The sequence below is a fragment of the Flavobacterium sp. genome (assembly GCF_027484945.1).
Classification (GTDB): domain Bacteria; phylum Bacteroidota; class Bacteroidia; order Flavobacteriales; family Flavobacteriaceae; genus Flavobacterium.
In genome coordinates, this window is sequence record NZ_JAIXRZ010000060.1 from 1 (window position 1) to 44,543 (window position 44,543).

A 44,543-nucleotide genomic window follows, 5' to 3' on the forward strand; every position below is an offset into this window, starting at 1 on the left:
ACTTCCAAAACAGCCAATTCGGTGACGACTTTTTTCACGCAGCCCACACCGGTTAATGGAAGCGTACATTTTTTAAGAATTTTTGATTCTCCCGCTTTATTTACGTGCATCATGGCAACGATTATATTTTCTGCAGAGGCCACCAAGTCCATAGCGCCACCCATTCCTTTAACCATTTTGCCGGGAATCTTCCAGTTGGCAATATCCCCATTTTCGGCCACTTCCATAGCACCTAAAATGGTGAGATCTACTTTTTGGGCACGAATCATTCCAAAACTAAAGGCTGAGTCAAAAAAACTCGCCCCAGGAAGTGTGGTAATGGTTTGTTTTCCAGCATTGATGATGTCGGCATCTTCTTCACCTTCAAAGGGAAACGGACCCATACCGAGTACACCATTCTCCGATTGAAATTCGACCGAAATATCCGTACGTACATAATTGGCAACTAAAGTAGGTATCCCAATCCCGAGATTCACGTAGTAACCGTCTTGTACTTCTTTTGCAATTCGTTTTGCAATTTGATTTTTATCTAATGCCATAATGTAATGTGTCAATTTGATAATGTGTCAATGTGATTTTAATGTGTCAATTTGAGAATGTATCAATATGTCAATTATTTTATTGACTAATTGGCTCATCGTCTCATTTGCTCATTGGCATATTGTCTAATTATTTCTGTCTTACCGTTCGTTGTTCAATTCGTTTTTCAAATTTTTCACCTTGGAAAATGCGTTGCACCATAATCCCCGGAATATGAATTTCATTGGGATCAAGGGTTCCTGCGGGTACCAATTCCTCAACTTCTGCAATGGTGATTTTGGCTGCACCGGCCATTACCGCATTGAAGTTGCGCGCGGTTCCTTTGAAAATCAAGTTTCCAGCTTCGTCACCTTTCCATGCTTTTACAATGGAAAATTCAGCGTTATAGGCCAATTCCATCACGTGCATTTTTCCTTTGAATTCTCGGGTTTCTTTACCTTCTGCGACCTCCGTTCCATAACCAGCTGGAGTAAAGAACGCGGGAATTCCGGCTTGTGCAGCACGGCATTTTTCGGCTAAAGTTCCTTGAGGGGTTAATTCTACTTCGAGTTCACCTGATAACATTTGACGTTCAAATTCAGCATTTTCGCCTACATAGGAAGAAATCATTTTTTTGATTTGCCGCTTTTGAAGTAGTAAGCCCAGTCCAAAATCATCGACACCGGCATTGTTTGAAATACAGGTCAAATTTGTAGTTCCTTTGCGCACTAATTCGGCAATGCTATTCTCTGGAATCCCGCATAGTCCAAAACCGCCAAGCATAATGGTCATGCTGTCTTCGATACCTTGAAGTGCCTCAGAAACCGTGTTTACTTTTTTATTGATCATAAGGGAAAATTCGTTGTTTTTGTGGCGTAAATTTAGGAAAATAAGCCTAAGAAATTGAGTTGATCCCATAAAAAAATCCCGCCCAAATTTGAACAGGATTCTGGTATTTAGCCCTGATGGAAGCGGCATCCCCGTAACGAAGTGTAGGGACCTGCCTTATTCGGCAGGCAGATACAGCGGACAGCAGGAAAATGCTCCTAATTAGAGACCTTTAAATTCATCCAAATTTTGATCATCTACCGGATCAACTGCCGTTGAGTCGCTGGAAGTAGAAGAACTACGAGAACTCCAGCAATCTACTTTAATAGCGAATCCTTCTGGTTTTTCAAATTCGTCCTTGGATATTTGTAGGTCAGGATCTTCGTAGCATTTCTCCATAAAATATCCCCAAATAGGTAAGGCAGCTGTGGCACCTTGCCCGTAGATAGTACTTTTGAATCGCGCTGAACGGTCTTCACAACCAACCCAAACACCCGCAGCTAAATTGGGCACCATTCCAATAAACCATCCATCGGATTGATTTTGAGATGTTCCGGTTTTTCCAGCAATCGGATTGGTGAACATATACGGATAACCGGTCCAACGTTTATCACCGCTACCTCCGGATTCTGTGCGTAAACGAACCCCCGAACCTTCATCGGTCACCCCTTCTAATAATTTAATTACAGCAAATGCTACATCTTTATTGAGTACATCATGTGATTCGGGTGCCGGTTCATAGAGGACCGCACCATTTTTATCTTCAATGCGTTGAATAAATTGCGGTTTGATATACACCCCTTGATTAGCAAAAGTAGCGTAGGCTGCAACCATATCTTGTACGGTAATATCAACGGCCCCTAAAGCAATTGAGGGCTGAAGGGGAATTTCGGTGGTTACCCCTAATTTTTTGGTCAGCTCTACCACCGGTTCAGGCCCTGTTTTGTCAATTAGTTTTGCCGATACCGTATTTATAGAGTAAGCTAGTGCTTTTTTCAAAGTTACCATTCCGCGGTATTGGTGGTCGGAGTTGCGCGGTTCCCAATCTTCAGTTACATGATGACGCCCTTTACGAATCATAAAAGGCCCATCAATAATGGTATCACAAGGAGACATGTCTAACTGTTCGATTGCCGTAGCATAAACAAAAGGTTTAAAGGTCGACCCCACTTGACGCGCGCCTTGTCCCACGTGATCATATTGAAAGTATTTATAATTGATACCCCCAACCCAAGCTTTAATATGACCCGTTTGTGGTTCCATTGCCATTAAACCCGCTTGTAAGAAATGTTTGTAGTAGCGAATCGAGTCCAACGGTGTCATAATGGTATCGCGTTCTCCTTCCCAAGTAAATAGGGTCATTTTGGTTTTTTTATTAAACGACGCAATGATTTCTTCCTCTGATTTTTCATCGGCTTTTAAAATCCTCCAACGTTCAGAGTTACGCATCGATTGATTGATGATTTTATCCGTTTCTTCTGGAGTAATGTTAACAAAAGGCGCATTTTTATTGTCTTTTTGTTGTATGAAAAATTCTTCTTGTAAGTTTTTCATGTGTTCTTTTACCGCTTCTTCGGCATGTTCTTGCATTTTAGAATCTAGAGTGGTATAAATTTTCAAACCATCACCATAAATATCATATTCTTCACCATCCGGACTTTTATGATCTTTCACCCAATTTTTCATAAAGTCACGCAAGTATTCACGAAAGTATGTGGCCAATCCATCGTAATGATTTTCGGGATGAAAATCCAATTGTATAGGTTGTTTTTCGAGCATTTCTTTTGCCGATTCTTCCAACTTATTATTGCGCACCATTTGTTGCAAAACAATATTTCGACGTTTAGTTGAACGCTCGGGAAAACGTTTGGGATTAAAGCGCGAAGGGTTAGTTAACATGCCCACTAAGGCTGCACTTTCATTAATGGTCAAATCTTTGGGTTCTTTATTAAAATATACTTTTGTAGCCGAACGAATACCAACGGCACCATTTACAAAATCGACTTGGTTAAAATACAAAGCGATGATCTCATTTTTGGTATACTGACGCTCTAAACGCACAGCAATAATCCATTCTTTAGCCTTTTGAATTACACGAAACAAAGGAAATTTTGAGCCTTCCCCATGAAACAATAATTTAGCCAATTGTTGCGTAATAGTACTCGCTCCTCCGTTTGCCCCAAGTTTTAATGCAGCACCAACAGTGCGTTTAGCATCGATACCGGAGTGTTCATAAAAACGTTCATCTTCTGTAGACACTAATGCATCAACGAGATGTTTGGGTAAATCTTTGTATTTAACAGCCGTTCGGTTTTCGTTATAAAATTTTCCTAAGACAACACCATCACTAGAAATGATTTCGGTGGCCAAATTGGAGTTTGGATTTTCTAAATCTTCAAACGAAGGCATTGCCCCAAATAATCCCCAAGAAGCAAAAAGAAAAAATAAAATCACACTTCCTAAAGTGTAAAAAAACAAACGCCAGAACTTCTTCTGGTAATAGTTGATGTCTTTCTCGACAGCCGTGTTTTTGTTTTTGTTTTGTGCCATAATTATTCGGTCGTTTCTACTCTAAATCCAACTTCCGTGATGCCTTTTAAACGTTCAACACCGGGAACTTTACCGGTTTCGCGAAGTGCTTGTTGAATACACACTTTATACGTCCCTTTTTGCGAAAAGGTATAATTTTCTTTGTAGTACAATTTACTTTCTTTCACATCAGAAAAACCATTACCCATTAATGTGCCATCGGGATTGGCCATTTTATATTCTAAGGTGTCTACATTCACTTGGTGATTGGGCTGTTCTAGTGAAACAATAACAAATAAATTTTCAAACGGGTAATCTGCATTATCCCTAACGTTTAAAAACAAATTGTATTTTTTAGATGGATCCATTTTTGGTAAATCAAAGCATACAATGCTGTCTTTATGCCAAGCATTGCTTACGGATTTGTATTGGTCAAAAACTGCTTTTTTATCACATGAAGTAAGCAAAACGCCCAATATCAAAAGCACTAAATTAATTTGAACCTTCATTTTTGTTTTTGGAGTCATTATTGTTTCTACGGTCTTTAAATCCGTTGCGTTTTTTGTTCCGATTGTTTGGATTTCCTGTACGTTCACCCGTTTCATTTTGATTGGTTTGCTGCGAACGGTTGGAAGGGTTTCGATGGGGTTGATTTCCCTGATTGGGATTGTTTTTTTGCGGATTTGTAGCTTGCTGACCCTCAACAAACATACCTTCGCGCCCTTTGTTCTTATTTCGGTTTTTGTTTTTATTTCGGCTTTTATTTTTAGGTTGGTCAAAACGGGTAATGCTTTCTTGGCCAACCACATTGTTAAATGTTTTTTCTACTTCTTGCTCTACCTCAAGGGCAAAATCTTCTAAAGAGGCCACTAAGTTGCCGTTTTTATTACTATCGATAATTTCTTTCACCTGTTCAATTCGCAATACATGCCAAGCAGCAAAATTATCGGTATAAGCATACCACATTAAGCCTTTGAAAATATCTTGTTTTTGGCAAACCGCATCCCCTTTTTCTGTTTTTAAACGGGTTTCATAATCGGGAAAATCTTTTAAAGCATCCATGTAGGTGTCCAATTCAAAATTGAGACAACATTTCAGTTTTCCACATTGACCCGCTAGTTTTTGTGGGTTCAACGACAATTGTTGGTACCGTGCAGCCGAAGTATTGACACTTCGAAAATCGGTTAACCAAGTCGAACAGCACAATTCGCGGCCACAAGATCCAATCCCGCCCAAACGAGAGGCTTCTTGCCGGAAACCTACTTGCTTCATTTCGATACGAATTTTGAATTCTGAAGCGTAATCTTTAATTAGTTGCCGGAAATCTACACGATCATTTGCAGTATAGTAAAACGTAGCTTTTGAAGCGTCACCTTGGAATTCGATGTCGGAAATTTTCATTTCCAAGTTCAAATCAATGGCCAATTCTCGTGCTCGAACCTTCATTGGTTCCTCACGATCACGCGCGGCACTCCAAATGTCAATGTCTTTTTGCGAAGCTTTACGATAGATTTTTAAGAGTTCTGGCGAATGATAATCGACACTTTTCTTCTTCATTTGAATTTTAACCAACTCCCCCGTCAATGTTACAATTCCAACATCATGTCCCGGAGAAGCTTCCGTAGCTACAATGTCGCCAATACTTAAGGTTAAATTTTCGGAATTTCGGTAAAATTCTTTGCGTCCGTTTTTAAAACGCACTTCTAAACAGTCAAATGGAGTTTCACCCGAAGGTAAATTCATATTGGCTAACCAATCGAAGACGGTGAGTTTATTGCAGCTATTGGCGCCGCAAGTTCCATTATTGCCACATCCTTTGGAACCGTCACTTTTAGACGAACCGCAGGAACAGTTTGTACATGCCATAGGTTGAAATATATATTGATCGTCGTTTTACTTAACGACTACGTTTATGCTAAACGATTTGTTCGTAAAGATAGTATTTTTTCAAATATGGAAAATGCAAATCGACCCAGTGTATTTTTAACTACTACCACCTGATTTCGAGTAAAAACAGGCTATAATTTGCCAAGTTAATTTACAATCAAATAAACTTTGTCCGACAATCGAACCCGCGATGGTACGGCAAACGTAACTTTATCACCCGCATGAGCGATTGTGCCTGCTTTACCATTAATATGCATGGTGGAAATTGTTAGCTCCATTTCGCCGGTAGTCGGACCCACAATTACGATTTTATTTCCGTTTTGTAATGTCCCGTTTTGCATTTCTACCAAACCAATCCCGGCTTTTACATAGTAATGACTGACGTTGCCCAAAAGTGTTTTTTTCAAGCGCCGTTTCGGACTGATTTGCTGCCGAATTGAGGTAATCGCTTTTGCTAAATGGGCCTCAGGTAATACGCCAGAATGCTTGAATTTTAATTTTTCCGATTTTCCTTTCCGAAAAACTTTGTTTCCTACTTGGATTCCCTTTCGCAATTTCACTTGTTCGGCCAACGGAAGATGAATTGTATCTAAACATTCTTGTGAGCAACAATTTTCCATCGCAGATTGGCATGCATCACACTGGATAAACAATAAATGACAGCCATCGTTGACACAATTGGTATGATTATCACAGGGGTTTCCACATTGGTGGCATTGGGCAATGATATCATCTGTGATACGTTCACCCAAACGATGATCAAATACAAAGTTCTTTCCAATGAATTTACTTTCTAAGCCTTCTTCTTTGATTTGTTTGGCATAATTGATAATCCCGCCTTCCAATTGAAAAACATTTTTAAATCCTTGGTGCTTGTAATAGGCACTTGCTTTTTCACAACGAATCCCCCCCGTACAATACATGACCAAGTTTTTACTTTCTTTAAAATCTTTTAATTGCTCGTTAATGATGGGCAATGATTCCCGAAATGTCTCCACATCGGGGGTGATTGCTCCTTTAAAGTGTCCTACTTCACTCTCATAATGGTTCCGAAAATCGACTACTATAGTGTTCGGATCGTCTAAAATCGCATTAAATTCCCGGGCATTCAAATGCACACCTTTGTTGGTCACATCAAAAGTTTCGTCGTTTAATCCATCAGCTACAATTTTGTGCCGCACTTTAATTGTCAATTTCAAAAACGAGAAATCATCTTGCTCAACCGCTACATTTAAGCGAATCCCACGCATAAATTCATAGGCTTCTAAAGTTGCGCGAAACGCTTCAAAATGTTCGGCAGGAAGACTCATTTGTGCATTGATTCCTTCATGGGCGACATAAATACGACCTAGCGCATCTAGCGTATTCCAAGCTAAAAATAAATCGTCGCGAAATTTTTTTGGGTCTTCAATTTTGGCATACGCATAGAAAGACAATGTCAACCGTTGTTGACCCGCTTCATCAATAAGTTGAGCTCTTTCCTCTGCGCTTAATGTGTTGTACAGTTGCATACTATAAACGAATTAAGTGAGATAAATTGAATTCACAATGGCAGAATTCATGGACAAAGGTACATTTTTATTTTAATTTTCATCTTTTGGGCGCATCCCCAGGGGTCGGGCTATTCGCTACAATCGTTGGGAAACCCCAACGGATTTTCACTCCTATCCCTTGCGCGAAGTGCTGCTTATGATAACATTTAATAGCGCTAAGTTTTATAAACAAAAAACCCACAAAGGTTATCCAATGTGGGTTTATTTTTAGGGTTTAAGCAACTTAACAGAATTCTCCGTAGGCCTCTTTTAAATTTTCTGCAATCATTTCTGCAGGGCGGCCTTCGATATGGTGGCGTTCCAACATGTGAACCAATTCGCCATCTTTAAATAACGCCATACTAGGCGATGAAGGAGGGAACGGAAACATATGTTGACGTGCTGCATCGACTGCTTCGCGATCAACACCAGCAAATACTGTAATTAAATGATCAGGTTTTTTGGTGCCTTCTAAACTCATTTTAGCTCCTGGACGTGCATTTCGAGCCGCACAGCCACATACAGAGTTTACAACAACTAATGTAGTCCCATTTTGTTTAATTGCGTTTTCTACCGCTTCAGATGTATATACGTTTTGAAAACCGGCATCTGTTAATTCAGCACGCATTGGTTTTACCATTTCTTCTGGATACATATCTTTTACTATTACGTTAATGTACTACAAAGGTACACGATTTTATAAATAAAATTAACCAACAAACGATAAAGATTTGTTATAAATTATAAGGTAATTACCCCAAAAACCGATGCCACAATGCTTTTAAAAATAAGCGCTTGGGACAACGTAAGATTATAGTCAAATCTTCTAAAAGCGTCGATTCTTCATCTAAAAATTTAAAAATTGGCGCGACTTTTCCTTTTCGAAACATACGGGCAAAAATCGAACTTCCTACTTCGTTTTTATGAAATAAAATATCGATTAATAGTAAATCATATAGCCAAAAACGATTGATCCGATGAAATTTACGCATATCGCTATTTTGGGTTAAAAATTGGGCCAACGATTGGGATTTTTTCACCGCGTTTTTAAAAGTATACCCGGTACTCGCTTTTGTCCAACCGCCTGCTGAACCGATATGTAAAATCCGTTCGGTATTGTGTTTCCAAAAGGGGCAACAGGTCATTGGGATATTGCCTTGTTCGGTTTCGGTAATCGTGTAATCGGTTACACCGAGACGATCTAAATACGCTTTAATTTCATTTTCATACACCTCGCGTTGGAGTAAGTTGGCAGAAAACAGCGTAAATTCTACCAAAGCCTCTTTTTCAGCGATGGGTAAAACATACATAAATCGGGTATTGGCATTTTGTGGAACTGAAAAATCCATGAAAGTAACGCAGTCGGGCGTGAATACCGGAGAGGTTGTTTTTACCATCCATCCTACAAAATGTTGATGTACTAGAGGAAATTTTTTTTGCGCAAGTACTGCCTCGGGAGTAAATATCGAATTGATGACATAATTGGAAGTATAATTTCCTGTTTCTGTAGTCACGACACATTGGTTGTTCAATTCATGATAACGAATTACTTTTTCCTGAATAAACTTGATGTTGGGATACGTTTGTATTTCCTCCATTACCGATTGATAAAAATCCAACCCTCGAATCATGCGGTAGGAATAAGGCGCTAAGTTAAATCGGCGTTCAAATTGCGCATCTGCAAACAAAGCGGTATTCCAAGATTGCTTTTGTATTGATGCAAACCATCCTTCAGAATCCCAAAAGCACCAGGTGCGATCGTTAGTTTTTTTGGCATCAGCGTCCAACAACAAAATGCGTTTGTCTTGATAAAACGGATTTTGAACCATTTCACGAACAGTTAATAATGCCGCGAGTCCGGTGCCGGTAAAAATGTAATCGTAATGCAACATTAGATTCGAAAGGATATACCGAAAGCCAAATAAAAGTCGGCTGTCTCACCGGCAATTCGCTTTCCTGCAGACAAATCTAACATAAAATCGTTGGAAATCAAATAGGTGAAACCACCATCGATACTGTGATTAGGTTTCTCGTTTTGTGGGAAAAACCCAAAAATTTCCCCATAAAAGCCTAAGTCTTGCGTTAGGCTATATCCCAAAGTTAGTGTATAAAGACCGGAAGGCTTGCCATCAAACGGACTCCAATTGGCACCAACATTGTACCCTAGATTTAATCCGTCCATTAGGGTATTTTGAAGTGTAAACCTAAAATTTGGGGCATAGTAATTCCCCTTGTAATCTGGAGAAGCCCAATCGGGAATTGCCAGATGTGCAATTAAAGATGTTTTTGGGCGCCCTTTCTTTTCCTCACAAAAATTAACTTTTGCACCGAGTTGAATGGGCTGAATACCCGCTAATTTTTCACCCCCAACTACATCACTATTCCATTCGGTAATCATTCGTAGTTCCCAGGATTTCGCTATTCCATATTTCCACAATGAGGAGGGCAACGAATAGGTTTTTAGATCGTCGTCTTTTTTAAAACTAAAACCCGATTCTAATTGAAATCGTCCTTTTGGAACGGTAAATGAAGTTTCCGTTTGATCGGGGCGGTCACATTGGATTGGTGACTGCCCTAAACAGTTTAGACTTATAAATAAAAGAAAGACAAATATATTTTTCAAATTAATTTTTAGACAAATCTAAAAAAATATTTTGATTATAAAAAATTTTATATTTTTGAAACAAAAAAAACTAATGTCTCCTTCGGAAGAAAATTATATTAAAGTAATTTATCATTTGTCTCAAGTGACTCCTATGGGTGTTTCAACAAATGCAATTGCGACCACTCTCGAAACCAAGGCATCTTCGGTAACGGATATGCTCAAAAAGTTGGCCGAAAAAAAATGGGTTAATTATCAAAAATACCAAGGGGTTACCCTTACGGATTCGGGCAATCAAAAAGCCAAAATGATTATTCGTAAACATCGTTTGTGGGAAGTTTTTTTGGTTGAAAAACTAGATTTTTCTTGGGATGAGGTCCACGAAATTGCCGATGAATTAGAGCATATCCAGTCTGACACTTTAGTTAGCCGATTGGATAAATATTTAGGTTTTCCTTCGTTTGACCCCCACGGAGATCCTATACCCAATGCAAATGGAGAAATTGCAAAACAAGAACGTTTATTGTTGTCGCACGCTGTCATAAATCAAGTGTATCGCTTTATTGGAGTGTGCGATTCATCCACTCAATTTTTGCAATTTTTGGATAAACAGCAAATTGCTTTGGGCGATGAAATAACAATAGTTGATCAAGAACCTTTTGATCATTCAATGACTGTTCGAATTAATGCCAAAGAATTAGTGCTTTCGCAAAAAATAGCCGATAACCTTTATGTTTTGAATTATGTTAGATAGTGTACTTCATTTTTTTGAACAAATTGACCCCGTTTTAGCCGCTTTGTTGGCTACTATGTTTACCTGGGGATTAACTGCCTTTGGGGCTTCATTTGTTTTCTTTTTTAAGTCAATGAATCGGGTAGTTTTAGATGGGATGTTGGGTTTTACCGGAGGGGTTATGGTAGCTGCAAGTTTTTGGAGTTTGCTAGCTCCTGCAATCGAAATGAGTGAGGGCGATGGATTTATCAAAGTGATTCCTGCAGCACTTGGCTTTTTACTGGGTGCCTTTTTCATTTTTGGGTTAGACAAAGTGCTACCGCATTTACACCTTAATTTTAAAGAAACCGAAGGGATCAAATCGCCATGGCAACGTACTACATTATTGGTTTTGGCAATTACTTTACACAATATTCCTGAAGGTTTAGCAGTAGGCGTTTTATTTGGCGGAGTAGCCGCTGGTATTCCTGAAGCATCGATTGCTGGGGCCGTTACTTTGGCTATTGGAATAGGAATTCAAAATTTTCCAGAGGGTATTGCTGTTTCTATGCCGCTTCGTCGTATGGGGATGAGCCGTTGGAAAAGTTTTATGTATGGACAATCCTCAGCTTTGGTAGAGCCCATAGCAGGAGTTTTGGGCGCAGTAGCGGTTACATTTTTCACCCCAATATTACCCTATGCCTTGGCATTTGCTGCTGGCGCGATGATCTTTGTGGTGGTTGAAGAAGTAATTCCCGAAACCCAACAAGATAAAAATACCGATATTGCTACTTTGGGTTTTATTGGTGGTTTTATTGTCATGATGATGCTCGATGTAGCTTTAGGATAAATAAAAAAAGGCAGCGATTCAGCTGCCTTTTTTATGAATAGGGAATTAAAATTTTGCCCCAATCGAAACGTAAAAACTCTGTCCTTCTCCAGGAAGTAAACCGGGACCAGGATAGCCCCCAGCACGGCGAGTAGCATATTTTTCATCGGTAAGGTTGTTAATTCCCCCACGAAGGTTGTAATTTTTAAAACGATATTCCATTCCAAAGTCGATTACTTTGTATCCGCCAATTCTACCATTGACTCCATTAGCTGTGGGTGTTACGGTATTTTGTGCATCGGTATATACAGCCCCGTTTTGACGTTGTTGTGCACTGATAGAGATTTTTTTGTACTCCCAACTGATTCCAAAGTTGTGAATGAATTCGGGCGCATTTTCTACCCGTTTTCCAGCTAGATTGGTGGTGGTAATTGTTACATTGGGAGCCGAACCGCTTACACTCGTTACCGCAAAATCATCATAGCGCGCGCTGATGAAGGCGCTGCTGGCAAAGGTTTTTAATTTACCCCATGTTTTTGGCGCTCCAAACACATCAAACCAACTGACATCTCCATACAGTTCGGCCCCTTTGTGGATGCTTTTACCCAAGTTGGTACGGAATGCAAAAGCCACTTGTGTAGGGTCGTCGTTGATAAAGCGATTTAAGGTACCAATACGGTTATTGTATACCATATAGAAGTAAGAAACATCAAAATTAATCCAATTTTTATACGTGCCGCGGTAGCCTAAATCGATGGTATATCCGTTGGCATCTTGAAGATTAGGGTCGATAACATCGGTCGTAGCCGGAGGCGTTTGATCGGAGAACAATACCGGACGGTACGCTTGGGAAATATTGGCATAAACATTAGTGGTACCGATTCGGTATTCCGTTCCTAAACCTAATAGGAGTTGAGTACGGTTTAACTCTTGGTTGGGCATCAATACATCATTACCGCTCACACGATTGAATAAACCTGAACCTACCGATTCAATGATTTCTAAACGCGCGCCAGGCGTTACGGTCCAATCGGGAGTGATTTGGAACATATTTTCTGCAAAAAGGGCGATATTACGTGTGGTAAAGTCCAAACTTCTCGGATAACCATCGCTTACGGTGAGGTCAAAATCGCTACCGTTGGTTCCTATTCCGCGTTGTCTGCGGTTGGTGTCGGCTTGATACATACGGAAACCAAATACTAAATGATGTTGACTTTTCCCAAGGGAATAGTTCCAAAGCGAACGGTTTTCTAAGCCGAAATTCACATAACGATCACGGTCCACTTGTCGGTTGGCATAGGCTAAAGTTATCGGATTGATTGCATCTACTACATTGGGAGCGGCGGTGAATCCCACACTATTGCGCTCGCCATAGAGTCCGAATAATTTGAAATCGGTCGTGATTTTTGGACTCCAACGTCCTGTAATAGTAATAGAAGCCAAGTTCCAGGGCGTACCCATCCAGTTGCGATCGCGTAACGATTGACGGTGATCGGCCGCAAATTGTACATCGGTTAAACCACCGGGTTGCTGCAGTTTATAGTCCATCGTAGTAAATTCCACTTGTGCTTTCCAGTGCGGTGCAAATTTGTAGCCTAAGTTGACAAACGAGTTGCGGATTTGATACCCTGTATTATCGCGCCATCCATCGGCTCTTCGGGCATGGTGGTAGGCGTAATAGGTAAATTTCCCATGTTTTCCTCCGATGGCATTGAAGCTGCTTACCAAGCCAAAACTTCCAACGGTATTTTGAGTTTCGTAACTGAATTTTTTCTCTGGGTTTTTTTTCAGTACATAATTCAGCAATCCTCCAAATTGGGGTCCAAATTGTAAAGAAGCGCCCCCGCGGATAAATTCAATTCGCTCAACAGCTTCCATTGGGGGATTGTAATATGCTTCAGGATATCCAAAAACGTCGGAAGAAATATCATATCCATTTTGACGCGTATTGAGTTCCCAGCTCCGGTTCGGACTCAATCCACGAACGGCTATATTGACTTGTATTCCTGATCCGTCGTTTTCCCAAACCGAAACACCAGCCATACGCGAAAAGAGTTCGCGGGCATTATTGTTGGTTCGATTAGCGTTGATTTCATTGAGACGTAAAACATCATTTTTCTTTCCCGAGTAGATGGTTTGCTGCTGTATGGTCGGCATACGATCGGGGGTTTGTTCTTTGATAAAAATAATGACCTGGTCAAGCGTAACAGTGGCCGTATCTTTTTTAATTTCTTGGGCTTGTATAATCAAAGTTGAAACTAAAAATAGGGAACATATAGGCAGTAAAAGTCGCATGTTTTTGTAAAATTTCGGCAAAGATAAATCCTTATTCTTATTTAGACAAAGTTTAAATAAAAATAATATAAAAATTAATAATTGTTTAATTCTTCAAAGCGATTGCTTAAAAATAAGGGGTTCAATCGGCTTGAAATAGGGCGCTTAATTGCAATAGGGGTTGTAGTGAAAATCCCGCAAAGCCGCTGTAAAAAGGCTGCGGAATTGCAACGCAAAACCCGACCCCGAGGAGTAAAGAATGTGTTTATAGCAAAAGGGTTACTCGGGGGATTGCCCAAAAATTAACACCCGCAATTACCGTCGCCACAATTGGAATCGTTTTTTTTCTTTTTCCGCTTTTTAAAGCGTTCATAGAGGTAAGCCAAGGCAATGCCTAACGCGAGGTAGACTACTAGTTCTTGAAAAGCCATTGGGATTTATTTTAAAAATTGAAAAGCAATTAAAGCCGTAACATACGCTACACCACTCATAAAAACCAACTGTATTAACGGCCATTTCCAGGAATTGGTTTCTTTTTTTACGATAGCTAAGGTACTCACACATTGCATCGCAAAGGCATAAAATAAAAGGAGTGAAATGCCACTTGCAAAGTTAAAAACAGGGGTGCCGTCGGCATGAATTTCGTGACGCATTTGTTCTTTAATCGTTGCTTCTTCCTCACTTTTATTACCTACTTTATATATGGTTGCTAAAGTACCTACAAAAACTTCTCGTGCTGCAAACGAACTCACAATAGCCACGCCAATTTTCCAGTCATACCCTAACGGTTTAATTACGGGTTCGATTGATTTCCCGGCAAGGCCAATATAGGAATGCTCCAATTTATATTCTGCGATCCAGTTTGGAATTACCGCTGGGTTGATCGGTTGGGGAGCATTGTATACTTTTTGTTGAATAATTTTTTCAGCATTTTTAAATTCATCACCTGGTCCATGCGAGCCAAGGAACCAAAGGATAACCGATAAGGCTAAAATAATTTTTCCCGCTCCAAAAACGAACGACTTTGTTTTTTCGACCACATTGATTCCTACGTTTTTCAACATTGGAATTTTGTAGCTTGGCATTTCAATTACAAAATAGGATTTGGTTTGTATTTTTACTAATTTTTGAAGGATAAAGGCGCACAATAAAGCCATTCCAAATCCAAGAAGATACAATACCATTAAAGTAAGTCCTTGCAAACTTATAAATCCGAACACATGTTTTTCGGGGATAATTAACGCAATTAAAATCGCATACACCGGCAAGCGCGCCGAACATGTAATAAAAGGGGTTACCAAAATGGTAATGAGTCGTTCTTTCCAATTCTCAATATTTCGGGCGCTCATGATTGCAGGAATGGCACAAGCTGTCCCAGAAATTAAGGGAACTACGCTTTTTCCCGAGAGCCCAAATCGGCGCATGATTTTATCCATTAAAAACACTACCCGACTCATGTACCCACTTTCTTCTAGAACAGATATGAAAAGGAATAGAAAGGCAATTTGAGGGATAAAAATAAGAATACCACCTATCCCAGGAATGAGTCCTTCTGCAATTAAATTAGTGAGTTCGCCAGCCGGTAAATGATTACCTGCATAAACCGATAATTGTGCAAATTTTTCATCAATAAAGTCCATCGGAACACTCGACCATTCAAAAATAGATTGAAAGATGGTAAAGAGTACAACAAAGAAAATAAGATACCCAAAGATTTTGTGGGTGAGCACACGGTCTAATTTTGCTCGAATATCACTGGCTTTCGATTGGTCAATGGTTTGTCCTAACTTTAAAGTGTCGTTGATAAATTGATAGCGCTTGATGGTTTCTTTTTGTTGGAGACGACGGAGTTCACTATGGGATTTCGTAAACGAACTTTTCATTTCATTACGTTCCAAATTCAAGAAGTTAACATCTTGTGTAATTACTAACCACAATTTATATAGCAATTGATTAGGGAACGCTTTACGCAATTTATCAAAGTATTCGGGATCAATAGATGAAGCATTTAAACAAGGTTCGGTAGGTAAAGAACGGTAGTCTAGAATTAATTTCTTGATGAGTTCAATACCGGTATTTTTTCGCGAACTGGTTAAGGCAATTTTTGTTTTTAGCTGTGTTTCCAGGTATGGAATATCCAAGGAAATACCTTTTAATTTCATGCGGTCACTCATATTAATCACCAAAATTGTTGGGATTTCTAAGTCTTTAATTTGTGTGAACAAAAGTAAATTACGCTTTAAGTTTTCTACTTCAGTTACCACGACGACGACATCAGGAAAATTATCGTCTTTTCGATTTAATAATAATTCGATTACTACATTTTCATCAATCGAACTAGCATTTAGGCTATACGTACCTGGTAAATCAATAATTGTTGCTTTCGTTTGATTGTCGAGGCGGCAGACTCCCGTTTTTTTTTCGACGGTAATTCCAGGATAATTGCCTACTTGTTGTTTTAACCCGGTAAGTTGATTAAAAACTGAGGTTTTACCAGTATTTGGATTTCCAATGAGTGCGACTTTAATAGACTGTTCTGCCATGTTGATGTATTAAAGCGTCACTTCAATTTGTTGTGCAGTTTCAATCCGAATTGCAACATGTGAATCATTGATATTAAAATAAAGTGGATCTCCTAAGGGTGCTACCTGAATTAACTCGGCTTTATTCCCAGGAAGACATCCCATCTCTAGTAATTTCAAAGGGATTTCCTCGGTGTTTATCTCGAGTATAGTGGCTTTTTGTCCAATTTTGAGTTCGGCCAACGCTATCTTCACTTTATTTAGATTGAATTAAAATACAAAAGTAGTTAAATGACTGTGATTATAGATGTCAAAAGATAAATTTAAGATTTGTTTTTATTCCTTTTCTTGGCACAAAAACTGAATATCTTCCCAAAGTTGTTGCATATTTTTGATGCCGGGTTCAGTAGGGCCATCTAAGTTGGTTCCGTCATAGAATCCACGAATGCGTTTTTGGGTGTCGACTAAAACAAAATTTTCGGTGTGTACCATATCATACATTGCAGAAGGTGCTCCTGTTTTTACGACTAAAAAAGATTTTCGTGCGAGGTAATAAATTTCTTTTTTATCTCCCGTAACAAGATTCCACTTGCCATCCATTACGCCTTTTTTCTTAGCATACGCTTTTAAAACAGGAACACTATCAATATCGGGAGTTACCGAAAACGAAAGCAGTTTTACTTTTGGGTTATTTTTTATTTTGTTTTGAAGCCATACCATATTATTGGTCATTTTCGGGCAAATACTTTGGCAAGTGGTAAAGAAAAAGTCGGCAACATAAATCTTCCCTTCGTAGTCTTTTTCGGTAATAATTTGACCATTTTGATTGGTAAAAGCAAATTTACCAATAGTGTGTTCCAAAGCGATATGTTGAACTGTAGAGTCTACCAATTCAGGATTCACATCATTGGGGGTTATAATAGGCAACGTCTTTATGGGTTTTAAAACCGAATAAAATGCGCTAATTGTAACTACAGAAAAGAGCACAAAGAATACAATAAGGTAGCGGTATCTTTTAGAAAATAAAGCCATTGTAATTTTTCACAAAAGTACGAACTACTCCCAAAAATTTGATTGATTTGAGGGGATTAAGTTGAATTTAACAACTTTTCAACTTCAAATTTTAATAGCTTTGTGAATCGAAGTTAAACGCTACCCTATATGAAAAACAAAAAAACACTTTCTTTTGCTTTGACCTGCGCCGTATTACTTGCAGTAGAAACCACAATGGCTCAAGACAAAAAAACAGGATTGAATCTGGATTTAATGGATAAATCGGTTAAGCCCGGCGATGATTTTTTCCGATATGTTAACGGCACTTGGTTTGATAAAACCGATATTCCTGCTGATCGCACCCGTTGGGGAAGTTTTGATGAACTGCGCCAAAATACCGACAAGGATGCATTAGCTATTTTAAAAGAGGCGGTAGCCAACAAAAAATTGGATCCAAAATCAGATCAAGCCAAAGCGGTAAACGTCTACAAAACGTATATGGATACCATTGCCCGAAATAAGCGCGGGATTGAACCTATTAAAAAGACCTTATTAAAAATTGAAAACCTAAAAAATAGCACCGACGTAAACAATTTGTTGATTGAAAGACAATCTTTAGGTGGGCTAGGTTTTTATGGAATGTCAGTTGGTGTGGATGCTAAAAACAGCAACCGCAATGTATTGAATATTGGTCCGGGCAGTTTGGGTCTTCCGGATCGTGATTACTATGTAGCTGAAGATCCCGATTCTAAAGAAAAACGTGCCAAGTATGTCGATCATGTTGCGCGTATGTTCCAGTATTTAGGATTGTCTGAATCCAAAGCAAATGAAGATGCGGCCCGGGTATTGGCTTTTGAAACCGCAATGGCACAGCCCCGTATGGATCGTGTTGAACGCCGTGACCGAAGAAAATCGTATAATCCGATGACCATTGCCCAATTGCAAGATTTAACGCCTTCTGTGAATTGGAAAGATTACATCGCAGCAGCGGGTATAAAAAGTATTGACACTGTTATTGTTTCACAACCGAAGTATATGAAAGTATTGGAAGCTTTATTTAAGGCCAATGCGATTGAAGATTGGAAAGCATATATGCGCTGGACACTTTTGAATAAATATGCCGATGAGTTAACGACCACTATTGAAAGAGCAAATTGGGAATTTTACAGTCAAACTTTGCAAGGAGCTAAAAAACAACGCCCTCGGGAAGAACGTGCTTTGCAAGTAGTTAATGGAACGGTAGGCGAAGCGCTCGGAAAATTATATGTAGAAAAAAAGTTTCCAGCTGAAGCCAAAGAGAAAGCAGCAAAAATGATTAAATATGTTTTCCGAGCTTTTGAAAACCGTATCAATAATTTGCCATGGATGGCCCCAGAAACCCGTATTGGAGCAGTAGAAAAATTACGTAAATCAACCGTAAAAATTGGATATCCAGACAAATGGAAAGATTATTCAAAATTGGAAATTATTGCTCAAGAAAATGGGGGTGCGTATTTTGAAAATATGGAAAATGTTTCCCGTTGGAACTTTCAACGCAATATCGATGATTTAACCCAACCCGTAGATAAAACCCGTTGGGGAATGACACCACAAACCGTAAATGCATACTACAATCCTTCTTATAATGAAATTGTATTTCCTGCCGCGATTTTACAACCACCATTTTATGATTATAAAGCGGATGATGCCGTAAATTTTGGAGGTATTGGTGCCGTAATTGGCCACGAAATTTCGCACGGATTTGATGATTCAGGCGCGCGCTACAACGCTGATGGGAATCTCGTCAATTGGTGGAAAGAAGAAGACTTAAAACAATTTACAGCCTTAGGAACTGCATTGGCTGATCAGTACAGTGCGTTACAACCGCTTCCGGGTACTTTTGTTGATGGTAAATTTACTTTAGGCGAAAATATTGGGGATTTAGGAGGAGTGAATGCGGCTTATGATGGTTTGCAGTTGTATTTGAAAGAAAATGGCAATCCAGGGCCAATTGATGGTTATTCTCCAGAGCAACGCTTCTTTATTTCATGGGCGACAATTTGGCGTTCGAAAATGCGAGATGAAGCAATTAAAAATCAAGTAAAAACAGATCCGCACTCACCCGGGATGTACCGTGCTTATGTCCCCTTGTTGAATGTAGAATCCTTTTACCAAGCATTTTCTATTAAAGAGGGCGATAAATTGTATTTAGCCCCCGAAAAACGAGTAAAAATTTGGTAATTCGATACTATTAAAATGAAAAGGCTTTCTGAAAAGATGGCCTTTTTTAGGGCGCTATTTGAAAGTTATACTTCCAGTTTTCCATTAAAAAATTGGAGTGGATTTGCTTTCCTTGACGATTGTCGGTTTCGTCAAATTCTGGTAAGGCTAAATGTGATTTATTTGCGGCGTTTGTGTAGTAAGTTTTACGAGATAGATGCAACGGATATACTGCATTAAGCGCGCCCTGTATAGCTTCCCGATGGATACATTCTTCTAAAATGGCGATACAGTCCGTTAAATGAATCAAATTCACAGGTGCTAGTGGTCGCGCAATATATTTTTGCCCAGAAAGCGTAGTAATGGGATGTCGATTCGGTCCAATTAATCCCCCAAAACGAACAATTGTAAAGGGATTACCTGAAGTTTGAATATATTGTTCCGCTCTAATTATTTCTTTTCCTGAAGGGGTATCGGGTTCAGGCAGGGTTTGTTCTGTTACATTATTTTGGTGCTCACCATAAACTGAAGTCGAACTCACAAAAATAAGTTTAACCGATTTATTGTGCGCTAACAATTCAAGTAGAGCAGCCAATTTAGTTGAATAGGCCTCATTAGGATTACTACGTAACTTCGGAGGAATGTTGATGATGAGGTGATTTACCTCCGAAAAAAAAGAATCCCAATCTCCTTCAACACCATTGTCGGTTAGCCGTAACCGATAGGATTCAATTCCAATATTTGTTAATACCGAAAGCTTTTCGAAAGAAGTGGTAGTGCCTTTAACATTGAAGCCTTTTTCCATCAACGCGCGCGCTAATGGTAATCCTAACCAGCCGCATCCCATAATCCCTACTGTAGTTTTCATATAACAAAGGTACGCACTCCAAATTTAAGGAGTTGAATTTTGCTTTAGGATTGGCTTGATTTTATTTACAATGACTACCGCATCGTTGAGGACAAAAGGTTTTGGCATTTGGGTTTTTAATCGTTTCGGAATTTTAAATAAGGGGTTTTCAAGCAAATCAAACGAACTTTCCATTAGCTCCAATTGAGGAATTTTTCCTTGAGACACCACAAAAGAAAAGACTAAAGGTTGATTGCGGGTAACATAATAACTCAGAATCTTATTAGACTTGCCTCCACCTATTTTATTACCATGCGCCAATGCTGTGACCCCATTTGCTTTTAAGTGTTGAATCGCTACTCCGTTTTTCACAAAAATATCATACCGGTTTACCTTGCGTTTTGGAGTTATTCGAATTTGATAATAGTGATTTTTACCACTAGTCGAATCGCATTCAAATGTGATTTCTGGCTGCACTAATGCTTTAATTGGTGCATGATTCATCCACCGGAACGCGTTGCCGTATTTGCTATATAATTGATTGTGGTTTAATACTTCGGCCTTTTGCGGTTTTTCACCTAAAAATTTACTTGTCCAAGTATCCAAATGGTCATCATAAGTAGTCCAATATGCTTTTTGTTTGTCTGCATCAAAAACATAGAGTAAACTATTTGGCTTTGCTTTATTGTGGGTAAATGGCGCCTCAAAGTGCGCTTTTATTAGGAAACATACTCCCAAAACTAGACTAAGTGTTGCCCAGACTTTTTTATGGGTAAATGAACCTAAAATGGGTAACAAAAGAACGAATACTAAAACAGTTAAGACTGCCGAACCTGGAAGCATTTTTAATCCAAGACCCACAGGGAACATCGTTATAAATGGAACAATAATTAAAAGTGTTGGTATTGCCAAGATGAGATTCCAAATACGATTGGATTGTTGGGTGGTGACATAAATACCAAGCATTAGTGTTGAACATAATAAAGGAATAACCAGAAAAGCAGCACCTTTTAGTTGGAATGCAATACCAATATTAATGAGTAACCATAAAAATAAAGCCGCTACTAATCGATTCATTGGAGTATATCGCGTGGTTTCTTTTTGGTAAAATAAAAAGCAAAAACCAAGCGTTATCGCAATAAAAGCATAGACATAATCATGTCCATTATAAGGAAATCCTTGAAGGATTGTTGAATAATCGGGATAAGCTAATTTGATGAGCCACCATCCTACAATTCCTAAAAATACGGCAAATAATAATGCTCCAATTAAAGGAAGAAATCCTTTTATTATTTCGTCGAGTTGTAAAACATGTTTGCCTAAACCTATAAATGTAAACCCTAAAAGTAATACTCCGGCAACAATAAGCATGGGTAAAATCCATTCAAAAGGATAATGAAAGAAACCACCAAATGGCAAATTGAAATAAACGGAATCGTTGGAACTATTTAGGTTGCTTAAATCAGTATTGGCAAAATAGCTTAACAAAGGCATGAGATAACTTCCTTGATGTGCTAAGGATTGGGGTGCTAGATTTTCAAAATAGTCTTGAGATGTATGGTAATTGTAGTGGCTATCAATAAATGCAAAATTATACCCTTGGATTTGACCTTCTTTTCTAAAAACAGTTAAATCGGTATCGTTAGGCAGCATTTTATAGATACTATAAAGCAATGAATTTGTAACAGGATATTCTACACCAGCTGCTTGAAATGCTTTTACCATATTCTGGTTCCCTTGATTGGTTTCCATGAGCATATAGCTTGGCCCGGAAGAGCCGCGCGCTTCAAAGTTTAAAACCACGCCTATATCTTTGGCCCAAGGATGTCGGGTAACAAACAAAGCAGCGCCATTGAGTCCGAGTTCTTCGGCATCACTAAATAGGATGATAATATCATTTTTGTGGGGAGTTCTTGCTTGTAAATAAGCGCGAATACCTTCTAAAATTGTTGCTACACCCGATGCATCATCGCTAGCCCCGTGTGATTTGGTGTGTGGCGCACTATCATAATGGGAAAGTAGTAAAAGTGATTTTCCATTTTGGGTACCTTTGATTCGCGCAAGAATATTGGTTGATTCGACCAAAGTGCCTTTTTCAGTCATGGTAAAGCCCCGTTGAATTTGAGGCTTTAATCCTAGCTTTTTGAGTGTTTCAAACAAGTAATTTTGAACGCGGGAATGATCAATTGAGCCCACATAATGCGGGTGTTTTGCAATAATTTTTACCTTATCCAAGGCGCGTTGAGTGGAGAACTCCGTTAAAGTTGCCGGTTCATTTACCTCATTTGATTGGGGCATCATCAGATAAAACAATAAACTGATTACACCTATAAGGAAAAAGCTTTCAAAGAGGTTCGTGTAATTTTTTTTCATATTCGCATTGCACGGTCAAGAATCCCTTTTAACCAGCACCAATTGATTATCTTCTGTTAGTAAATAGCCTTGGTTGTACACAAAGCGATACGTTTTTCCGGTTTTTGTCGTTAAAATATGGGTAATATACTCCAATTCAAATCCTTTGTACAACAATTTTTCGTGAGCAATTTTAGATTTTCCCTCTGCATTGAGTTCATTTAAGATGCGATAATTTTTTCGCAATTTATTATTTACGTTGCGCATCAGGTTAGTACTGTCTCTATTCATTCGGTTGTTGAATACATTACGGCAACCATCACAGCAAAATTTTTTGTCTTCGCGACCGCTGATTTGCACGTCGCATTCTAAACATGTTCGTTTCATAATCGTGGTTTTTAATTATCATTTTGGCTTAAAAAGGTTTATAAATTTCAGTTATCAAGAAATGTACATTCAAATATATAGAATATTTTACAAAGTTTGATTTATGCTGTAATTCTATCTATAAAAACCTATTTGAATTCGTTTACAAACATTTACATTCGGTAGTAAATGGTAAATAACCGATTAATAATATTCTAAATCCTCAATTTTGTCTTCATAATTTTCAAGCCAGTTACTAATCATTTAATTATTATAAGCCATGAAAAATCGAGTACAATTAATTGGCCATGTAGGCCAAGATCCTGAAATTAGATCTTTTGAAGGAGGGAAAAAAGTTGCCAACCTAAACATCGCCACTCATGATGTTTACTACAAGGAGGAAGGCGAGAAAGTGGAACAAACCGAATGGCATCGTGTGGTTGCTTGGGGTCGATTAGCCAATCTAATTGAAAAGTATGTTTCTAAAGGAAAAGAAATTGCCCTCAGCGGAAAAATTACCTATCGTAATTATGAAGATAAAGAAGGGATAAAGCGATACATTACTGAAGTCGTTGCGGATGAAGTGCTGCTGATAACTAAAAACTAAGGTTTAATTTTTAACATATTGTAAGCTATGAATGCAATTCGTAATACAGTACAATTGATTGGTCAAGTGGGACAAGAACCAGAAATTAAATCCTTTGAGAAAGGTAAAAAAGTAGCCAATTTAATTTTAACTACCAGCGATATTTATTATCGTGAGAACGGAGATAAAGTTGAACAAACCGAATGGCATCGAGTAACTGCCTGGGGGAAGTTGGCCGATATCGTCGAAAAACATGTTGTTAAGGGAAAAGAAATTGCAGTGGAGGGCAAGTTAACACATCGTTCGTATGATGATAAAGATGGCGAAAAACGTTATGTCACAGAAGTGACCGCTAATGAAATACTTCTTTTCGGGAAATAAACCTTGCGAAGGGTTCTTAGAGGGAAACGGTGGTTTTTAACCACCGTTTTTTGATAACAATACCTGCTTAGAATTTATTTTTTAACACGAAAACGTTTTCGATATCTAATAGTAGAGTAGAGTTCTTTTTTTTTAATACTTTTATCTGCTTAAAGGTAATTTACTATCCTAACTATGAAAGTATTGCGTCTTGTTTTATTTGGAGTTACCTTCTTCTTTGTGAGCTTACATCTTCAAGCACAGGTAGGAATTAATACTGCTAATCCATTAAGCACTTTGGATATTAATGGTAATTTGTCTGTAAAAACTGTAACCATAAATGGTAATGGTTCTGGAAATGGCGGCGCAGCGGTTTCAATTAATGACGGAGTTTACCTATCCTTGGTTCCTTTTGTTACTGATGACAAATTTCAATTACCGAGTCCTGCTTCATTTCCCGGGCGTATTTATATTATTAGAAATATTCAAAATACTGTAACTGCTCAATTGACAACTGCTTCAGGAATGTTTTTTCCTAAAAACTCCACAACAGGTTCGGCCCAATTGTATATGTATGAAGGCAATTTACGTACAGTGATTGTAATCAGTGATGGGGTTAATTGGACTTATATAAATTAACTGTCAAATAGTTGTTGTAATGTGTCTAAGAATTGCCCTATATGGACGCCATCCACAAGGCCATGATGCACATGAATTGATAGTGCCATAGTTTTTCTTCCCTTTTCTTCGATCATTTTACCAAACGATATTTTTGGACAACTATCGTGATAACTAAAGCCGCGCGCATGAGATAATCCGCTAAAATCAACCCAAGGAATACTTGAAAAATGGATTAAATTTTCATTTGGAAATTCACGAGTGAAAAGCCCTATTGTATTTTGAACACGATTAATTTCTTGCAATGCTTTGCAATTAAATTCTGAAAGTTCCGGATGAAATTCAATCAGAGAGAAACCAAAAGTTTGATCTTCTCGCATTATAGTTGCAGATGCATTAATTTGTTCAAACAGCCACGGTTCATGTTCGATAATTCGTAATCGAAACGGTTCGCATGTATTAATCGCAGTTAGTGTTTGATGTAAGTAATAAATAAAAAAAGAAACGCCAATTTGTTTTGCTTTATCATAAGCTTTGGTACAATCTATACGGGTGGTTAATCCATAGAAGGGTTCTTCCATTTGTTTGTAAAACAAAAAGTGTTCCTTGCGATTCCAAGAATCGAGCTCAATTTTAGTTTTTGAACTCATTAGAAATGATTTAATAAATCAGTAATTTTTGAGAGTGATTGAAATTTTGGGTGTTTTATTTCAAAATCAATTCGCTCGTATTCCCAGGTAGTATGATAGGGGATATGTATTCCCGTGCCTCCTATATTTAACACAGGAAGTACATCCGATTTTAAAGAATTACCAATCATCACAAAATCCTCGGGTTGTATATCCAAACGTTTAAGCATTTTTTCATAATCCATTTCGGTTTTATCACTCATCACTTCAATGTGATGGAAATAGTGACCTAAGCCGGAATCATGAAGTTTTCGATGTTGGTCTTTTAAATCGCCTTTAGTAGCTACTACTAAACGGTATTGACTTTGTAAAGCTAGTAATACATTTTCAACATCGGGCAACAATTCAACTGGTTTTTGAAGTAGCTCTTTCCCAATTTTTATTATTTTGTGGATGTGCGCTCCCGAAAGCTGATGATTTGTTAATTCCAAACCCGATTCAATCATGGAAAGGACAAAGGCTTTGATGCCAAAACCATACAATGGTAAGTTATTGACTTGATTTTGAAGAATCAATTGCAATAGTTCTTGCTTTGAAGCATAATTCTCAAAAAGCAAACAAAATTTATCTTGCGCTTCATCAAAATAAGGGTCATTGTGCCATAAAGTATCGTCAGCATCAAATGCTATTATTTTAAATTTCATTGTTAATTTATTGAAAAATAAAGTGAGGCAATTATTGCTGAAAATATATGAATCCAGGAAATTCCTAAAACACAAAGAGTAAGCCGTGACTTGGGTGTATTGGTTGTTTTAAAAAAATCAAAAATAAAATGTGTATTGGGGTTATTTAGCCACGAATTTAAGTCAATCAATCCCTCAAGATATCCAAATATAAAGGTTGCCGTTAGTATAAATCCTTTGACATCAAACAAATTTTTATGCATGGAAAAGGCGATGAAAATCACAAACCAAACTTTTATTAAAATACGAAAGATAATTTTCACAATATCAAATAATTGTGGCTTAAGCGCATAATTCATCAAAACAAAAAACAGCAAAACACTAGAAAAAACAGTATGAATTTCCCATAATACAGGACTCAGCACTGAGTTCTTATTAAATAGAAACTGCCAAAAACCAATAGCAACAAGGTAAGTGACCAACGTTGCAAAGTTTAGATTCTTAAGTTTTTTAATTAATTGTATGACCATTAGGCACTTGGGTGTCGGGGTTTACAAATACTAATTTTCCTTCAGCATTTGAAGTCAACAGCAACATTCCTTGACTCTCAACGCCGCGCAGCGCTCTAGGGGCTAAATTCACCAAAACTGTTACTTGTTTACCTATTACTTCCTCGGGTGTAAAATGTTCGGCAATTCCAGAAACAATGGTGCGCACGTCTATCCCTGTATCTACTTTCAACACCAAAAGTTTATCTGCTTTCGGCATTTTTTCAGCTTCCAAAATTGTTCCAACCCGTAAATCTATTTTAGAAAAATCATCAAAACTAATTGCGTCTTTTTGTGGAACTATATTCGCATTGGTCATCACATTGGCTTTTTTAGTGGCTTCTAATTTATCAACTTGGTATTGGATTGCGTCATCTTCAATTTGTGCAAAAAGAATTTCAGCTGGATTAATAAAATGTCCTACCGGTAGTAAGGATTCTTTTGAAAAAGCATTCTCCCAATTATCAGAATTAATTTGGAGTATCGAACGTAATTTCGTTGCAGTAAAGGGTAAAAACGGTTCCGATAAAAAAGCTAAGGCCGCAGCCACTTGTAAGGCCACATACATTTGAGTTTTAACACGCTCCGGATTTTCTTTCAACATTTTCCAAGGTTCTTCATCGGCAAGATATTTATTTCCTAGTCGGGCTACATTCATTAATTCGCCTTGCGCTTCACGAAAACGGTAGCGTTCAATAGAACTAGCAATTACAGCAGGATAGGCTTTTAATTCGGCCAACACTTGTAAGTCTTCAGCTGTAAATTCACCAAACTGAGGAACTTCTCCTTGATAGTATTTATGAGTTAATACAATAACACGGTTAATAAAGTTTCCAAAAATAGCCGCTAATTCATTATTGTTTCGAGCTTGAAAATCTTTCCATGTAAAATCATTATCCTTGGTTTCTGGGGCGTTGGCAGTTAATGCATAACGCAACACATCTTGTTTATTGGGAAAATCAATTAAATACTCGTGCAACCAAACCGCCCAGTTTTTGGAGGTAGACAATTTGTTGCCTTCTAAATTCAAAAATTCATTGGCAGGAACATTATCTGGTAAAATGTAACTTCCTTCAGCTTTAAGCATGGCTGGAAAAATTATACAATGAAAAACGATGTTGTCTTTTCCAATAAAATGGACCAATTTCGTATCACGATCTTTCCAATACGGTTCCCAATCTTTTCCTTCTTTTTGCGCCCATTCTTTGGTAGATGAAATGTACCCAATTGGAGCGTCAAACCACACATACAATTTTTTTCCATCGGCTCCTTTTACCGGTACATCAATGCCCCAATCTAAATCACGGGTTACAGCACGTGGCTTTAAACCATCGTCAATCCATGATTTAACTTGTCCGTAAACATTGGGCTTCCAATCGTTTTTGTGCCCTTCTAAAATCCATTCTTTTAAAAATTCTTCATACCGATCTAATGGCAAAAACCAATGTTTGGTTGCTTTTAAAATAGGTGTAGTTCCGGTAATGGTCGATTTTGGATGAATTAAATCCGTTGCGTTTAAAGAGGAACCGCATTTTTCACACTGATCACCATAAGCTTCGGGATTACTGCATTTTGGACAGGTTCCCGTAACAAAGCGATCGGCTAAGAATTGCGATGCTTTTTCGTCATATAATTGTTCCGTAGTTTCTTCGATAAAATCTCCTTGATCATAGAGTTTTCTAAAAAAATTGGCGGCAGTTTCATGATGAATTTTAGCTGATGTTCGGGAATAATTATCAAATGAAATTCCGAAATCTATAAACGATTGCTTGATAATACCATCGTATTTGTCAATAACTTCCTGAGGCGAAATCCCTTCTTTTTTTGCCTTCATCGAAATCGCTACACCGTGTTCGTCACTACCACAAATAAACGCTACATCGCGACCTTGAAGACGAAGATAACGGGAATAAATATCAGCAGGAACATATACGCCTGCTAAATGACCAATATGAATAGGTCCGTTGGTATAGGGTAAAGCCGCTGTAACGGTATAACGTTTTGGAAAATCAGACATGTCGATTTCGAAATAAAATTTTTACAAAAGTACGGCATTTGCCCAAAATCACGAACATATAGTTTCTTATATTTGTCCGAAGCGATGCATTGAATGAAAAGATATTTCGGACACTTATTCGTGTTAGTTTCATTAACGAATCTTTATGCACAAAAAAAGATGATTACACCACCTTATTTACAAAAAGGCGACACGGTGGCTATTGTGGCTACAGCGCGTAAAAATTTAGACGATAATTTAGGACCTGCAATAGGTTGGTTAAAAAGTTGGGGATTGGAAGTCGTAATCGGAAAAACCATTGGTTTGGATGACAACCAATTGGCTGGTAGCGATGCGGAACGCGCTGCTGATTTTCAAGCGATGATGGATAATCCTACTATTAAAATGATTTGGTGTGTACGAGGTGGGTATGGAACGGTCCGAATTATTGATAAATTGGATTTTTCGAAGTTCAAAGAGCATCCTAAATGGGTAGTTGGATTTAGTGACGTTACCGTATTACATAGCCATTTGAATACTTTAGGGTTTAAATCGATACATGGAATTATGCCCGTTAATGCAAAGGCGAGTGAAGCTGCAAAAGAGACCTTGCGACAAGCCTTATTTGGAGAAAAGTTGGAATACCATTTGCCCTGTGATGCCATTAATCGAAAGGGCAAAGCGAGAGGTGAGTTGGTTGGTGGGAATCTTTCTATTTTGTATAGTTTATTTGGTTCACCGTCTTCAATAGATTGTTCGGATAAGATTTTGTTTTTGGAAGATTTGGACGAATATTTATACCATATTGACCGCATGATGTTAAACTTAAAGCGCAATGGATGTTTAGAAAGTTTGAAAGGAATCATTGTAGGAAGTATGACCAAAATGCATGATAACGAAATTCCTTGGGGCAAAAATGCCTTAGAGATTATTGAAGATGTAACTAAAAATTACAATATTCCTATAATTTATAATTTCCCTGCCGGACATATTTCTGACAATCGGGCATTGCTCTTTGGGAATACAGTTACCCTTGAAGTTACAGATACCGAAAGTCATGTGATTTTTGAATAATTTTTTTGGGATTGAATGTCCCAATTCATCTGTAAAATCAATACTTGAGGAGTATTTCCGTTATTAAGTATTTGTAAACGGCTTTATTTCAAATAGAGTTGTAATTTTACGGTATATTTTTAAACGCCAAATAGTTATGTATTCATTCAGAGAATTAGAAATCTGGAAAAAAAGCCAAGATTTCTGCACTTCAATTTTCCGCGGCACTTCGCCGCTACCTTCCAATCAAGCGCAAATTAATAGGTTAGAACTTCGCCAATTATCGGTCTTGTTACCTACAAATATTGCATTAGCATATCAAGCCAATTCTAAAGCCGAGTTTTTACGTTTTTTGGATTTTTCATTAGGGGCTGCCTATGAAATTCAGACCCATTTATTGTTAACTGAAAATTTGGATTATTTAACGCCAGAACAAGCGCGAAGTTTACAAAAAGAAGCCAACCAAATTATTCAAATGATTTCAGCCATTCGGCAACAAGTTAAGGCTATTAAATATGCTAATAAAGCAGTTTTATTTACAACAATTTGATGGCAAAGCACAATGAACTTGGTAAGCGAGGGGAGTCAATAGCGGTAGATTATTTAATTAAAAAAGGGTATACAATTTTGGATACCAATTGGACATTTCAAAAGGCGGAAATAGATATTATTGCTTTTAAGGGGTCTAACGTAATCATTGTTGAAGTAAAAACCCGAAGTCGAATCGATTTTGGGTTGCCGCAAGATTTTGTGAAACCAAAACAAATTCAGCAAATGATTAAAGCCGTAGATGCTTATGTTCAAAAACTGCAAGGGGAATGGCTAGTAAGATTTGATATTATTGCGATTTATTTTCAAGAAAAATCCTTTGATTTGGAGCATCTTGAAGATGCATTCTATTATTTTTAACTTGCATTACAAATTCCAATTTGTACCTTTACTCAAAAGAATAAACTATGAAACTTCGACTACCTCTTTTCTTACTTTTTTTTATTACCCTAACTCAAGCGCAGCAAAATGTTGGAAAAAAAGTAAAAGCACTTGTAGATGCCCAAACTAATTTTGTTTCTTTTTCTTTATTAAATGAGATCCCCGATTATTCGGATAAGACAGTAAGTAATACATTAGCGTCTCCTGTTTATGCCCAACTCGACATCAACTTATTGCATGTATTAATCCAACAACGCCATGAATATTTAGAATTAAACATCCCTTATTTAGACACGGAGATTACAGTGCAATTATACCGCGTAAATCCTTTAGCTCAAGGTTTTCACGTAGATAGTGACAAACGTTCTTTCGTTGCCTATGATCCTGGATTGTATTACCGAGGTTGTATCAAAGGTCAAGTCAATACTTTGGTAAGTTTTAATTTTTTTGAAGGGAAGTTAAATGGTATTCTTTCTGGAAACGGGCACAATATTGTTGTAGGCAAATTAAAAAATAGTTCAACGTATGTGATTTATTCCGATGCAAAAATGAATATAAATTCTTCGTTCGCTTGTAATACTGCAGATAATTATACGATCCATCAGCATAGCGATAGATTGCCTTCGCAAAACTCACTTTCATCCAAATGTGCAACGATGTATTTTGAAATCGATCATAATTTGTATCTTGAAAATGGTAGTGATTTAAATGAAACAACCGATTGGATGACCTCTGTTTTTAATAATGTTCAAACGATTTTTGAGAATGACGGAATTACAGTTTCTTTAAAATCGGTATTTATTTGGACTTCCCCCGATCCTTACGAGGGAATTGGAAATAGCTCTATAGCTTATTTATATAAATTCAACCAAGTTCGACCGGTTTTTGACGGTGACTTAGGTCAATTGGTTGGTATTGATCCAGGGGGATTAGGTGGTGTAGCGGTTACAATCGATGGGTTATGTTCCGCGCAGAATTTTTCTTATTCAGATGTCGAATTAGATTTTCAAACGGTTCCAACGTATTCTTGGACTATTTTAGTTATTACTCATGAATTGGGACATTTACTGGGTTCACCACACACCCATGCATGTGTTTGGAACGGAAATAATACCGCTATCGATAATTGTGCTACCGCAGGTCTTGGCTCATCAGCAGAAGGGGCCTTTTGTAGTACGAATCCGTTAACAATTCCTTCCTCGGGGACCATTATGAGTTATTGTCATTTAGTGAGTAATGTTGGAATTGATTTAAGTAACGGTTTTGGCCTTCAACCTGCGCAGCAAATTCTTGATACGTTCGATTCACGCTCTTGTTTGAGTTCAGATTGCATCAATACATGCATCAATACTGTTCAAGAAATTGTTGTGGAATCAACCACACTTTCCACTGCAACCTTAAGTTGGGTTGATGCAAGTGGAATAACCTCTTGGAATGTCCGTTATTATTTAAATGGTGCTTCTCCAGGTGTTTGGACTACCGTTGCTACTTCATCATTAACCGCAACGAATTTAGCACCCAATACCTATTATGTTTTTGAAGTGACCCCAATTTGCCCTAACGGATTAGAAATTGGTGGTCGTAAAATAATTTTTATGACTGCTGATGCGTTTTGTTCGGGCTCAGTATTTACCGATACGGGAGGAGCCGATCTAGATTATGAGGATGAAGAGACCTTAGTTCGTACAATTATTCCCAATATCCCTTCCAACAACATAACACTCTCGTTCTCGGTTTTTGATTTGGAAGTCGATTATGATTATATGTTTATTTATAATGGTAATTCTACATCGGCGCCAGAGTTTAATAACGGACTTGGTTATACAGGAAACACAATCCCCGGACCGTTTGAATCGTCTGCGGCTGATGGATCGTTAACCATACAATTCAAATCGGATCAATTTGTTACCGAAGCCGGCTGGGTTGCTGCCATAGGTTGTACAGCCAATTTAAATACACCTACATTTGAAGGAATTGATTTTTCGTACTATCCCAATCCTTCCAATGGAATCGTACAAATTCAATCAAAAACGCCGTTAGATTCGGTTGCTGTATATAATGTAACTGGTCAAATGTTGCACCAAGAAAAGCTCACAGGATTTACTATTCAAGTCGATTTACGAAATTACGCTGTCGGAACCTATTTCTTTAGACTACAATTTGACCAAGATCGTGTAGTACATTTTAAAGTAATCAAGAAGTAAACAATGTAGGGAATTAATAGATGGTTTTATAATTTTTCAATTAATTCCAAGGCTTTTTGAATCGATTTTACTTGTTCAAAGGTAATTAGTAAGCGTAACCCATTTTTGGTTTGCTTTTCCTTGATTTTACAGATATTGCCGTTGCGTTGCACATACTCCAAGATCTGCATAAAACGATTGGTTTGGTAAAAATCACTTTGTTGGTCACCAATAAAATAACCCACCATTTTGTCTTGTTTTAAAATCAGTTTTTCAATACCTAATTGAGTAGCTTTCCATTTGATTCGAATGCTATTAATTAGCGCCTTGGCGGGTTTTGGTAACGGCCCAAATCGGTCGATTAAACGCTGCTCATAATCAGTTAAAGTCTTTTCGTCTTTGATTGTACTCAATTCATTGTACAAGTTTAGACGTTCGGTAATATTATTGACATATTCGTCGGGGAATAGCAATTCAAAGTCGGTGTCGATTTGTAAATCTTTTACATATTCTTTTGTTTCTGGATCGCTTTCCTCTTGATACAAGTTTTTGAATTCATTTTCTTTCAACTCTTCAATGGCTTCATTCATGATTTTTTGATAGGTCTCAAAACCAATTTCATTGATAAATCCACTTTGTTCACCACCCAATAAATCACCCGCTCCGCGAATTTCTAAATCTTTCATCGCAATATTAAATCCGCTTCCGAGTTCGCTGAACTGCTCCAACGCATGAATCCGTTTTCGCGCATCATCCGTCATTGCTGAATACGGAGGTGTAATAAAATAACAAAATGCTTTTTTATTGCTACGGCCCACGCGTCCGCGCATTTGATGCAAATCGGATAAACCAAAATTATTAGCATTATTGATGAATATTGTATTGGCATTGGGTACATCTAAACCGCTTTCTATGATTGAAGTAGACACCAAAACATCAAACTCACCATTCATAAAAGCCAACATTAGCTCTTCCAATTTTTTTCCTTCCATTTGTCCGTGGCCAATTCCAATACGTGCATCCGGAACTAAACGCTGAATCATTCCGGCTACTTCCTTGATATTTTCAATTCGATTATGAATGAAAAAGACCTGACCATTGCGTTGAATTTCATAGGAAACCGCATCGCGAATTAGCTCTTCGTGAAACCGTACTACTTGTGTTTCTATGGGATAACGGTTCGGCGGTGGGGTAGTAATTACCGATAAATCACGCGCTGCCATTAACGAGAATTGTAACGTTCTAGGGATTGGAGTTGCCGTTAAGGTTAACGTGTCCACCGTATGCGAAATCGTTTTGAGTTTGTCTTTTACATTTACACCAAACTTTTGTTCTTCATCAATGATCAATAAGCCTAAATCTTTAAACTTTACATCTTTGTTAACCAATTGATGAGTACCAATGATGATGTCTACTTGCCCTTCTTCCAATAACTTTAAGGTTTCGTTCTTTTGTTTGGTCGTACGAAAACGGTTCAAATAATGAATGGTAACCGGCAATTCTTTCAATCGCTCCGAAAATGTCCGAAAATGTTGGTATGCCAAAATTGTGGTTGGTACCAATACCGCCACTTGTTTACCATTATCGACTGCTTTAAAAGCTGCCCGAATCGCTACTTCTGTTTTTCCAAATCCAACATCTCCACAAACCAAACGGTCCATTGGGCGGTCATTTTCCATGTCGGCTTTAACTTCCTGTGTGGCTTTGTATTGATCAGGCGTGTCTTCATAGATAAATGAGCTCTCCAATTCTTTTTGTAAATAACTGTCGGGGACACATGCAAACCCTTTTTCGGTTCGCCGTTTGGCATAAAGCTGAATTAAGTTGAATGCGATATGTTTTACCCTTGCTTTGGTCTTTTGTTTTAAAGCTTTCCAGGCATTGGAACCCAATTTGTAAATTTTTGGGGGAGTGCCGTCTTTGCCGTTGTATTTGGAAATTTTATGCAGCGAATGTATACTCACATATACAATATCATTATCAGCATAAATCAGTTTAATTGCTTCTTGCGTTTTACCTTCAACTTGAATTTTCTGTAATCCGCCAAACTTACCAATTCCATGATCTATATGGGTTACATAATCCCCTACTGTTAGCGAAGTGAGCTCTTTTAACGTAATCGTTTGTTTTTTGGAATACCCATTTTTTAAATTAAATCGATGGTAGCGTTCAAAGATTTGATGGTCGGTATAACACGCAATTTGATTTTCCTCATCGATAAATCCTTGATACATTGGAGAAACGATGGTGTTGTATTGCTTTCGAATACTTTCGTGATGCTGTTCATCAATGTCTTCAAAAATATCGTGAAATCGATTTGCCTGATTTTCATTGGAACAGAACAAGTAATTTTTATACCCGTTGAAATGATTTTCCCCTAAATTATTCAATAACAAATCAAATTGCTTATTAAAAGAAGGTTGGGGCTGTTGTAGGAACGAAATAGTTTTGGATGCTTGAAAATGAGGGTCATTACTCAATTCAACGACTGAAAATTCGGCAGCCCTTTTTAGAAAAAATTGTTGATGAATAAATAAATCTTCAGGTGAAACATGTCGAATACCGGCCTCTAATTTTCCAAATACTTCAGTAGCTTTTCCGAATAACTTATCCAATTGTTGTCCCAAAATTTCTGTGTGTTGAAGAAACAACACGGTCGAATGGTCAATATAATCGAGAAAACTCTCCCGGTTTTCTTCAAAAAATTTATTTTCAACATTCGGAATAATGGAGATTTTTTTCAACTTTTCAATCGATAACTGCGTTTCTACATCAAAACTACGGATGGAATCTACTTCATTACCAAAAAACTCAATTCGATAGGGATTATCATTAGAAAAAGAAAATACATCAATAATTCCACCTCTAACTGAAAATTCACCCGGTTCAGTTACAAAATCAACGCGCTTGAAATTATATTCAAACAACACCTCATTAATAAAATCAATACTGGTTTTGTCATTGACCGAAATTTTTAAGGTGTTTTTTTCCAGTTCCTTTTTAGTCACCACTTTTTCAAACAACGCTTCTGCATAAGAGACTATGAGTGCTGGTTTTTTTCGCGAATTGATGCGATTCAAAACTTCGGCACGCAATAAAATATTTGCATTATCGGTCTCTTCAATTTGATATGGCCGGCGATAGGAACCCGGATAGAACAATACATCGTGATCGCTGATTAATTGTTCCAAGTCGTTTAAGTAGTAAGCCGCTTCTTCTTTGTCATTAAATAATAGCAAAAATGGGCGATTGACTTTTTCAAATAAAGCTTGAATGACAAAAGATAAGCCAGACCCAACTAATCCGCGCGCATTAATTTTCATTTCGCGTTGTTCTAGGGCCTGGGCAATAAGTTGGACTTTTGGCGCATTTTGATACACCGAAAGTAGCGTTTGCTTAGTCAAAACTTAGGGATTTATTATCGTATTGGGAATCGCTCGAGTCGTGTCTTTCATCATTTCAAAATCGGGCTCACCTTCTTCTCGAGGGATCAAACTTCGTTCAACTATTTCTTCCATTTGTAATTGCAAATAGTCTATTTCGATCGTAATTTCATCAACCAATTTCACAACTTTACTGGCTGGAATTTGATTGAGATGAATATATAAATCCAAACTTTTTAGTTTAGTATTGATGACCATTATTCGGGCTCGAACCTGTGGTTTGTTGAAGGCATCTGGAATCCCTAAAAGCAATTCGTTGGATTTTGCCACTAAAACAGTAGCTTTTTTTTGAAAGGCACTCAGGGTACTTTTTGGTTTTTGATTAATTTCTCGTAAAAAATTTCGCCACTCATTCCATGTGCCAATACGCTCCATAGTTTGTGGATTGATAGGGGCAATCTCAAATTCCCAACCGCTGTTAATTGTGTTAAAAATGGCCTCTTTCTTTTTAGCTTCTTTTTGTTGTTCAATCAACAAAGCGGCATTGTCATTCTGACAGCCTAACCAAAGTATCGAACATAAGCATAACCAACGTAATTTCATTATATATCTTTATGCTTTGCAAAAATAAGAAACTAGATTGGAGAAATTGAGTTAAACATTTGGTAAGTTTTACAACCACTATGAATAGGTATTTGTAGGGTTTTATTTGGCAGCTCATGTTTTTCGTTTTTATCCAATGCCGTCCCGTTATCGCCTTTATCTACCTTCCGATGGTCGGTAGGATATCAGCTCTACCGGGGCTGTATTCACGTGCCTTTTTTTAATGAGCTAATTTGAAAACGAATCGTCCTTTTCACGTTTAAACTGCTATCACCTTTTACACTCATTAAACGATTTCTATTTTTCCACTTCCTATACCTATATTCTTTTTTGTACCTTTCAAACGCCAAACAATTAACGTTCAATCACTAGTCACCAGTCACCAGTCACTAGTCACCAGTCACCCATGAAATACCTCTTCCTTTTTATTACCACCATCACGTTTGCCCAATCGCCAAAAGAATCCATAAATCAATTACTAGATCATTGGCATAAAGCCGCTGCAACAGCCAATTTTAATGCTTATTTTGAAGTGATGGATGATGAATCGGTTTTCATTGGGACAGATGCCACCGAAAATTGGAATAAAAAAGCCTTTCAAGAATTTTCCAAGCCGTATTTTGATCGTGGGAAAGCATGGAATTTTACATCTCTAGAACGGCATATTTATTTTACACCAGATGGTAAAACCGCTTGGTTTGATGAGCTTTTGGATACCCAAATGAAAATTTGTAGGGGTAGTGGAGTTCTTCAATTGACGGCGCAAGGTTGGAAAATCAAACACTATGTGCTATCCATGACAATTCCAAACGAAACCACCGATGCGGTAATTAAAATCAAATCACCTATTGAAAACCCGATACTAGACAAACTCTCTTTAAAAAAAGAGTAAGTCCACACGTTATTTTCGTAAATTTTCTAGCATTATTGTTGTCATTGCACTTTGGTCAAATTGGTGCGACCAACCCCAGTCTGAACGTGCACGTGAATCGTCAATAGATGCCGGCCAGGAATCGGCAATTTTTTGACGAAAGTCAGGTTTATACGTAATCGTAAAATTGGGAATATGTTTTGTTATTTCTGCGGCTATTTCAGCTGGCGTGAAACTAATTCCGGCTAAATTATAGGACGAGCGTATTTTTATTTTTTCAGTATCCGCTTGCATAATTTCAATTGTAGCACGAATAGCATCTTCCATATACATCATGGGAAGTTTAGTGTCTTCACTTAAGAAACATTCGTATTTTCCATCTTCTAAAGCTTTATGGTAGATATCCACTGCATAATCTGTAGTGCCGCCTCCAGGTTCAGATGTCCAGCTAATTAAGCCGGGGTAACGAATACTCCGCACATCTACCCCAAATTGGTGGTGGTAATATTCACACCATCGTTCGCCTGTTTGCTTCGAAATTCCGTATACCGTAGTAGGTTCCATAATAGTATACTGCGGGGTGTTTTCACGTGGTGTTGTAGGCCCGAATACAGCAATACTCGAAGGCCAAAAGATTTTCTTGATTTTACCCGCTTTTGCCAAATTCAATACATGAAATAAGGAATTCATGTTCAAGTCCCAAGCAAAAGCTGGGTTTTTTTCTGCCGTTGCCGAAAGCAAAGCCGCCATTAGATAAACATCGGTTATTTGGTATTTTTCAATAAGGTGTTCGATTTGGTTGTAATCGAGTGCATTAACTACTTCAAAAATACCTGTATTTACAATAGCATTATTGAGCTTCCGAATATCCGATGCAACTACGTTTTCGACACCATATTGTGCCCGGAGTTGTGTGGTCAATTCGGTGCCTATTTGCCCACAAGCACCGATGATTAATATTTTAGTTGTCATTTAGTGGTTGGTTTGTAAGACAAAGATAGGAGAATGAGTTGAAAGTCGTAGTTTTCAATCGCAGTTTTCAATTGCTGTCTTTCAAGACTTACGACTATTGACTTATGACTTTGTTTACCAAATCTTCACACGTTTTTCAGGAGCCAAGTAAAGTGAGTCACCAGGTTTAACATTAAACGCTTCGTAAAATTCAGGTATATTGCGAACCACTCCGTTGATACGAAACTTGGCTGGCGAATGGGGATCGGCTGCAATTTGTGAGCGGATGGCTTCAGGACGGGATTTATCCAACCAAACTTGTCCCCATCCTAAGAAAACCCGTTGAATTCCAGTAAAACCGTCCATTTTTGTGGCTTCTTTACCTTCTAAACTCATTTTATAGGCTTTAATTGCAATACTCAAACCGCCTAAATCACCAATATTTTCACCCAAAGTATAGGCGCCGTTAACCGTTAAACCAGGTAAAGCTTCAAATGCATTGTATTGTGCGACCAAAGCTCCTGTTCTTTTCTTAAATGCGGCTAAGTCGGCTTCATTCCACCAATTGCGCAATTTACCATCTCCATCAAAAGTGCTTCCTTCATCATCAAAACCATGGCCGATTTCATGCCCAATTACCGCACCAATTCCACCATAGTTTACCGCGTCATCGGCATCCATATCAAAGAATGGGGGTTGTAAAATTGCAGCTGGAAAAACAATTTCGTTAAGCGATGGGTTATAATATGCATTTACCGTTTGAGGTGTCATGCCCCATTCAGTACGATCGACAGGTTTACCTAATTTAGCCAAATTTCGATCGTATTCAAAAGCTGCACAACGTTGTAAATTCCCATACAAATCATCTTTAGAAATCGTCAACGAACTGTAATCACGCCATTTGTCAGGGTATCCAATTTTAATCATGAACTTGTCCACTTTTTTAAGCGCTTCTTTTTTGGTTGCCTCACTCATCCAATCCAAACTTTTAATACTTTCCGCATACGCTTTCAAAAGGTTTTTTACCATAACTGTCATACGTTCTTTAGCCTCTGGGGAGAAATGTTTTTCTACATATAATTTTCCAATCATTTCACCCAAGCCACCATTTACGGTTTGAACAGCGCGTTTCCAATCATCACGTTGTTTTTCGGTACCGTTGAGTACTTTGCCATAGAATTCAAAATTTTGATTATCAAGTGCCTTTGTTAATGATGATGACGCCCCATCCAATACGGACCATTTTAAATAGGTTTTCCAAGTTGTTAAGGGAGTGGAAGCAATCAATGCATCCAAGCGTTTCATGTATTCGGGTTGCGCTACAATGAGTACTTTTTCTTTACCCATCCCTGCTTTAATTAAGTAGTTTTTTAAATTAAAGTTGGGCATAGTATTTTTCAACTCAGCAACCTTAATTGGATTGTTTAATTTTTTGGAATCCCGATTTTCTTCTTTCGGAACATGAATCGTAGCTATAGCTGTTTCTAGACCTACAATAGTTCCGGCATCGGCTTTGGCATTTGGAAATTTAGCCAATTCCAGCATTTTTTCTACGTGTTGACTGTAGGCAGAGCGAATCGCTGCCATTTCGGGTAGGGGAGATAAATAATACTCACGATCGGGTAGGCCTAAACCACTTTGCCATGACATAATCACGTTTTTTGTAGGGTCGGTATAATCTGTGTTTACAAAAACGCCAAATGGTGCGCGTAGTCCTTCGCGGTTTGCATCACCTAAAAATGCTGCCAATTGTTCATAATTGGTAAGCGCATCAATTTTTGCCCACTCGGATTGGATCGGTTGCAATCCTTTTGCATCACGCCCTTTTCGGTCCATAAAAGAGGCGTATAAATCGCCAATTTTTTGTTCTTCAGATCCGTTTGAACTGTTACTTTTTGCTGCGGCTTGGATGATTTCTTTTACATCTTTTTCAGATTTATCCAACAGCATATCAAAAGCCCCATAAGAGGATTTATCGGCCGGAATTTTTGTCTTACGACTCCAATTTCCGTTGACATAAGCGTCAAAATTATCGCCGGGTTTGACTAGCGTATCCATATTGGCTTTTGTGATGCCTGAGTGAAGCGTTTCTGTTTTTTGACAAGAAATTACTAAAGCAGCTAAGGCTAAAAAGGGAACCGTAAGTTTTTTCATAATGCGTATGTTTTAATCGGATTGAAGAGTTAGTAGTCGATGGATGGGAATTGTTACAGGGTTCTAGGGTTATTTAAAAATCGTTTCATTTGTAAATAGGGTATTATTTAGAAAGCTCTGCGATTAAAGAGAAAATGTAAAAAATACTCTTTTATCGTTCACTAGACTTATTTATCATTAAGTCCAATTCCAAAACCAAACATCGCAGCAACTAATCCGAGATGAATGATTAATACAGCTTTTTGCCATTTGGGGCGATCATTCCATTTTTGCTCCGGGTCAAAGGGGTCAAAAGCTAATGCAATCCCTAACGATGCAGCACCTTGCATATAATCTTTAGAAAAAAATGCTTGAAATAATCCTAAGAGTAGAAATCCGATGTAAAGAAATTTGTTAAAAGGAGTTTTCATGATAAAATTATTTAAATATATCCATTAGTTGTTGAATTATATTTTTTGTTACCGGTTGTAATGGATTTTTGTGTTTAAAACCATCCTTTCAATAAAAAACGAGTCATTCCATTTAACATCAAAAAATGAAATTAAAGGTACAATTTTGATGCGATGCCTGCGTATTCAATTGTTTGAAAATAATCGGCTTGAAATATAAATTATTTACCGAATAGATTTAATTAAATCTCTAAATAAGAAAAAGAGAAAAACTATAATTCCAACTGTAACTTCACGTTTATATTTTTTAAGAAAATTTGCGAGCATAATTATAAGATTTTTTTAATTCCTTATGTAAAAATAAAAAAATAGAGAATTATCTTATGAATAAAAAAGTCCTCACATTGCTGTGAAGGCTTTTCTTTAGTAGCCCCCTCTTGGGCTTCCCGATTTCACTTCGTTACACCGGGATAAACTTCTCGCCCTGCGAGGGAAATAAAAAAAACCCGACACATTCGTATCGGGTTTCTGCTCCCCCTCTTGGTGAAAGTTACAATTTTGATGCGATGATAGTTTATTTAACAATCAGAAATACAATATTTTAGATTAAATTTTTTTAATATCTTTGAAAAAAACACATAATGAAGAAAATTTTTATAACATTATTAGTAGTAATTTCATTAATGAAAATTCAAGCTCAAGAAAAATTAACTTGGCACACTAATATCGATGAAGCTATTGCTCTTTCTAAAGCTGAAAACAAACCATTGTTCTTGTTTTTTACAGGAAGTGATTGGAATGGGTGGAGTACTCGTTTACAAAATGAAGTTTTTAATACCCCTGAATTTATAGCTTGGGCTAGAGGAAAAGTGATTTTAGTAGAATTAGATTTTCCGAGAAGAACCGCACAAAGTGATGATTTGAAGATTCAAAATAATAAATTACAACAGTTTTTCCAAGTTATAGGTTATCCAACAGTTTGGTTTGCAAAACCAGGAGTAATTATTGATGGTAAAACTAATTTTGAACGACTAGGGGAAACAAAATATGTTGCTGGCGGACCATTAGTTTGGCTAGAGAAAGCAAACCAAATTGTAGCTAAATATCAAGTTGATGGTGTTGGACTGTCTTTTGAAAGCGAAGTTATAGATTATGGAACTATTTCTCATAATGCAGATGGAAATAGAGAATTCGTTTTTGTAAATAATGGTAATAAACCATTATTAATTGAAAAAACACAAGGTTCTTGTAGTTGCATCATAACAAAAAACCCTGAAGGTGAAATTGCTCCCGGAGCTAAAGGCAAAATAAAAATACATTATGCAACTGATAGAGTTGGAAACTTTACAAAAACAATTACTGTATGGTCTAATGCTACAAATCAAACGACTAAAGTTTTGACAATTAAAGGGAATGTTTTACCTGCCGAATCCGAAAAAAGTGAAGTTGCTTCAAAAAATATTACACAAAAACAAATTATAAAAACTGAAACTTCAAAAGAAAAACAAAATAGTCCCATTAGTAGTTCTCAAAGTGATTTTGGAATCAATGAAATAACTTTTTCTTACACTGGAAATCCCGCAAATAAGAAATTTTCAGATGGATATATTGAAAAACAAAAAATTCTAAGCACAATCGGTTATGCTTGTAATAAATTTATTATTGATGTTGATACTACTAATCAAATGTCATATAAAAAAGAACTTAAAAGATTAAGTGTTCTTGTAGATAAAAAATTAATGATACCTAAATTAAATATTATAAAAATATTTTTTTCAAATGTAAAAGAAGCATCCATTGAATATAAAACTTCTGCGGATATTTATAAAACTCTTGCAGAACTATATTATCTTAAGCCTTCCAAAAACTCTTGGGGAAATCCATTTACCACCCTTCCAATTAAAATTCAAAAGTATGAAACCGACGAGGAAATAGAAACCGGCAAGAGAGAAAGTGCAAGGATTCAGCAAGAATATGAATCAAAAACCAAACCTGAAGGCAGTATAAGAAAATATTGTGTTTACACTTATAAAGGTAAGTATGAAATTTCATTATTGGATAATAAAACTTTTATTGGATATTATAAATTATATGACAATCAAAATAACTTAATTAAAACCGTTCAAGGAAGATGGACATTAAGAGATGAAGGAGTTTACGGGTCGGCTTATAGATTGACTTTTGATTTTACTGGTGCCAATTCAAATCTTCCTTCAATGAAATTTACATGTCAATATGATGGCTCAGGACAATTACAAGCATTAATTGATAATCAAGATAGAACTTGGGACTTATGTAGATAACTTATTTAATTATATAAAATCACATCTTGAAGAAAAAAAGTTGCAACACCTAAATTCACAACTCCAATAGAACTTCTCCTCAATGCCAGTAAGGTTTTGCAAAATGGTAAAAATAAAAAAGAGGTCAATAATGACCTCTTTCTTCAATTAGCTCCCCCTATTGGAGAAAGTTACAATTTTAAGGCGATAATTTATTATTCAATTGTCTTAAAATCAATAGTTTAGGCAAAATTAATTTTTATATATATTTGTATTCGAATGATATAATTTCAATTTATGAAAAAAATACTACTCCTTTTTATTACATTGTTTTTTACCGCTCAAACCACCAAATCACAAACAGTTGTATTAGATGCGAATGGTGTTACCGTTAAATGGACGGGGACTACAGTTCCTTCACCCTACTTTGTTCAAGCAAGTCCAAGAGGAATATTGGAATGGTTTGCTATTGTAGACAATACAACTAAAAGTAATATAACTGATTATGCTAAAAATATTCAGTCGGGAATATCTTTTTTTACACAACCAAGTAGTTCAACACCTATTCCTTTCAATAATATAGTAACAACTCTTATTACTGATATGAATCGTATGTTTGCAAGTCCTTTTTTTAATCCTAATACTTTTAACCAGCCTATTGGGTCTTGGGATGTTAGTAATGTGACTAATATGGATAGAATGTTTTTTAGTGCAACTGCCTTCAACCAACCTATCGGGTCTTGGAATGTAAGTAATGTAACTAATATGACTGATATGTTTACGGGTGCTCAACTTTCTACTACAAATTATGATGCTCTATTAATAGGTTGGTCAACAATAAGTGCAAATGAAACTCCTTTAAAGCCAAATGTGTCTTTTTCTGGTGGCAATTCTAAATATTGTAACGGTGCAAATGCCCGAGCTTCTATAATTAGTACCTATGGTTGGTATATAACATATGATGGTGGTCTTGATTGTACAAGTTTAGATACAGAAATATTTGATGTAGTTGATTTAAAATTATACCCTAATCCCGTTATAAGCGTCTTAAATGTAAAAGTTGACTACAATCTTATAAATCTACCTTATAATGTAGTTGATGGTTTAGGAAGAGTCGTTTTAAAAGGCAAGCTTAACGATGTTGATACTTCAATCAATGTAGAGCAATTATCAAAAGGTATTTATTATTTAAAGGTATCAGATAAAAGTGCAATTAAATTTATAAAAGAATAAATCTTGGAGTTTCTTAAAACAACAAAGCCTGATACTTTCATATCAGGCTTTTGTTTTGCTCCCCCTCTTGGGCTCGAACCAAGGACCCTCTGATTAACAG

39 protein-coding genes are annotated in these 44,543 nt (G+C 37.3%); 13 read left to right on the top strand and 26 right to left on the bottom strand.

What is annotated here, in order from left to right:
• From Q0039_RS08270 to Q0039_RS08310, 9 genes are all read right to left on the bottom strand, one after another.
• The coding region (locus tag Q0039_RS08270; RefSeq protein ID WP_297511563.1) for a 3-oxoacid CoA-transferase subunit B at positions 1 to 539 on the bottom strand (539 nt) is incomplete at its 3' end.
• Between the two features lie 130 nt (positions 540 to 669).
• Positions 670 to 1,368: a CoA transferase subunit A gene (locus tag Q0039_RS08275; RefSeq protein WP_297511564.1), complete on the bottom strand. Its 699-nt coding sequence runs from the start codon at positions 1,366 to 1,368 to the stop codon at positions 670 to 672.
• A 201-nt stretch (positions 1,369 to 1,569) separates the two neighbouring features.
• Positions 1,570 to 3,897: a PBP1A family penicillin-binding protein gene (locus tag Q0039_RS08280; RefSeq protein ID WP_297511565.1), complete on the bottom strand. Its 2,328-nt coding sequence runs from the start codon at positions 3,895 to 3,897 to the stop codon at positions 1,570 to 1,572.
• Positions 3,898 to 3,899: 2 nt separating this feature from the next.
• A complete protein-coding gene (locus Q0039_RS08285) occupies positions 3,900 to 4,385 on the bottom strand; it encodes a gliding motility lipoprotein GldH (RefSeq protein ID WP_297511566.1) in 486 nt (161 codons plus the stop codon).
• On the bottom strand, positions 4,369 to 5,742 hold the full coding sequence (gene ricT / locus Q0039_RS08290) for a regulatory iron-sulfur-containing complex subunit RicT (protein WP_297511567.1): 1,374 nt from the start codon (positions 5,740 to 5,742) through the stop codon (positions 4,369 to 4,371). The genes Q0039_RS08285 and ricT overlap by 17 nt, the downstream gene beginning before the upstream one ends.
• Before the next feature lie 167 nt (positions 5,743 to 5,909).
• Complete coding sequence (locus Q0039_RS08295) at positions 5,910 to 7,274, bottom strand: rhodanese-related sulfurtransferase (protein WP_297511568.1); 1,365 nt, start codon at positions 7,272 to 7,274, stop codon at positions 5,910 to 5,912.
• 265 nt (positions 7,275 to 7,539) lie between these two features.
• Positions 7,540 to 7,950, bottom strand: a complete 411-nt coding sequence (locus Q0039_RS08300; RefSeq protein ID WP_297511569.1) for a BrxA/BrxB family bacilliredoxin — start codon at positions 7,948 to 7,950, stop codon at positions 7,540 to 7,542.
• 97 nt (positions 7,951 to 8,047) lie between these two features.
• Entirely contained in the window at positions 8,048 to 9,187 is a 1,140-nt protein-coding gene (locus Q0039_RS08305) for a lycopene cyclase family protein (protein ID WP_297511570.1), read from the bottom strand.
• On the bottom strand, positions 9,187 to 9,918 hold the full coding sequence (locus tag Q0039_RS08310; RefSeq protein ID WP_297511571.1) for a transporter: 732 nt from the start codon (positions 9,916 to 9,918) through the stop codon (positions 9,187 to 9,189). The genes Q0039_RS08305 and Q0039_RS08310 overlap by 1 nt, the downstream gene beginning before the upstream one ends.
• A gap of 73 nt (positions 9,919 to 9,991) precedes the next feature.
• On the opposite strand from Q0039_RS08310, the gene Q0039_RS08315 reads away from it, so the two are divergent.
• Both Q0039_RS08315 and Q0039_RS08320 read left to right on the top strand, forming a co-directional pair.
• Positions 9,992 to 10,651 (top strand): metal-dependent transcriptional regulator, encoded by a 660-nt coding sequence (locus tag Q0039_RS08315; RefSeq protein ID WP_297511625.1) that lies wholly within the window; start codon positions 9,992 to 9,994, stop codon positions 10,649 to 10,651.
• A complete protein-coding gene (locus Q0039_RS08320; protein ID WP_297511572.1) occupies positions 10,641 to 11,459 on the top strand; it encodes a ZIP family metal transporter in 819 nt (272 codons plus the stop codon). Before Q0039_RS08315 ends, Q0039_RS08320 begins: the two co-directional genes overlap by 11 nt.
• A 45-nt stretch (positions 11,460 to 11,504) precedes the next feature.
• Here the strand turns inward: Q0039_RS08320 and Q0039_RS08325 are convergent, their stop codons facing one another.
• From Q0039_RS08325 to Q0039_RS08345, 5 genes are all read right to left on the bottom strand, one after another.
• Positions 11,505 to 13,733 carry a TonB-dependent receptor gene (locus Q0039_RS08325; protein ID WP_297511574.1) on the bottom strand — a complete coding sequence of 743 codons (2,229 nt, stop codon included), beginning with the start codon at positions 13,731 to 13,733 and terminating at the stop codon, positions 11,505 to 11,507.
• A gap of 281 nt (positions 13,734 to 14,014) precedes the next feature.
• Positions 14,015 to 14,143, bottom strand: coding sequence for a FeoB-associated Cys-rich membrane protein (locus tag Q0039_RS08330; protein WP_297511576.1), 129 nt, complete (start codon positions 14,141 to 14,143; stop codon positions 14,015 to 14,017).
• Positions 14,144 to 14,149: 6 nt separating this feature from the next.
• Complete coding sequence (gene feoB, locus Q0039_RS08335; protein ID WP_297511577.1) at positions 14,150 to 16,255, bottom strand: ferrous iron transport protein B; 2,106 nt, start codon at positions 16,253 to 16,255, stop codon at positions 14,150 to 14,152.
• A gap of 9 nt (positions 16,256 to 16,264) precedes the next feature.
• The gene (locus Q0039_RS08340) at positions 16,265 to 16,489 is read right to left on the bottom strand and encodes a FeoA family protein (RefSeq protein WP_297511579.1); all 225 of its coding nucleotides are present in this window, start codon (positions 16,487 to 16,489) and stop codon (positions 16,265 to 16,267) included.
• Between the two features lie 81 nt (positions 16,490 to 16,570).
• The gene (locus tag Q0039_RS08345; protein ID WP_297511581.1) at positions 16,571 to 17,266 is read right to left on the bottom strand and encodes an SCO family protein; all 696 of its coding nucleotides are present in this window, start codon (positions 17,264 to 17,266) and stop codon (positions 16,571 to 16,573) included.
• 195 nt (positions 17,267 to 17,461) lie between these two features.
• Between Q0039_RS08345 and Q0039_RS08350 the strand changes: the two genes are divergently transcribed.
• Entirely contained in the window at positions 17,462 to 19,447 is a 1,986-nt protein-coding gene (locus Q0039_RS08350) for a M13 family metallopeptidase (RefSeq protein WP_297511626.1), read from the top strand.
• A 46-nt stretch (positions 19,448 to 19,493) separates the two neighbouring features.
• On the opposite strand, the gene Q0039_RS08355 is transcribed toward Q0039_RS08350, so the two are convergent.
• From Q0039_RS08355 to Q0039_RS08365, 3 genes are read right to left on the bottom strand one after another with little or no spacing between them, the layout of a single operon-like run.
• Positions 19,494 to 20,294 carry an NAD(P)H-binding protein gene (locus tag Q0039_RS08355; protein WP_297511583.1) on the bottom strand — a complete coding sequence of 267 codons (801 nt, stop codon included), beginning with the start codon at positions 20,292 to 20,294 and terminating at the stop codon, positions 19,494 to 19,496.
• A 24-nt stretch (positions 20,295 to 20,318) separates the two neighbouring features.
• The gene (locus Q0039_RS08360) at positions 20,319 to 22,646 is read right to left on the bottom strand and encodes a M28 family peptidase (RefSeq protein WP_297511584.1); all 2,328 of its coding nucleotides are present in this window, start codon (positions 22,644 to 22,646) and stop codon (positions 20,319 to 20,321) included.
• A gap of 15 nt (positions 22,647 to 22,661) precedes the next feature.
• Positions 22,662 to 23,012 carry a hypothetical protein gene (locus Q0039_RS08365; protein WP_297511586.1) on the bottom strand — a complete coding sequence of 117 codons (351 nt, stop codon included), beginning with the start codon at positions 23,010 to 23,012 and terminating at the stop codon, positions 22,662 to 22,664.
• A gap of 259 nt (positions 23,013 to 23,271) precedes the next feature.
• Between Q0039_RS08365 and ssb (Q0039_RS08370) the strand changes: the two genes are divergently transcribed.
• From ssb (Q0039_RS08370) to Q0039_RS08380, 3 genes are all read left to right on the top strand, one after another.
• Positions 23,272 to 23,598, top strand: a complete 327-nt coding sequence (gene ssb / locus Q0039_RS08370) for a single-stranded DNA-binding protein (RefSeq protein ID WP_297511588.1) — start codon at positions 23,272 to 23,274, stop codon at positions 23,596 to 23,598.
• A gap of 27 nt (positions 23,599 to 23,625) precedes the next feature.
• Complete coding sequence (gene ssb, locus Q0039_RS08375; protein ID WP_297511590.1) at positions 23,626 to 23,958, top strand: single-stranded DNA-binding protein; 333 nt, start codon at positions 23,626 to 23,628, stop codon at positions 23,956 to 23,958.
• 174 nt (positions 23,959 to 24,132) lie between these two features.
• Positions 24,133 to 24,576, top strand: coding sequence for a hypothetical protein (locus Q0039_RS08380; RefSeq protein WP_297511592.1), 444 nt, complete (start codon positions 24,133 to 24,135; stop codon positions 24,574 to 24,576).
• Here Q0039_RS08380 and Q0039_RS08385 read toward each other — a convergent pair.
• From Q0039_RS08385 to metG, 4 genes are read right to left on the bottom strand one after another with little or no spacing between them, the layout of a single operon-like run.
• Positions 24,573 to 25,205, bottom strand: a complete 633-nt coding sequence (locus Q0039_RS08385; protein ID WP_297511594.1) for a chloramphenicol acetyltransferase — start codon at positions 25,203 to 25,205, stop codon at positions 24,573 to 24,575. The two genes, Q0039_RS08380 and Q0039_RS08385, sit on opposite strands and share 4 nt — an antisense overlap.
• Positions 25,205 to 25,888 (bottom strand): HAD family hydrolase, encoded by a 684-nt coding sequence (locus Q0039_RS08390; RefSeq protein WP_297511595.1) that lies wholly within the window; start codon positions 25,886 to 25,888, stop codon positions 25,205 to 25,207. Before Q0039_RS08390 ends, Q0039_RS08385 begins: the two co-directional genes overlap by 1 nt.
• Before the next feature lie 2 nt (positions 25,889 to 25,890).
• On the bottom strand, positions 25,891 to 26,397 hold the full coding sequence (locus Q0039_RS08395; RefSeq protein ID WP_297511597.1) for a hypothetical protein: 507 nt from the start codon (positions 26,395 to 26,397) through the stop codon (positions 25,891 to 25,893).
• Entirely contained in the window at positions 26,378 to 28,432 is a 2,055-nt protein-coding gene (gene metG / locus Q0039_RS08400; RefSeq protein ID WP_297511599.1) for a methionine--tRNA ligase, read from the bottom strand. The genes Q0039_RS08395 and metG overlap by 20 nt, the downstream gene beginning before the upstream one ends.
• 159 nt (positions 28,433 to 28,591) lie before the next feature.
• Between metG and Q0039_RS08405 the strand changes: the two genes are divergently transcribed.
• The 4 genes from Q0039_RS08405 (at position 28,592) to Q0039_RS08420 (ending at position 32,598) form a co-directional block, all read left to right on the top strand.
• Positions 28,592 to 29,485, top strand: coding sequence for an LD-carboxypeptidase (locus Q0039_RS08405; RefSeq protein WP_297511601.1), 894 nt, complete (start codon positions 28,592 to 28,594; stop codon positions 29,483 to 29,485).
• Between the two features lie 136 nt (positions 29,486 to 29,621).
• Positions 29,622 to 30,014, top strand: a complete 393-nt coding sequence (locus Q0039_RS08410) for a four helix bundle protein (protein WP_297511603.1) — start codon at positions 29,622 to 29,624, stop codon at positions 30,012 to 30,014.
• On the top strand, positions 30,014 to 30,373 hold the full coding sequence (locus Q0039_RS08415) for a YraN family protein (RefSeq protein ID WP_297511605.1): 360 nt from the start codon (positions 30,014 to 30,016) through the stop codon (positions 30,371 to 30,373). Before Q0039_RS08410 ends, Q0039_RS08415 begins: the two co-directional genes overlap by 1 nt.
• Positions 30,374 to 30,420: 47 nt before the next feature.
• Positions 30,421 to 32,598, top strand: coding sequence for a M12 family metallo-peptidase (locus tag Q0039_RS08420; RefSeq protein WP_297511607.1), 2,178 nt, complete (start codon positions 30,421 to 30,423; stop codon positions 32,596 to 32,598).
• A 26-nt stretch (positions 32,599 to 32,624) separates the two neighbouring features.
• Here Q0039_RS08420 and mfd read toward each other — a convergent pair whose 3' ends face one another.
• Positions 32,625 to 35,900 (bottom strand): transcription-repair coupling factor, encoded by a 3,276-nt coding sequence (mfd, locus tag Q0039_RS08425; protein WP_297511628.1) that lies wholly within the window; start codon positions 35,898 to 35,900, stop codon positions 32,625 to 32,627.
• Positions 35,901 to 35,984: 84 nt separating this feature from the next.
• Entirely contained in the window at positions 35,985 to 36,563 is a 579-nt protein-coding gene (locus tag Q0039_RS08430; RefSeq protein ID WP_297511609.1) for a hypothetical protein, read from the bottom strand.
• 406 nt (positions 36,564 to 36,969) lie between these two features.
• Between Q0039_RS08430 and Q0039_RS08435 the strand changes: the two genes are divergently transcribed.
• Positions 36,970 to 37,455, top strand: a complete 486-nt coding sequence (locus tag Q0039_RS08435) for a nuclear transport factor 2 family protein (protein WP_297511612.1) — start codon at positions 36,970 to 36,972, stop codon at positions 37,453 to 37,455.
• Positions 37,456 to 37,464: 9 nt separating this feature from the next.
• Here the strand turns inward: Q0039_RS08435 and Q0039_RS08440 are convergent, their stop codons facing one another.
• The 3 genes from Q0039_RS08440 to Q0039_RS08450 all read right to left on the bottom strand — a co-directional run bounded on the left by Q0039_RS08440 (position 37,465) and on the right by Q0039_RS08450 (position 40,949).
• Positions 37,465 to 38,406 (bottom strand): L-threonine 3-dehydrogenase, encoded by a 942-nt coding sequence (locus tag Q0039_RS08440; protein ID WP_297511616.1) that lies wholly within the window; start codon positions 38,404 to 38,406, stop codon positions 37,465 to 37,467.
• 114 nt (positions 38,407 to 38,520) lie between these two features.
• Positions 38,521 to 40,539, bottom strand: a complete 2,019-nt coding sequence (locus tag Q0039_RS08445) for a M13-type metalloendopeptidase (protein ID WP_297511620.1) — start codon at positions 40,537 to 40,539, stop codon at positions 38,521 to 38,523.
• A gap of 167 nt (positions 40,540 to 40,706) precedes the next feature.
• Positions 40,707 to 40,949, bottom strand: coding sequence for a hypothetical protein (locus Q0039_RS08450; protein WP_297511622.1), 243 nt, complete (start codon positions 40,947 to 40,949; stop codon positions 40,707 to 40,709).
• A 620-nt stretch (positions 40,950 to 41,569) separates the two neighbouring features.
• On the opposite strand from Q0039_RS08450, the gene Q0039_RS10290 reads away from it, so the two are divergent.
• Together Q0039_RS10290 and Q0039_RS08465 are read left to right on the top strand one after the other, a co-directional pair.
• Positions 41,570 to 43,231 carry a DUF1573 domain-containing protein gene (locus tag Q0039_RS10290; protein WP_366520898.1) on the top strand — a complete coding sequence of 554 codons (1,662 nt, stop codon included), beginning with the start codon at positions 41,570 to 41,572 and terminating at the stop codon, positions 43,229 to 43,231.
• 276 nt (positions 43,232 to 43,507) lie between these two features.
• Complete coding sequence (locus Q0039_RS08465) at positions 43,508 to 44,443, top strand: BspA family leucine-rich repeat surface protein (RefSeq protein ID WP_297511623.1); 936 nt, start codon at positions 43,508 to 43,510, stop codon at positions 44,441 to 44,443.
• The last annotated feature ends 100 nt before the right edge of the window (positions 44,444 to 44,543 follow it).

Coding starts and splice junctions, on each gene's coding strand:
- mfd (WP_297511628.1), bottom strand. CDS start 35,900: ATGAAAATTAATGCGCGCGGATTAGTTGGGTCTGGCTTATCTTTTGTC.
- ricT (WP_297511567.1), bottom strand. CDS start 5,742: ATGGCATGTACAAACTGTTCCTGCGGTTCGTCTAAAAGTGACGGTTCC.
- Q0039_RS08355 (WP_297511583.1), bottom strand. CDS start 20,294: ATGAAAACTACAGTAGGGATTATGGGATGCGGCTGGTTAGGATTACCA.
- Q0039_RS08285 (WP_297511566.1), bottom strand. CDS start 4,385: ATGAAGGTTCAAATTAATTTAGTGCTTTTGATATTGGGCGTTTTGCTT.
- feoB (WP_297511577.1), bottom strand. CDS start 16,255: ATGGCAGAACAGTCTATTAAAGTCGCACTCATTGGAAATCCAAATACT.
- Q0039_RS08320 (WP_297511572.1), top strand. CDS start 10,641: ATGTTAGATAGTGTACTTCATTTTTTTGAACAAATTGACCCCGTTTTA.
- Q0039_RS08440 (WP_297511616.1), bottom strand. CDS start 38,406: ATGACAACTAAAATATTAATCATCGGTGCTTGTGGGCAAATAGGCACC.
- Q0039_RS08450 (WP_297511622.1), bottom strand. CDS start 40,949: ATGAAAACTCCTTTTAACAAATTTCTTTACATCGGATTTCTACTCTTA.
- Q0039_RS08330 (WP_297511576.1), bottom strand. CDS start 14,143: ATGGCTTTTCAAGAACTAGTAGTCTACCTCGCGTTAGGCATTGCCTTG.
- Q0039_RS08430 (WP_297511609.1), bottom strand. CDS start 36,563: ATGAAATTACGTTGGTTATGCTTATGTTCGATACTTTGGTTAGGCTGT.
- ssb (WP_297511590.1), top strand. CDS start 23,626: ATGAATGCAATTCGTAATACAGTACAATTGATTGGTCAAGTGGGACAA.
- Q0039_RS08325 (WP_297511574.1), bottom strand. CDS start 13,733: ATGCGACTTTTACTGCCTATATGTTCCCTATTTTTAGTTTCAACTTTG.
- Q0039_RS08390 (WP_297511595.1), bottom strand. CDS start 25,888: ATGAAATTTAAAATAATAGCATTTGATGCTGACGATACTTTATGGCAC.
- Q0039_RS08420 (WP_297511607.1), top strand. CDS start 30,421: ATGAAACTTCGACTACCTCTTTTCTTACTTTTTTTTATTACCCTAACT.
- Q0039_RS08275 (WP_297511564.1), bottom strand. CDS start 1,368: ATGATCAATAAAAAAGTAAACACGGTTTCTGAGGCACTTCAAGGTATC.
- Q0039_RS08315 (WP_297511625.1), top strand. CDS start 9,992: ATGTCTCCTTCGGAAGAAAATTATATTAAAGTAATTTATCATTTGTCT.
- Q0039_RS08305 (WP_297511570.1), bottom strand. CDS start 9,187: ATGTTGCATTACGATTACATTTTTACCGGCACCGGACTCGCGGCATTA.
- Q0039_RS08445 (WP_297511620.1), bottom strand. CDS start 40,539: ATGAAAAAACTTACGGTTCCCTTTTTAGCCTTAGCTGCTTTAGTAATT.
- Q0039_RS08415 (WP_297511605.1), top strand. CDS start 30,014: ATGGCAAAGCACAATGAACTTGGTAAGCGAGGGGAGTCAATAGCGGTA.
- ssb (WP_297511588.1), top strand. CDS start 23,272: ATGAAAAATCGAGTACAATTAATTGGCCATGTAGGCCAAGATCCTGAA.
- Q0039_RS08300 (WP_297511569.1), bottom strand. CDS start 7,950: ATGTATCCAGAAGAAATGGTAAAACCAATGCGTGCTGAATTAACAGAT.
- Q0039_RS08380 (WP_297511592.1), top strand. CDS start 24,133: ATGAAAGTATTGCGTCTTGTTTTATTTGGAGTTACCTTCTTCTTTGTG.
- Q0039_RS08345 (WP_297511581.1), bottom strand. CDS start 17,266: ATGGCTTTATTTTCTAAAAGATACCGCTACCTTATTGTATTCTTTGTG.
- Q0039_RS08435 (WP_297511612.1), top strand. CDS start 36,970: ATGAAATACCTCTTCCTTTTTATTACCACCATCACGTTTGCCCAATCG.
- Q0039_RS08280 (WP_297511565.1), bottom strand. CDS start 3,897: ATGGCACAAAACAAAAACAAAAACACGGCTGTCGAGAAAGACATCAAC.
- Q0039_RS08350 (WP_297511626.1), top strand. CDS start 17,462: ATGGCTCAAGACAAAAAAACAGGATTGAATCTGGATTTAATGGATAAA.
- Q0039_RS08465 (WP_297511623.1), top strand. CDS start 43,508: ATGAAAAAAATACTACTCCTTTTTATTACATTGTTTTTTACCGCTCAA.
- Q0039_RS08295 (WP_297511568.1), bottom strand. CDS start 7,274: ATGCAACTGTACAACACATTAAGCGCAGAGGAAAGAGCTCAACTTATT.
- Q0039_RS10290 (WP_366520898.1), top strand. CDS start 41,570: ATGAAGAAAATTTTTATAACATTATTAGTAGTAATTTCATTAATGAAA.
- Q0039_RS08405 (WP_297511601.1), top strand. CDS start 28,592: ATGATTACACCACCTTATTTACAAAAAGGCGACACGGTGGCTATTGTG.
- Q0039_RS08360 (WP_297511584.1), bottom strand. CDS start 22,646: ATGAAAAAAAATTACACGAACCTCTTTGAAAGCTTTTTCCTTATAGGT.
- Q0039_RS08365 (WP_297511586.1), bottom strand. CDS start 23,012: ATGAAACGAACATGTTTAGAATGCGACGTGCAAATCAGCGGTCGCGAA.
- metG (WP_297511599.1), bottom strand. CDS start 28,432: ATGTCTGATTTTCCAAAACGTTATACCGTTACAGCGGCTTTACCCTAT.
- Q0039_RS08410 (WP_297511603.1), top strand. CDS start 29,622: ATGTATTCATTCAGAGAATTAGAAATCTGGAAAAAAAGCCAAGATTTC.
- Q0039_RS08385 (WP_297511594.1), bottom strand. CDS start 25,205: ATGAGTTCAAAAACTAAAATTGAGCTCGATTCTTGGAATCGCAAGGAA.
- Q0039_RS08395 (WP_297511597.1), bottom strand. CDS start 26,397: ATGGTCATACAATTAATTAAAAAACTTAAGAATCTAAACTTTGCAACG.